Origin of the sequence: Shewanella sp. SP1S1-7 (assembly GCF_031932105.1) — a bacterium.
Lineage (GTDB): Bacteria > Pseudomonadota > Gammaproteobacteria > Enterobacterales > Shewanellaceae > Shewanella > Shewanella baltica.
In genome coordinates, this window is sequence record NZ_JAUOEU010000018.1 from 57672 (window position 1) to 104540 (window position 46869).

Below are 46869 nucleotides of genomic sequence, written 5' to 3' on the forward strand. Positions count from 1 at the left end.
CATTGCCTGTGTCGAACTTCCCTACCCCAGCGACAAAGTCTATCCGCAGGAAGGCTGGGAACACATTGAGCTAGTTATTGATTCAAAAGCGACAGAGTGCGATACCCTGAGCCGAGACTTGCTCGCCCTGTGTCCCAAACTCAGCGCTTTGCTACCATCAGAACAGGCTGCTGAGCCTGTTCCGTCAAGCTCACTAGGCTTAAGTTCACAAGGCTTGAACTCACAAAGCTTAGCATCCCTTGCTGGGATAAAAATTAAGATGAGCTCGCCCAAAGGGGATAAAGAGCGTTTAGCCAATCCGACTATCGCCTTTAAACGCGATGATGTGTGCATTAAAGTGCATCCCCATGGCATAAAGGCAGTGATCGCCAGCGAGCAAACGTAGCGGGAATGTTTTAGGCAGGCTTAAAATCTGAAAGAAGAGAACACTGAGCTTAGATTTCCATTGGCACTTGCCGCACTCGCCTTAGCGAATACCTGAATTAAAAACTTAGTCAAAAACTAAGTTAAAACCGAAGATAATGCCTAAGTGATGACCTGAGCTGATGACTATTTAATCAGACTCAGTGTTCAGACTATTTTTAGGCCCGTTTTTTGGTGGTTTTGTCAAAAATTGCCAAAATTAAATCTCGAAAACAGCATATTTAGCGTAACTTAGGACGTATAACTCGCAGATGCCATCAGGCATACATTATCGGGTCCACTTGATGGATTCGATGTGCAAACAGAGGATCGCCAATGAAGCCACACAAGAACGAAGCGCAAATATTGAAGTTCGCCATGGAAATCGGTATTGGCTATGCCAAAAAACGCGGATATGCGGACTTCGACAAGGGCATCTCGCCCAAAGACAAAGTGGAATGTATTTACCGTTTACTGGTCACAGACAACTTAATCCAGCCACTGGCCAAAGATAAAGAAGATGGGCCAAACATGAAACACAAACTGATTTTGTGGATCACCCGCCAGCTCCCCGCCGATCATCCATTGTTGAAGTAATCTTTTTAAGCTAAGCGGTTGAAACAGATCATCTGCAAGCGGACTGTTGAAACGAGTCTAGAACAATCCAACTCACTGAGTGCTAAGGATAAGAATCATAAAAAATGGCGCATCATAGCGCCATTTAATTGAGCCAGTGCTGGATATCGAACCTAGCCCTTTTTAGCCGCTTTACTGGCTTTCTCATTCGCTAACACTGTTGCCATGGGTGGCACTATGGTTGTGGGATCGAGGCGCATTTGATACCAGTTAACTCGCCAATCTAAGTGCGGGCCATTAGCACGGCCTGTTGCGCCCACCTCTGCCACGGCTTGACCTTGCTTAACCACTTCACCCGCGTTGACGTACAACTTACTCAAGTGCAAAAAGCTTGAACTCACGCCGTAACCATGATCGATCACCATAGTCCCACCCGAATAAAACATGTCGGGCACAGACAGGCTTATCACACCATCGGCGGGCGCCACCACTACAGTGCCCGTTTTCGCCGCCACATCCACACCAAAGTGTGGATTACCAGGTACGTCGTTATAAATACGTTGGCTTCCATAAACCCCGGAAATACGCCCTGTCAGCGGCCAAATAAACTCCTGTAAAAAGGCCGTTTGCTCGCTAAATGTGGCCCGCGCCGCTTTGACCTGCGCCGTGTCTTTCGCCGCTCTTTCCTGCGCGACGGGATCGGGCTTCATAATCTTCGAGCTAATGCCCTTCACACTTTGAATGTTGTACTCACGCTTGGTTAACGTTAAAGGCTTAACCTCAGTCAAACCATCGGGATAAACCAAGGTTAATTGCTGGCTCAGTTCGCCATCGCGATCAAAACCAAAGGCGAAATGACCGTCTGGCGTGACCTTAATGGCAGCACCATTTAAACTAATCTGAGTACCTGCTGGCGCTTGACCACGCATTAATGCGCCTTGCTCTAGCTTGCCTTGCAAACTTACCGCTGCTTGTACATGAGGCGCCATAAGCACTAAGCCCAAGGTTAACCATGCCGTTAAACGATTTCCCAACATCTTATTTCTTCCCAAAACGTTTCTCAAAACAGTAGTTTCCAAAATCTGAGTTTCTAATATTCTACTCTTAGACATCTTCACAAAAATCCTTATCGATGGTCAACTTGGTCCAAGGCCCACTGAATGCGTTCTGCACGACACTAACGCATCACCAGCACACCACTAACTCATCGCTAACACTGAATCACTAAACTCTGACCGATTAAACCCATGCGTCACGTTAACCTAACCCGCCCTAAAAATCGATCCACAGCGGCGCAAATACCTAATGATGTATTGCATACAATAGCAATCGCGCTTTATCTAAGGTTATGAAGACACAAAAAAGCCCCGACAATCTGCCGAGGCCCATTGAGCAAGTCATTTAAATCTACTCGACGCCATTACTCAAACTTAGCGCTTATCCCTTAGACACAATCGCGCCTTTACCCACACCTTCAAATGCCACCACTTTAAACTGACTTCCGGGTACTTTAGCAACGAGTGTCGTGGCAATATAGTCGGCTAACAACTCAACCGTCGTGTCATGGGGAATTAAATCACAGCCTTCCTTTGGCATCGCCAATTGGAAATCCCCTTGGGGCGCTTGGTAATGGAAACCATAATGACTGTCATCGGTGATCCGCGTCTGAGACGATAAATTCAGGGTGTCAACAGAAACCAAATCCTCTTCACTGCCTAAATAAATATCGTGCCAGCGCTTGGCCCAATACTCATCCCACTTTGGTGCTGGACTGCCATTCTCAAACACATGAATTGGGCTACGATGTCCATGGGCGATACGCTGGCAATTACCATCGTGTTTACGTAAACCATGGCTGTAATGATAATAAGGCGTATCGAGGATTTCATGTCTCAAGGTGAGCGTGATCCCTTCGACATTCTTAGGTAAGGCTTCGCGTAACGCTTTCTGTAAAAAGGCATTCACGCTTGGAATATCAATTTGTTCGGTCGGCACTAAGGCAAAGGCTTGGGAAGGACAGGCCAAATGGATTTCACCTAACTGGCTATCAAAATCCATCCACACTCTATCGCCCTGTTGCTGCCAACGCACACTGCTGCACGCCGTAGGTACGAGTAAACGATGATCGGCCACCGCATCTATGGTCTGCTTGATGGTGCGTTTCACCTTAGCAAAATCGAGCACCATGTTTTGCTCGTCTAATCCGCCCTCAAGCAGAACATCGACAATCCAACTCTCCCCCACCATGCCGCGCTTTGGGCATAAATAGGAAAAATCGATCACAGTTAAATCTTTGACAAACAGTTGCATTAACGCTCCTCGGCAGAAAAACAGTCCACCTACTTAATTTGAAAGCACCACTTAGCGATGGCCGAGCGTGCTAACTTGAGTACCCAAAACGAGTAAACTCAACATGAATGGAGATTCTAATCAATTCCGCCGCTTGTCGCGACAAATGAATCAGCTCTGCCGCAAATTTGTATTAGGTTGAGTCTCTATTTTTGTATCAGGTACTCAAGCCAAGTATTGCATTAACTCTAACAAAAAGTGCATTTGCCCAAAAATGAGTCCACCATTTTCAACGCTAACGCTGCCAATATCCCACACCTTAACTCACCCGCGTCCAAGATTTTGCTTGTTTGGGTTTATCACTACCTTAATCGTGCGATATGTTAATCGAGAAAACAGGGTAATCATCAGATATTGATAGACAAAAAAGTCACGATGCATCGACCTTGCCGATTAACAGATGAAACCCTAACCGAAACAGGATTTAACCTAGCAAAATAACACAGTGAAAACAGCGAATGAGATCGCAAAAGCTTAATCCGTAGCAGCGATAGACCCAATCGAAACAAGGTGTTATCAATTATTAACATTAACCTCTACCATCCCTTTGTAAACCACAATTTAATTAAGGTTATACAGGGAAAACAAGATGACCAAACTCACATCTATTGCTATTTTCATTGCGGGTATTTTCGCCAGTGCCCATGCCATCAGTGCTGAACCCATCGAAGTGATAAAAGCGGTGAAAGTCACCGAACCGGAGAAAGTTGAACTCGGTAAAATGCTGTTCTTCGAACCCAGACTGTCTAAATCTGGCTTTATCTCTTGCAACTCTTGCCATAATTTATCCACTGGTGGTGTCGATGCTCTACCCACATCCATTGGTCACCATTGGCAGGAAGGCCCAATTAACTCGCCCACAGTGCTCAATGCCAATTATATGCTGGCGCAATTTTGGGATGGCCGCGCCAGTGATTTACAAGCGCAAGCCGCGGGCCCTATCGCCAACCCGAAAGAGATGGGCTATAGCCATGCACTCGCGACACAAACTATTGCCTCTATGCCTGCCTATCGGGCGCATTTTGCCAAAGTCTATGGCGATGAAAAAGTCACGATTGATCGCTTAACCGATGCGATTTCCACCTTTGAAAAAACCTTAGTCACGCCAAATAGTCCGTTCGATCAATATTTATTGGGTAAGCAAGATGCGATCAGTGTGGATGCCAAAGCGGGTTACCAACTGTTTAAGAGCAAAGGGTGCGTAAGCTGCCATAACGGTCCAGCCGTCGGTGGCACTATGTATATGAAGATGGGATTGATTAAACCTTTCCACACCAATAATCCCGCCGAAGGCCGTATCGCCGTCACAGGTAAAGAAGCCGATAAGTTTGTCTTTAAAGTGCCGACACTGCGCAATATTGAACTCACCTATCCCTACTTCCACGACGGCAGTGTCTGGACCTTAGAAGAAGCGGTGAACACTATGGCCGATATTCAATTAGGCCAAAAACTGTCGGACAAAGAAAATCTAGAAATGGTCGCCTTTCTCGTCTCGTTGACGGGGGATCAACCTCAGATCACCTTGCCGATTTTGCCGCCATCCAACAAGAACACACCGCGCCCAGTGCCTTTTAGCCATGATCCAATGAGTAGCAAGCCAGTTAGCAGTGAGTCATTAAAGTAGTAACAGTCACTAAGTAGTAATAGTCACTAAATCGACAACGCTATTTAGGACGGAACTAACCCAACAAAAAGGCCGAGAGTAAACACTCTCGGCCTTTTCATGTTCGTTACCTTGATTAAACCAACAGGTTTATCGCGGTTTATTCGCCCTTAAGACGACGGTCGAGCTGATCTTTTAAGTTTGCGGGTACACCTTTGATTAAAATCGTATCCGAGATGGGATCGTAAATCACCCGTTGGCCCAAGTGGCCGCCATCAAAACTTAAGGTCACGCCGCCGCCAGTACCTGAAAACTTCTTCAGTTGGCGCAGGGTTGATTTGTCGGCCGGAAACTCTTCATCGAGATCATAACTGCCGCCACGGGCAAAATCGTAGAAAGAGTCCATACCTTGATCGGCTAACTCATCGGCCAAGTCTTTGATCTCAATGTCAGCGCCTTCATCGAAGCGCTCACTGCAATATTCAAACACTTTATTACGGCACTGCTGGCGCTCGTCTTTCGTCAGCTCACTGCTGGCAACAAAATCTTCAACCGCATTCATTAAGGTTTTGTTTTGCGCCTTAGTGTTAACGCCTTCAACGCAGCCCATAAAGTCGAGGAAAAAGTCGGCAACTTTGCGTCCCGCACGGCCGCGGATAAAGGAAATGTATTTACGCGAGTCTTTATCGGCTTGCCACTCGGTTAAATCGATGCGCGCCGCCAGTTGGATATTGTTTAAATCCAAATGATTATTTTGCGACAGTTCCATATCGTCTAGCACAGTCATCGATGACTTAGCACTTAATAAGGCGACAAACAGATAATCGCTGGTGATGCTGGTGTAGCAAGACATCAGCAAAAAACCGCCTTGGCTGAAATCGTATTTCGACAATTCTTCTTGTAGTAATTTACTGGCTTGGCCTGAAAATTCCACAAACCCTAAATCGCCGCCACGGTATTGAGTTAACGCATTGGCAAAAGCAGGATTGGCCTCACCGTCGTCGCCATGAATCCCAAAATAGCCAAAACCTTTACCGGCCTTTCCCGTATAAGTCTGGTGTAACTCGTCGAGCATCACCTCGACCGCCTGACCGTTCAGCAGAGGTTGAGGACGCAAACGGCAGCGTAATTGCCCCTGACTGTCCTGAGAAATCTCGTGAATAATTGCGTGTTCGATGTTAATACTCATAAGCCCTGATAGTGATACTGGGATAAATCCGCTATTATATGCCGCTAATCCATTCCAAAGTGAAACATTTTTTGATTATGGCAATCCAATCGAAATACTCAAACACCCAAGTTGAATCATTAATAGCCGAAATATTGGCTGTGTTAGAAAAGCATAAAGCACCGACTGACCTGAGCCTGATGGCATTGGGTAACTGCGTGACAAACCTGCTAGAACGTAAAGTGCCAAGCGAATCGCGCCAAGCCGTGGCCGAACAATTTGCAAAAGCACTCGCACAATCGGTTAAATCCCAGTAAGTTAACTGGGTAATAATCGTCAAAAGAATATAAGATACAAGGTCTTTTAGGAATAAGCGGATCACTATGGTCGAGCGAAAAAAGCAAATGAGCCGCGATCGGGTTTCCCGGCTCATCAACTGGGGACATTGGTTCGCCTTCTTCAATGGCCTATTAGCCATGATAGTCGGCAGCCGATATCTTGGCAGCGTGGGTTATCCAGAAACTTGGTATGGCTGGGTTTATCTAAGCGTCAGCACTATTGGTCAGTTTAGCTTTCTCGCCTTTATCGCCTATTTGATCTGTCTGTTCCCACTGACCTTGATATTGCCTTATTCGAAGATATTAAGAGGTGTCGCGGCGGTGATCGCGACCCTAAGTCTCTGTATCTTATTGTACGATACGATTGTTTACGCCGATTACGGCATGCACTTGAGCCCCTTCGCCTTCGATTTAGCCTGGGCGGATCTCAATGCCCTGCTCCACGGTACTTCCTATATCGTCACGCCACTCGCCATTATTGCTATTGAGCTTACGGCAGCGAACTTTTTGTGGAAGCGAATAGAGAAAATCCAAAAGCTGAGTTTAGGCAATAAAGTCATCACCTTAGTGGGTATCTGTTTTGTCAGCAGCCACTTGTTCCACATTTGGGCCGATGCCGCCGACATCACTGAAATTACCCGTTTCGATGATACTTATCCTTTATCATACCCTGCGACTGCGCGCTCCTTTATGGAAAGTCACGGTATTGATGGCTCGTCACAAGGTGACGATGTCAATCACAATACCAGTGTACTCAATTATCCCGAGCAGCCACTGACCTGCCAAGCTGACGCTAAAATCAATGTATTGATGATCACCATCGATAGTTTACGTGCCGATATGGTCGATGGTAAAAGCATGCCATTCTTGCAGCAATACACTGAAAGTAACCAGTCTTTTACCCAGCATTTCAGTGGCGGCAACCAATTTAGAACCGGTATGTTTTCGCTACTCTATGGCCTGCAAGGCAGTTATGGCGATGCGCGCATTTTTAATAGCACCAGTCCGCTAATGACCAGAAGCTTCCAGCAAGCGGGTTATGAACTGGGGCTATTCCTGCCTGAAACCAATCTTAATTTGCGTTCGTCACAGGCGATGTTTAATGACTTTAATCCTGTGATTGCCAAAGAAACCAATGGCAGCGCCGATGCCGACTTGCACACAGTGGCCAGTTTTAACGAGTGGCACAGCATCCAAAATAAACCTTGGTTTGCACTTGTTAACTTAAAAGCGCCAGAGAATTTCGATACTCCCGTGGGTTTCCTTGGCATTGAAACAGTAAAAGCCGATCCCGCCCTGATGCCAGCGCAAAAGGTGCTGTTTAATCAATATCGCCAATCACTGTATTTTGTCGATCAACAACTTAAGGCAATGCTGGCCAATGTGCCCAAGGATACCTTAGTGATTATCACAGGGGTGAATGGCAAGATGTTCACCAGTAACAATGACGAAGCGAATCGCAACCTGTCACCACAAAGTGTCAAAGTGCCCTTAGTGATCCACTGGCCCAATACGGGCGCGTCTAAGGTCAAATACCGCACTAGCCATTACGGCATCGCGCCGACCCTGATGACCCATGTGCTCGGTTGCACCAATAACACCACAGAATACAGCGCTGGCCGCAGCTTATTACAGCCGAGTAAAGAAACGTGGATCTATATTGGTGATAGCCGCATCTTCGCTATCTACCAAGAAGCGGAAGTGACAGTGATTGACCGCCACGGCAAATACCGTATTTACGATGAAAACTATGAACATAGGCTCAATAAGAAAATGAGTGCGCCTGAGTTGATTGAAGTGATGCGCGAAGGTCGACGTTTCTATAATCACTAACCTTCATCCTCTGCTTGAAGAAGCCCCACTCCTAGCGGATTGGGGCTTTTTTTATTCCCCTAGCGACAGAAGAAATGCTTAGAAATCAGAGTTCATCACAAGATGATTAACCGATTCCCCTTCCACCTGAGTTTGCGTATCCCCAAAACAAAAAGCCGCTATCCAGAGATCACGGCTTTTTAGACTAGGGCTAAATATTAAGAACTTAACTTACGCTAATCCACAATAAAACTAAGTCACAATCAAACCAATGAACCATAAAATTAGCTCGCAATGAACTCACTCACGATCAAGTCTATTCGTAATCACTCGGCTTTAACCGTGGAGTAACGCTCTAACCAATGGGCGTAAGATGCGGGTAATACCCATGATGGGCGCGCTATCTTTAAGGTTTGCGCCGCTTGATATGGCCAATGTGGATTCGCTAAAAAGGCTTTACCTATCATCACTAAATCCATTTGTTCATCTTCAATAGCAGCATTGGCATGGTGTGGATTATCCATGCCCCACGACGTCGCAACAGGGAAACCCACTTCTTGTCGAACCCGCGCAGCAATAGGCGCTAAGAATGCCGGGCTCCATGGAATATTTGCCGTCGGTGTTGAGAAACAAATGCTGACGTTTAGCATATCGAGCCCAGCTTGTTTAAATTGCTTCACCAATGCGATTGATTCAGTTAGCGTTTTTTCATCTTTATGGTCGAATTCAATCACACCAAATCGCGCCGTTAAGGGTAAATGTTGTGGCCAAACGTCTCTTACTGCCGCAACCGTTTCGAGCAAAAAGCGTCCACGCCCTTCGGCACTGCCACCATATTGGTCGGTGCGTTCATTGGCATAGGTTGAAAAGAAACTTTGGGCTAAATAGCCGTGTGCGAAATGCAGCTCCAACCATTCAAATCCTGCGGCTAAGGCCCGTTTTGCCGCAGCCACAAAGTCTGCTTTAACGCGCTCAATGTCCTCAATCGTCATGGCGGTAGGCACTTTAGGTAAGTTTGCGCCAAAGGCAACAGCAGACGGTGCAATCGGTTGCCAGCCTTGTCCTTCACCATTGGGAATATGATCATCGCCTTCCCACGGGATATTGGCACTCGCTTTACGGCCCGCATGACCAATTTGAATCCCCGCCACTGCGCCGGCATTTTTAATCGCGCTGGCTACCTTAGCGAGGCCTTGGGCTTGCTCTTCATTCCACAGTCCGAGGCATTTTGGGGTAATACGTCCTTCAGGAGAAACCGCAGTGGCTTCAACCACAACAAGACCCGCTCCGCCACGAGCAAGGCTAGTGTAATGCACCTGATGCCAGTCGTTGATGAGTCCGTCCGTGGCTTGATATTGGCACATGGGCGCAACGGCAATGCGATTTTTGAGGGTAATATCTTTAAGTTTGAAGGATGAAAATAGATCGGCCATGGGTGTTTCCTGTGTCAAATAGAATCAAAAAGGAATGGAATACTGAATGACGACAGACTAGCCTTATCGTGTCATAATTAAAAGCATGTACAGATTATAGAGTTGATAAAGTTTGCTTATGATAAATCCACAGTGGTTACACACCTTTGCTGTTCTGGTCGAGAAAGGTAACTTCACCCGAACCGCCGAAGCCATTGGTATCACCCAAGCGGCCGTGAGCCAACATATCAGTCGTTTAGAAGAGGAATACGGCACACTGTTTTTACGCCGCCCCCGTCAACTTGAAATCACTCCGATTGGCGAAAACCTGCTGACCTACGTTAAAGACGTCGAATGCGCGCAAAAACGCTTACAGCAGAAACTGATCCATGATGATGCTGAGGTCGGCGACATTAGCCTTATCACTCCGGGAAGCATTGGTTTAACACTCTTTCCGCTGTTAATCGAACTTCAACAAGCCTTTCCGGCATTAAACATTCGCCACCGTTTTGCCCCTGACAGTGAAATAGTCGCCTCGGTATTAGCCAATGAACATGAAATCGGCATGGTGACCTTAAAACCTTCCGATCCTCGCATTCACAGTACGCATTTCACCGAAGAGCCGCTTGAGCTCGTCGTACCTGCGTGCCACAAACAAAATGAATGGGTTGATTTACAACGGCTAGGGTTTATCTCCCATCCCGATGGCGAGGCCATGGCAACCCGGTTACTTAGCCGAAAATATCCAAGTAATCCCGGTATTCAAGACATTCCCTGTAGGGGATTTACCAACCAAATCAGCCTGATCCTCGAACCTGTCGCGAAAGGGCTCGGATTTACAGTTATACCGCAATACGCCCGCAAAGCCTTTGAACGACAACAAGATATCTATGTTGTGGAATGTGGCAGCCAAGTTGTAGACACCATTTGGCTTATCCACCGCGCGGAATGGCCCTTGTCACGCAGAGCCCAAAAAGCGATCGCGTTTTTAAAGGGGAAGATATAAAAGCCTTTTATTACTCTCCTCCTTGTACGGATAAAGTCCTTATAAAACCCAAGCCAGTGTCAGTGTCAGTGTCAGTGTCAGTGTCGCAATTTGAAGCAACTCATTAAAAACGCGATGCCAAGGTGTTACCTGTAGCTAAAAACAAAAAAGCCCCATTCAAAAGTGAGGCTTTATACGAGCTAAAAGTGGGGCTTTACACGAGCTCTAACACAAGAGTCGTCAGCGATAGCGGCGAGACATAAGGCTCAGCGGCTACTGATTGATATCCAATTCATTATGGATCAATACCACGCACTGGGAAGCAAACAACATCTTTGGCCCAAGGCTGATCTTTTGTGCACCAAGTCGTTTCAAGGTATTAAAACTTTTCTTCGGCATAGGAATATGATCGGTCAGCAAAAAACACGGATTACCCACAAACTCCTGCTCACGGATAGAAGTGCCCTTCTTATCCATCATAAATAATTGATAATCCACCGCGAGGTCCTGCACCAACTTTTCAAAACTGATGGTGCTCACAGTTATGCCCTCATCCACAACGCGAGTTTGCTCTTTCGTCATGCCCCGAGAAATATCTAAGGCCTTGGCAATTTTCGTCAGCAAAGCTTGTTCGTGAAAACCGCCAATATGGCAAATATTTCGAGTATCAAAGCAAATAGTGCGGGAAAAATCATGGGTACTTTCTAACACTAGATAAACGACAACATCGTTTCGATGAGACTGAGCCACAAAGATAGTGTTCATTAGGGTATGAGCCAAAATCTCGGTGTGCGCCTCTTGGCCGACAGAAGCCAAAAACAACTGACTGTCAGTAGGTGCTGATCTTGCTCGTAAAACAAACGCGCGCATAGGTAAATGTCCTACTCAATAATGTCTTAAATGCTAAATGGCGAATACCAATATCGGTGTGAAACGTGTCATTTCACGTTGAGGATTTTTGTCTTAGCTGTACCAATGAAGTCGATCACTCGAGCTGAAACGATTAGCGTTAGTCCTCATGACCACAAAAAAGATATAAAAAAACAAAACCCCGTATAGCAATGCTACCACGGGGTTTTGTTTTTACTTAACTGTCACTTATCTTAATAATTAAAACAGCCTAACAATTAAGCATTTAATTTGGTCGGTATGAGAGGATTCGAACCTCCGACCCCTGACACCCCATGACAGTGCGCTACCGGGCTGCGCTACATACCGAAATTGTTTAAGTGAATTGTATTATTAGCGCTGACTTAGTCCGTTATAACGTACTGGCTATTTCAAGCTAATTTTTTAAATCACTTATCACCTAAGATACTGTTTATGGGGTTTATCTTAAGTGAGCCAGAACTGTAGCAATTGCCTTGCAACTGCGCAAGGGCTTCATGAGATCTCTTTGAACAACTGCTTAGTTTATGTTCTGAATGACACAATTTTCATCGATAACGGTTCTGAAATGGCCCCATCCATTGGTTATAGCATTCGTCAGCCTGCGACTGACGAGAATTGACCTATCTTCAGCGAAATCATCTAGTGGCACTATTTGTTTCGACAATCCATTTCTATCATCAGCTTCAACAATCTATTTACGTTATAGCTTTGTTTGGGGAGGTAATTGAATGACTGGGATAGAGGCGTTGGGTTTATTTGTGTCATAATCACAGAAAGTTAACACAAGCCATTTTCTAAAGGGACTTTTCTTTGCATTTACCCGCCTTCCAAACCACCCATCTCAGACTGGCCATTATTCTTGGGGTATTCGGCTTAGTTCTGAATCTTTTTCCCATCCCTCTATTCGCTAATGTGCAATTGATTCTCGGCAACGTGGCCGTGGTTATAGTGGCAATACTCTTAGGGCCTTGGTATGCGTTGATCACCGCCCTATTTACCGCAACGGGGCTCATGATCGTGTGGTCGAGCCCCCACGTGTATTTACTGTTTTTACTCGAAGCATTATGGCTTGGTTTTGCAAGGCGCCGAGATATTCAAATACTCTATGCCAGTGTGAGTTATTGGGTGTTATTGGGGATCCCGCTGTTAGCCATTTATGTGGCAGTCATTGCTAAAATGCCAGCCAGCCACATTCCTTTTACCGCGATCAAACAAGCCGTTAATGGCATGATTTACGCTGCAATTGGTGAACTCTGTGTGGTTGCTATTCCAAGCCTATGGCATTTTAAAGGCAAGCTGACCAATCTTAATCGCCGTACTTTTAGCTCGCAGCTCAGTTACTTGTTTACCTTAATTATTACTGTGAGCTTATTGGTCTCATCCTTAGCTTTTAATCACTTTTTTATTGATAAACAACAAGTGATGATTAATCGCAATCTGGACGATACGGCAACTCATTTGAGCCATGCAACCGACAACTACCTCGCTTACAACACGCAAGTCATCGCTAGCACGGCCAAGTTTTTGAGTCTGTCGAACGCTGGCATCAATGAGTGGCAGGCATTGCTATCGAGCATACACGATAGCAATCAAGGCTTTAAAACTATGCTGATAGCGAATGAACAAGGCAATTTGCTCGCTGCCAGTCCAATGGCCAATACTGTGAACTTAGATCGCCTAGCAGAAATCCCTTCTGTGATGGATAGGGAATACTTTATCCAAGCGTTTTATAACCATAAAACCTTTGTATCACCCGCATTTATCGGTAGAGGTTTTGGTAATGACGTGATCGTTGCCATCAGTGCCCCCATTTTTAGTCCACATGCTCCCAATCAAGCCAGAGGGATAGTCGAAGGCAGCTTAGATTTACGCTATTTTTCCAGCATAGATAAACAAAACCTGCACCATGAGCAGCAATCTATTTTACTGACCGATGAGAACAACAATCTGATTTATGCCTCCGAAGGGTTAGGACTCGCACCGTTCACCCCCTTGTCATTCAGCAAAGGCAGCGAGATATATCGCGCCCGGCTTCAACTGATGAACCTGCATAACCTAGATTCAAATACCCCTGAGTACATCTATGCCCAGCATAAGTTAAACAATGGGTGGCAACTCTATGTTTTAGAACCTTTTGTGCCGCTTTTAAAACTGGCTGAACGCCAATATGTCAACACGGTAATTTTGCTGTTTTGCTCTTTAGTCGGCGCCTTTTTTATTACTAAAGCCATCAGTAAGTTACTGACCGAACCTCTGTCGCTTTTAGCGCAGCATTTCGGTCCCGCTAAGCAAGAAAAAGTCAGTGACGAGAAGTTTGAGCATGATCTACTCGATAAAAGTACCCCTAAAGAGATCTATAGCTTGTATGAAAGTTTGGCCTCAAACCAGCAAACCTTACTCGAACACCAACAAGAACTTGAACAAAAAGTACAGCAGCGCACCCAAGATTTAGAGGCCGCTAATGTGAAATTAAAGGATTTAGCCGAGCGCGATCCGCTGACGAATCTCTATAATCGCCGCTATACCGAACACCAATTCCCGCTCATCCAACAGATGTGTGAACGGGGTCAAGATGCCATGACGCTTGCCATATTGGATTTAGACCATTTTAAGCAAATCAATGATACTTATGGTCATTTAGGCGGCGACGAGTGTTTAAAAGAGGTTGCTGAACTCTTAACCTCGCTCTTCAAACGGGATATTGATTTGATCTCGCGCTACGGCGGCGAAGAGTTTCTGCTGATTTTGCCTATGTGTAATGCCCTGAAAGTCGAAGCACATCTTAATGAATTTAAACAGCAACTCGCTGATACTGTGATCATCAATCCGCAGGATAATCGAAGCTTCAATGTCACGGCGAGTATTGGCGCTGTGATTGCCAATGCCACCTATAGCGACTCCTTAGAGCACTGGCTTAAGCAAGCCGACAATAACTTGTATCTAGCAAAGGAACAGGGACGTGATCGAGTGGTTTGCAGCCTGATTGTTTAACTGGCGCTTGTTTAGGAGAAAGCTGTTGAAGAGGCAGTCGTTCAAAGGTAAAGAAGGTTAAGGCCAGATTAGCTGAGCGGTTAATCAAGCACAAAATCCTAGTGCATATGCGCGAGTCGATACTCATCCATGCGCTCAAGTAGATACGGGAAGAAGGGATTCCATTTCTGGCGCAACATTTCCGATGCCGACACACTATACAAACCGCGCTCCCCCCGTGAAGCCGTCGCACCGATTTGTATCCGATGTAAATCAGGCTCAATGATCGCGCCATAGAGGCCATCATCCACACCAAAGGGTAGCGCAACATGGGACAAGGAATACACGCCAGCGGGCCAATACAGATCTAATGCACACACTTGTTCATTGCCTTCTGTGACCACTTTACCCTGTGCAGCTAAACCAAAGCTGCGCGCTTGAACTTGCGTGGTTTCATGACTGATATTTTCCACCACAGTGCCGCGATAATGCAGCGCAGGGCTATTGATGCTCGAGAGCAAGCCTGCTAACGGATCATTGGACACCATTTTAGCATTCACATCGAGTCGGTTCATGTCGAACAGCACGAGTTCGTGACCATTTTCAGGCAATGTCTGATAAAGATGATTCACCACAGCCGAGGTTGAAACGGTTGCATCCACTACCGACTGAAAAGTGAGTATCGATGGAATTTGTGCCCTTTGCGGCAAAGTTAATCCAGCCAATAAACCTTGGTTACGTAGCGCTAATTGATACACCACATCGCCCGCATTGACCGCAAAAGAAGTGTATTTAAACGGATCGTACTCCACTTGAATGCTGTTCCACTGCAATTTATCCAGTTCCAGCAACCGGCCTATCCAACTCTGCCAGCGCGCGGCCGCCGCTAATGGCGCTAGCCCTATGGCGGGAGAGATAAAAATCATCCCAGCATAATCTGGTTTTTTATCTTGGCTAATACGTTCTAACTCATGGTTAAGCGCTACGGCGGCACCGGTCGAAAAGCCTACAACAAATAGCGGTTTACCCTTCAGAGATTGCCGCATATGCGCTGTGGCTAAGTTCACTGCGGCGGCGAGATCTTGCCAATAAACCTCAGTCAAGCCACTCGGAATCGTACCATGTCCTGGTAGTCTTAAACCCAGCACATGGGCTTTACCTTTAAAATGCGCTGCCACATTGGATAAGGCATAGGGCGAGTCTGACATGCCATGGAGCAGCAATACCCCAAACTCGGCATAGGCTTCGGGCCATTCATAACTGCGATTCCAATTTTGTGACCAATGGGCAGGATCGGATAAGCTATTTTTGACATAGCGGTTCACTGGAGAAAATTCATTTGCGGGAATCTTTTGGACGACTTTGCGCTCAACTTCGGCGAATAAGCGCTCTTCTAGCGCTAAGTATTCATTAAAATTAGCGAGTTTAGTATTGTAATGGAACTCATTTTCTAGCTCGACCGTATGCCAAAGTGACAATTCGGGACGCGCATTGAGAAAGTAAATCCCCGTTGCGAGTAACGCCAGCGCTATACCAATGCTCGCATACACTGCGGCTAAGAATAGGTGTTTTGTCGAACCTATGATGATGGCCTTCATGGCTGTTCCTACATAACAATAAGATAAAATGAACAAGCCAATTATACGGTTAGATAAAAACATCCTTCAAACTTTTTACCGCAATAATATCCACTGCCATAAGCTGCGCAATTTTGTCACCTCAGCTTAAGCAACTAAATAGTTGTCTCCTAAATTCAGTCACTCGCAAGATAGCCACCGAGCAATTTTATTAGCCGCATAGGCCTTAATCGGGTTAGGATCCATAGCAGTCTTATTCCAACGAAACTTATACGATCTCGATGATTATCGGTAATCCACACGCTACATTTGCCTACTATCTTCCTACAGCGCCGCTGATACCTGACAACTGGCATTACACTCAACCAGACGCTGTCGCGACTCTGATAGCGTTAAATGGCAATCATTGGCGTAAGATCTTCACTATTATGGCAAAAATCAGCGCGGTCGGAGAGGATTGGCGCAGCTATCGTGACCAAGTGTTACTCAAGCAAGATGAACTGATCTGCATAGGCGGCACTGAGTTGATGGCAAACGCGAAGATCCATCTCATCGCGGGGCAAGTGGCTGTAAAGTGTTTAGGACTCACCATTTCTGCAAACGATATCCATGCGCAGCATTTAACCGCCCAAAACAAATCCATAACCGCGATGACGCTTCCATCTTCGCAGGGGCAGCATTGTTTACTCACGCCCTATTTGGATTATCGCCAGTACCCAAATCAGCTGATCGCACTAACACGCCAACACTTAGCCGTTCCATAATCCCTACAACAAGATGCATTGCCAAATGCAGTAACCTCAATGACTCAGTAAGAAAAAGACATAAAAAAGCACTCGTGAACTGAGTTCCAACGAGTGCTTATTCGAGGACAATTCAGCGTTAGTCGTAGATCGTTGGGATAGGCTGACGTTTATGCTGCGTCGCCTTATAAATACCAATCAACTTGTCTTCAACCGCCTTGCCGACATCTTTGCCCTCAAGGAAATCATCAATTTGCGCATAGGTTAACCCCAGTGCAACTTCATCTTCGAGTAGCGGTTTATTATCTTCTAGATCCGCAGTTGGCGCTTTATAGACTAACGATTCTGGCGCACCTAGATAAGCGGCGAGTTGACGAACTTGGCGCTTGTTAAGACCAAATAACGGCGCTAAATCGCAGGCACCATCGCCCCACTTGGTATAAAAACCTGTGATATTTTCGGCGCTGTGATCTGTCCCCACCACAAGCCCGCCCACGAGTCCGGCGAGTTCGTATTGCGCTATCATGCGCATACGGGCTTTAACGTTACCCTTCACAAAATCCACTTTCGCCACATCGGGCAAAGGCAATCCGGCTTCGGCTAACGCGGCGACGGTAGCGCTGTGCACGCCATCAACGCCTTGATGCACATTCACTGTGACCAATTTAGAAGGTTGAATAAACTGACACGCTAATTGCGCCTCATGCTCATCTTTTTGGATCTGATAGGGTAAACGCACGGCGATAAACTGGTAACCGCCTTGGCTATTTTCGTGGTTTAGACTGTCCACCGCCAACTGACACAAACGCCCAGCGGTAGAAGAATCCACCCCACCGCTGATCCCTAATACCAATGCCTTGCTGCGCGCTTCTTTTAGTTTGGTTTTAATAAACGCGACCCGACGTTGCACTTCGAACTCTGGCTCTATGGCCGTGAGTACTTTCATTTCTCTTAAGATTTGCGCTTTCACCGAAAATTCCACCTTAAATAATCGCTGTATTTGGACTATCTGAACCCGACTAACGTTAACATTTATTCGCAACTGCCTGTAGTTAAAATTAGCGCTTAGCTGCTTGATTGTTGATAAACGTCATAAAAATAAGGGCAACAACGGTTTGCCGTTATTGCCCTAGCGTAAATCAGTCAGCTTAATTCCAATACAGGTACTGGCTTATCTTTCCCAGTAGGATTCTTCTAAGCTATCTTCGCGCTCAGGTAAACCACGGGATAAACGCGGGCTATGCTGGGCTAAGACTTCATAGGCGACGCGGTTAGCGTACTTACACACTTGAGAAAACGAGGAATAACACAGGCCATCGCGCTTATGTTTACTCGAACCCGGCACGTTAGTCTTGTGGAAAGTATTGGCCGCCAGATCGTGTAATAACGCAGATAACGCGCCATCGCCTGCCCCATTAGTATTCCCAATTTTTTCTGGACCGCCCATATAAGGTGAAATGTGGGCAAACACTTTGATTGGTGTTTCACAGTCATTCTTAAGCTTTGGACGGGAGAATTCATAACGATTAAATTCAGGGATAGCACCCGGCAACAGCGTGTGAGTCGTTTCGCGTTTTTCTGAGTCCTCGGTATAACCCGCAGTATAAAGCCCGATTGGACCCGCTGTGGTTAATACCATGTCACACCATTCCAAGGCTTTTTCACTGGCGAGCAGAGGATCCCGTGAACCGGTTAAGGCTTCACCTTCATCTTCATTCATCGCCAAAATGGTGACATGTTCTTTGATGAAGTTTTGCCACCATTGCGGATCTTCTTCAATCAAAAAACGCGTGCCTAAGGTCAATACTACCGGCACCTCGGCGGCTTTGGCGTATTCGATGGCGCACATGGCCGCATCGGTAATACGGTCGCCATCGCTGGCGCGCATCAAGTACGCGGTCAGCACTAAGGCAGAGCTGCCCTGTATTACATCTTTATCAATATATTCAGGCGTGAGTTTATCCATCGAGCCTTTGCTAATCGCAAATGTCCGCTCGCCACACTCAGAAATCAAGGTAAAACAGCGACCGATAGGGCCATCTACAGGCTGTAGAAAGTTAAGGTCGACTTTAGAAGAGGTATTACATAAATAGCGATAAGCGTAACTGCCCACTTCGATATTCTGACTCATCACCCCGAATAACACTGAACGGTCATCGGCCAGAATAGAATAATTGTGCACTGTGTTGCCAATCGTGCCACCAGCAAATTCATCGCTAATCAAGCCATGAATTTTTAACTCAGTGTAGAGTCTGTGGGCCTGTTCATCATTGATCAGGGTCGAGTTGCCTTTTGGTAAGCCATAACGGCTCAGCAATTCGTCTTCCACTTTCGCTTCGATATCCACTAAGGTTTGATCAATACCGCTGATATAGGTCGCAAACGGCTGAGGCTGTTGAGTCAGCTGTTCAAGCAGCGGATCTCGGGTTTTAACCGGAAAATAATGTTTTGATTTACGCTGACCGGGAAACTTCATAGTGGCTCTCTTTTCCTGGCATCCATGCTAATTGGCGTCTGCCGAGGCGGTCAAGCCAAGCAGCATCCTAAAAATATTGAGTCTAGGCTAGCGAGACAAAAAACCCACCCCTTAGCCGGAAGGGCGCAGATTCTATCACAAAATCAGTTCGAAGCCAGTGCTCCTATACCCAAGATACCGCTTGTTCTTGGATTAATTGCCGTAATAATTCAATGTGTAACTCATCGTCGTTTAAACAAGGGATAAACCGATAGTCGCTGCCACCCGCATGTAAAAAGGTTTCCTTAGCGCCGATGGAGATTTCTTCTAAGGTTTCGAGGCAATCGGTCGCAAAAGCTGGGCAAATCACATCGACACTTTTGATCCCTTGTGCTGGTAACTCGGCCAATAGTTTATCGGCGTAGGGCGTTAACCATTCTTCGCGGCCAAAGCGCGATTGGAAGCACAATTGCCACTGCGACTCGCTCAACTCAAGTTTTTGCGCCAACAGTTTAGCCGTGACAAAACACTGCTCGCGGTAAGGATCGCCCTCTTTCACATAACGCAATGGAATACCATGAAATGACAAGAGTAACTTGTCGGCCTGACCATAGGTTTTCCAGTGACGCGTCACTGAATGCGCCAGCGCAGCAATATAAGCGCTGTGATCAAAATAGTCTTTATTAAAGCGAACCTGCGGTATGTCACGCACGGTTTTAAGATAGCTGGCAACAGCATCGAACACGCTGGCCACAGTCGAGCAGGAATATTGAGGATACAAAGGCAGCACAATGATGCGCTCTGCTCCTTGGGCTTTCAGGCGTTCAAATCCCGCATCGATGGAGGGATTACCGTAACTCATGCCCAATTCAACCGGGATGGTCTGGTTAAACGTGGCGCTTAAGTCCACCGCCAGCTTTTGTGCTTGGCGTACACTTATCACCATCAAGGGCGAGCCTTCTGGTGTCCACACACTTTGGTAGAGTTTGGCGACTTTCGCCGGACGAGTGTTGAGGATAATACCGTTTAGCAGCGGTTGCCAAATCCACGGCGATAAATCAACGACACGCGGATCACTTAAAAACTGCCGTAAAAAGCGTTTTACAGCCTTAGGGCTAGGTTCATCAGGCGTGCCGAGGTTAACCAATAGCACACCAAAAGCAGGGGAAGGATTCAACGTTAGGCTCATGGTTAATGGAGTTCACTTGGAGGCTAACATTGCGATACCCATAAAAAAAGCCTGCATCGGCAGGCTTTTTTCTAATATGAGAACTCGTTCTCGTAAATTAAGCTTTTTCGGTTATTTCAACACGCTGGCAAGCTGCTCACTCACAGCCGCAACCGATTGAGTGCCGTCAAACTTGTTGTATTGAGTTTGGCCTGCTGCAGCCACTTTACCGTAGTATTCAACCAGCGGCTTAGTTTGCTCGTGATAAATTGCAAGGCGTTTACGCACTGTGCTTTCTTCGTCATCTGGACGGATAGCTAAATCTTCGCCCGTTACGTCGTCTTTGCCTTCCACTTTAGGTGGATTGAAAACCACATGGTAAACACGGCCAGAACCTGGGTGAACACGACGACCACTCATGCGCTTAACGATTTCTTCATCTGGCACATCGATTTCAATCACGTGATCAATGCTAATACCGTTTGCCGCCATCGCATCCGCCTGTGGGATGGTACGTGGGAAACCGTCTAACAAGAAACCTTTAACACAGTCTTCCTGTGCGATACGCTCTTTAACCAGACCGATGATAAGATCATCAGAAACCAGTTGACCAGCATCCATCACTTTCTTTGCTTCCAAACCCAGTGGCGTACCCGCTTTTACCGCGGCACGTAACATATCACCAGTGGAAATTTGTGGGATACCATACTGTTCCATAATGAACTGGGCCTGGGTACCTTTACCGGCACCTGGGGCGCCCAATAGGATAATGCGCATCTCAAGAGTCCTCTTTTCGCATTGATATTCTTCTTAGGGCGGCGATCTTCGCACATCTGGCCGCCATTGAGAAGGGTTTTAGCTTCGACTTTAGCCTCAGAAACCGCAAATAAACTGCGGTTACTAAGCGATTTTTTTCATTAATAGAGCAAAGTATAGAGCTTACGGCGGTATTGATTGGCTATGGGATTACCTTGGCCAAGTGCCGTTAATACTTCCATAAACACTTGTTTTACTGTGCCATTTTCAGCACCTAAATCTTTACTGAGCACACCGAATAACAGTTCTAATGCTTCATCATCGCGGTGGGCAGCATGCAATGCCTTACTCAGCTCGAGTAATAACACTAAATCTGTTGGATTTTGCTCAAACTTTTGCTGCAAATCGCGAATTTCAGGGGTATCCGCCGCATCTAAGGCAAGTGCGAGCTTAGCTTTTAAACTCTGGTAGTAACCGTCTTGGTCAGCAAGCCCTACCTTCTCAAGCATGGCTTGTGCTAACACTAATTCGCCCTGCATCAGATACACATCGGCAAGCACTAGACTCACCTCACCCGCTTGATTTGACCCCGCATGCGCGTCTTTAAGCAACACGGCGGCAGTGGCAAGATCCTCTGCGCTCACTTGGCTAAGCGCGAGTAATGCTTTGGCCTGTGCTAACTGTAACTGCCACATAGGCGGTAAATATTTATCCAGCATAGCCGTGACTTGCGCCGCATCTTGCAGGCCAGCAAAACCATCGACAGGCTGACCTTTATCCAATACTAACGTGGTCGGTAGACTTTGAATGCGAAAGTAATTGGCAATTTCTAATTCGGCTTCACAGTCAACTTTTGCGAGCACGAATCGACCCGCATTTTGCGCGGCAATTTGCTCTAAGGTGCGCAGCATAGCCACACTTTGTTCCTGTGGCTGTGCCCAAAATGCTAACACCACTATCTGCTGCATCGAGGCGTCAACGACTTGCTGAATATTGTCTTTAGTCAGGCTGAGGATATTGTCCATAGTATTCCCTTAACGTTTAAGGCCTCAAACATCGGAGGCCTTATGCTTTTAAAACTGAGTGTTAGCACTCAGCTTCAACGCGCTATTTTAAAATCGTTGTCTTAACAGCTTGTATACCCAAGCAACCTGAAGAGTCGAGTTTCAGAGCGCCTAGGGTGCTTCAATTCAAGGCGTATCAATGTCAGAACGACCACCTTTTGAATTGATGCAACACGGAAGTGGAGTGCACTAGGCTCAAACCACTCTTCCTGCACTAGAAACAATATCGGGGCCATTCAAAAAAGGCCCCGATAGTCATTTACTTCATGTTAGCCAGTAACATTTGGTTCATCAGCTTGATAAAGGCCGATGGGTCCGCAAGGCTACCTTTTTCAGACAATTGCGCCTGTTGCAGCAGCAGATTTGACCAATCCGCGAAGGCGGTTTCATCTTGAAGATCATTTAAACGCGATACTAATGGGTGAGCTGGGTTGATCTCAAATGTTGGCTTCACTTCTGGCACTGGTTGCCCGGCAGCTTGCATCAGCTTGATCATCTGAGTCGACATTTCGCCTTCACCTGCAACCACACAAGCTGGGGTATCGGTTAAGCGTGACGTGACTTTCACATCCGCAACGGTTGAGCCTAATGCCGCTTTAATGCGTTCAACTAAAGCTACCGATTCTTGCTCAAGCTTTTCTTGCGCTTCTTTTTCAGCTGCATCTTCCAGCTCGCCAAGCTCTAAGTCACCACGGGTCACTGAGTGCAGTTGTTTCTCTTTGTACTCAGTTAAGTGGTTGATTAGCCACTCGTCGATACGCTCTGACATCAGTAATACTTCGATGCCTTTCTTACGTAACAACTCTAAATGCGGGCTGTTAGCGGCGGCTTCATGGCTGTCGGCAACGATGTAATAAATCTTAGTTTGGCCTTCTTTCATGCGGCTGATGTAGTCATCGAGTGACACAGTCGGCGCAGCACTGCCCGTATGGGTCGAGGCAAAACGTAATAAGCCCGCGATACGTTCACGGTTGGCGAAATCTTCCGCAGGCCCTTCTTTCAACACTTGGCCAAATTCAGCCCAGAACTGTTGATATTTTTCCGCATCGTCTTTCGCCAGTTTTTCCAGCATGCCAAGCACACGTTTGGTGATACCCGTACGCATCGCTTTGGTCACGTGGTTATCCTGCAAAATTTCGCGGGATACGTTCAGCGGCAAATCGTTTGAGTCAATTAAGCCCTGCACGAAGCGCAGATAAGATGGCATAAATTGCTCAGCGTCATCCATGATGAACACACGTTGCACAAACAGTTTCAGGCCGTGCTTACGGTCGCGGTTCCACATATCCCAAGGTGCTTTTGCAGGAATATACAATAGGTTAGTGTATTCTTGCTTACCTTCTACCCGATTATGGCTCCACAGTAGCGCGTCGGTATAATCGTGGGAAATGTGTTTGTAAAATTCTTGATACTCTTCGTCACTGATGTCAGCTTTGCTGCGCATCCACAAAGCAGTCGCTTTGTTCATGACTTTCCATTGACCTTCGGTCGCAGGAGTTTTTTCGCCATCTGGACCATCACGCTCTGGCGTACCCTCTTGCCACATTTCGACCGGCACAGAGATATGATCTGAGTATTTAGTAATGATTGAGCGCAGGCGCCAATCATCGGCAAATTCTTTTTCTTCATCGCGTAGATGCAGGGTGATTTCAGTACCACGGCTCGCCTTAGTAATGGTATCAACGGTGAAGCTACCCTCGCCTTCTGATTCCCACAATACAGCTTCATCGGCCTTATGACCGGCAGCGCGAGTGCGAACCGTGACTTTCTTGGCCACGATAAAGGCTGAATAGAAACCGACACCGAACTGGCCAATTAACTGTGAATCCTTTGAAGATTCGCCCGATAGATTCTTAAAGAAATCAGCGGTGCCCGACTTAGCAATTGTGCCTAAATGCTCAATCACGCCGTCACGGGTCATACCCACGCCGTTGTCTTCGATGGTCACAGTGCCTTTTTCTTTATCAGCACTGATACGGACTCGCAGTTCACCGTCGCCTTCATACAGAGCGTCATTGGTCAACGCCAGATAACGCAGCTTGTCCGCTGCATCCGCAGCGTTGGAGACCAGTTCACGCAAGAAAATTTCTTTGTTGGAATACAAAGAATGGATCATCAAATGCAACAGCTGTTTGACTTCTGTTTGAAAACCATGAGTTTCTTGTTGTGACATGAAATTTTCCTTTATTTGTTACGCAATTTGGTAAAAGTAACGCTTAGTGTTTACTTAAATGGGGCTCCAAATTTGCTTTTCAAGGGCAAGGGCTAAAACGAGGTTCGAATGGCTAAAAATAAGGCGCTTGATGAATACCAAGCGCCTTATATGTGTGCTTTGAACATTAGCCGATGTAGGCGTTAGTCTTGGGCTAGTTCTTTTTCTAACTGTTGGGCTATGGCTTCGGGCGATCCACTGTTACGGGCAAAGAGTCCATAAGCGGCTGGGATCACGAAGATAGTGAATAGGGTTGCCAATAAAATCCCCGACAACACGACTACACCAATCACGAAACGGGTTTCAGCGCCCGCGCCTGCGGCCATAACCAAAGGCACAGCGCCAGCGGCGGTCGTGATACCTGTCATAAGAATAGGTCGTAAACGTTGTGCTGAGGCTTGGATAATCGCCTTGTCAAAATCAACACCTTTATCCCGCAATTGGTTCGCAAACTCGACAATCAAGATGCCGTTTTTGGCCGCCAACCCGACCAGCATAATAATGCCTATCTGACTGTAAATATTAAGACTCTGCCCCGTGAGCCACAAACCAATTAAGGCGCCCACGGTCGCCAGCGGCACAGTCAGCATGATCACCATAGGGTGAATGTAACTCTCGAACTGCGCCGCCAGCACGAGGAATACAATTCCCAGCGCGAGCAAGAACACGAAGTACATAGAGCTACCCGACTCTTGATAATCGAGGGATTGACCCTTATAGCTAATTACCGCCTCTGCAGGCAAATAAGCACGCGCCAATTGATTCATATAATCAAGGGCTTCACCTAGGCTATAACCATCTTCTAAACTGGCTTCTATGGTGATAGCGCGCATGCGGTTGTAACGGTTAAGCGAACTGGCGTCGGCAAACTCTTCCACCGTCACTAAGTTCGACAGCGGGATAAGTTCTTGAGTGCGCTCGGAACGTACATAGATGTTTTGCAGATCCGCTGCGGTATTTTGATTACCGCGCTCGCCTTCAATGATCACATCGTATTCTTCACCGTCACGCATAAAGGTCGTGACTAAGCGTGAGCCCAACATGGATTCCAACGTACGACCGATATTTGAAATCGATACCCCAAGGCTAGCCGCTCTATCTCTGTCGATGACGACGCGAAGCTGCGGCTTAGTCTCTTTATAGTCGTGATCTAAACCGAGTAATTTAGGATTCTGTGCCGCCTTTTGCATCATGATATCGCGCCAGCGGGCCAGCTCTTCGTAGCTTGGGCCGCCAATCACAAACTGCACAGGTTTACCGACGCCGCGGCCAAAGGCTTGGCGCATCACAGGAAACGCTTGCACCCCAGCGAGATCGGCAAGACGTTTGTTAATGTCTGCGATCACTTCTTTCACCGGGCGACGTTTACCCCAATCTTCCAGCACGACAATGGCCATACCGTTAGAGAAATCCGCCGAGCGGCCAAAGCCACGGGGAGCACGGATCAGCAGACGTTTGATATCCCCCGTGTCGACCAGCGGCATCAAACGGTTTTCCACCTCATTCATGTAGGATTCTATGTATTCGTAACTCGCACCTTGCGGTCCGTTGACCATCAAGAATAACGAGCCTCGGTCTTCCTGCGGCGCAAATTCCTGCGGCACTTTTTGGACCAAATAAGCGCTAGAGCCTAACGCGATCAACACCAAAACCGACATCAATAACGGGTGGGCCATGGCGGATTTTAACGACAATTGATAACGGTTTGACACTTTAGTCATGATGCCGTCGACCTTACGCACCAACCAAGAATCCTGCGAGCTCGGCTTGAGTAACTTAGAACACATCATAGGCGTGAGCGTTAGCGCGACTATGCTTGAGAACAGCACAGCCGCACTCATGGTTACAGCAAACTCTTTGAATAGTTTACCTAAGTCGCCCTCAAGGAAAGTGATTGGCATAAACACTGCCACCAAGACTAAGGTGGTGGCGATGACCGCGAAGGCCACTTCACGCGCACCGAGAAAAGCGGCTTTGAGCGGTGAGTCCCCTTCTTCGATACGTCTATGGATGTTTTCCAGCATCACAATCGCATCGTCCACCACCATGCCAATAGCGAGGATCATCGCCAATAAGGTCAAGAGGTTAATGGTATAGCCAAGCGCATACAGCACAATAAAGGTGCCGAGCAAAGACACGGGCACAGTGATCGCGGGGATCAACATGGCGCGCACACTGCCAAGGAACAGATAAATCACGATAATCACTAAGACCATCGCAGTGAACAGGGTTTGGTACACTTCTTTAATCGAGGCTTCGATAAACACTGAGCTATCGTAGCTGCGCTTAATGGACATGCCCGCTGGCAAGGTTGGGTTAATTTTATCAACCAGCGCATTCACCGCGCGCGCCACTTCCAAGGTATTGGCGGTTGACTGCTTAGACACGCCTAAACCTATCATCGCCTCTTTGTTACCACGGAACATAATCCGCTCTTCTTCAGAGCCTATTTCCACCCGCGCGACATCCCCCAGTTTAACTAAATAACCGTCTTCCCCTTGGGTGATCACTAAGTTCGCGAAATCTTCTGCGGTGCGATAACCCCGCTCGAGCCTCACCGTAAAATGCCGCTCCTTGGATTCAATCGAACCTGCGGGTAACTCGACGTTCTCGGCTCTAAGCGCAGCCTCTACATCGGCAACCGTTAAACTGCGCGATGCCAAAGCTTGTCTGTCGAGCCATATCCGCATCGCATACACTTTACCGCCACCGATACGCATCCGCGCCACACCATCGACCACAGAAAAGCGGTCGGCTAAATAACGGTTAGTGTAATCGGTCAATTCGAGGGTGGTCATTTGATCCGACACCAAATTGAGCCACATGATCACTTCATCGCCGCCATTGGCTTTTTGCACTTCTGGGGGATCGGCTTCCTCGGGTAAATTGTCGAGTAAGCCAGAAATACGGTCGCGCACATCGTTAGCCGCATCTTCAATATTACGGCTAATATCAAACTCTAAGGTGACGGATGAACGGCCATCACTGCTCGATGAACTCACGTGCCGAATGCCTTCGACGCCGCTAATCCTGTCTTCAATCAATTGGGTAATGCGGCTTTCCACCACGGCGGCACTGGCGCCGCGGTAGTTAGTGTCGATAGACACCACCGGCGGATCGATGTTTGGGTATTCACGCAGGGGTAATTTATCAAAGGAGACAAGCCCGAAAGCGACCAGCAGCAAGCTGATCACAGAGGCAAATACGGGACGTTTTACCGAGAGATCAGTCAGGATCATACACTTGGCTCCGCGCTCGTATCCGCAAGATAACTAAACTTTTCCGCGAACTCCGTTTGCACTTTATCCCCAGGATGGACTTTCAATAAGCCACGGATCACCACGTTTTCACCCAAGGCTAAACCGTCTAAGATCTCGACCCAACCACGGGTACGAATCCCGATAGTGACTTGTTTACGCTCAATCACATTGTCGGCATTAACGCTGTAAACAAAGTGATCATTTTGGATTGGGATAATAGCAGATTCTGGCAACATCAAGGCTTCGCGGCTACGTTTGATGAGTTTGACCTTCATCAACATGCCCGGTAATAAACGCAGCTCAGGATTGGGGATTTCGGCACGGACAATCACAGTGCGCGTCGTTGGGTTTACGCGGCTGTCAATCGAAGTCACTACGCCTTTGAAGGTAAAATCAGGGAACGCCACGGCTTTGGCTTCAACTTTCTTGCCCGGCGCTAAATCCTTAATAAAACGCTCAGGTACTGAAAAATCGAGTTTAATCTTAGAGATATCATCGAGCGTGGTAATTTCAGTGCCGGGCGACACTAAACTGCCGACACTGATTTGACGTAAACCTAAACGGCCATTAAAAGGCGCCAGAATACTGCGATCATTGAGTGATGCTTGCGCCTGTTCAAGCTCTGCGCGGGTGGTATCGATAAGGGTTTGTAATCTGTCGCGTTCTAACTCTGCCACAGTGCGGCTGGTGACTAACGAACTGATACGGTTGAATTCACGTTGATTATCACTGACTTTAACTTGCGCGGCTTTTACCTTAGCAATCTGTTCCGCATTTTGCAGTTGGACTAACAAGTCCCCCTTCTTAACTATGTCACCATCATCAAACTTAATCGCTGTCACTATGTCGGTGACTTTAGGGGTTATAGTCACTGATTCCGCGGCTTTGTTGGTGCCGATGGCTTCCACTTCATCGCGAATAGGTGCCATCGCGGCGGTGGCAATCACCACGTTAGGCATAAGATTAACTTGCGCTTTGGCAATCTCTTGCGGTTGCATGGCTTGATATCCAAACCATGCCGCAGCCAATAGGGCGATTATTAGAATAATTTTTTTCATCGGGCTTCCAAGGGATGACTCGCATTAATGACGGCTAGTTTACTCACCCACATCATCGCATCAATACGTTTTACTTTTTCTTACAAATTACGCCAATAATGCAAAATATGTGTAATTAAGTGTCTTTGGCGATATCAGTGGCATAACAACTAGAATGCAGTACGATAACAAGATTAATTAGTGATTCTTACCGCAGATAATAGATTAAACAGAACTTAACACTAAAACCACTCGATAAATATTGATATAGAGACAATTAAATCCTAAAACATCGTTTGCTTAGATAATCGTCAAAACCTGTTCTAATCTCAGCTAAACCACGATCCATAAATCGCAGCCAATAAAAAAGGGCGATAATTCGCCCTTTTCGCATCAATCGTTGAAATTAACGCAGCTTGCGTTCTTCTTTCATCAGGTTTGACAGTGACTGATACACATTGGTAACGATTTCATCGCTTAATGGCTGATCTTCAGCATCGCGGAGGAAGATCTTAGTGTCTTCAGGTGTATCACCATCTTCAAGCAGTAAACGGTAGCTGCCTTCTTTTAGCGCTAACTTATCGTCGCCCCACAATGAACTCCAGAAACCCGAGTTATCGTCAAACTTGATAAAGTACAATCCTTTCGCGCTATCCATATCGGCAATTTCGAAGCCCATTTCTGGCAGCACGATACGCAGACGATCCCACACTTGTTTGTACGGGGCTTTAGCAGACCAGTAGGCTTTGCCTTCTTCTGGCGTGACTAAATCAACATTGATACCTAAGGTTTGCTTCAAACGATTCGCTTGGATCGCTTGGTCACGTTTAACGCTGATGTACGCAATAGCACTGTTCAGCATATCAATCGTGTATCTTTGTTTATCTTCGCCACTTAATAACACGTTTTGTGCTTTATCGTCGTAAAACTCTTCGTGTTCAACTAAGTGAATAACGATATTCGCAGTACGACCATGTGGGCGTGTTTCCACATCAAAACGATAGCGTTGACGCAGCAGATAAACTTTATCTGAGCCCCACATGTTTGATTCGATCACTTCACGACTTTCGATCCAATCGGTTTCTATGCTGCCTTTTTCTACATCACGACTACGAACGGCAATCCCTTTTTGGGCCAAGAAACCGTCTAAGTTAGTAAAGATTTCTTGTTTTAAGTCCACCGAATTGTCGATAGATTCGACCACGATTTTAATGTTGTCGCTGCCCTCTTCCACGTGAGTACCTTCAGCCATAGGCAGCACTTGCAGTGGCGGGCGGATATCTAAACTTTTACCATAGAGTGAAGCATTGGCTTTAGGGCCTAATGCTGGCACATCGAATTCTTTATTGTAGGGCGGTGTTTTCAATCCGGCAGGGATCTTAAGCAAAGGTGCTTGCTCAGCCTGAACATAGTCTTCAGTACCGTTCGCTTGGCGACGCTCAAGTGGCGAACTACAGGCTGCAACGGCAGCAACTAAGATCAGTGGGGTGACTTTCTTTAACATTAATTATTTAACCTCTATCTGGGCACGAGTCATTGCTTCTATCAACAGACCATGACATTGCTCAGAAAGTTCAGTCAAAGGTAAACGAATATGGCCACATTCAATCAAACCCATGCGATGGGCAGCCCATTTTACTGGGATAGGATTGGCTTCACAAAATAGTGTGCTGTATAAACCGCGCAGTGGTGTGTCTATACTCAGCGCAAGCTCAGCATTACCCGCCAGCGCCGCATCACACATAGCTTTAAACGCTTGTGGCACTATGTTGTTAGCGACTGAGATCACACCATTACCGCCTAAGAGTAAGAACTCTCTGGCCGTCGCATCATCGCCGCTATACAAAAGGAAATCGTCGCCGCACAGTTCGCGCAGACGTTTTACACGGGATAAGTCACCGGTCGCTTCTTTCACGCCAATAATATTGCTAACGCTGACTAACTCGGCAACGGTTTCTGGCAACATATCAACGGCAGTACGGCCAGGGACATTATAAAGAATTTGTGGTATATCTGTGCTGGCAGCCACGGCTTTATAATGCGCAATCAATCCCTTAGGAGTTGGCTTATTATAATATGGCGTTACGCCAAGCATAGCGGCAACACCCACCTTAGATAAGGACTTGGTGAGCTCAACGGCTTCAGATGTGGCATTGGCACCATTGCCACCAATGACAGGAACGCGGCCCGCAGCAAATTTAACGGTTTGTGAAACGACCGTTACATGCTCAGACATAGGCAGAGTCGCTGACTCGCCAGTAGTACCAACGGCCACAATGGCATCTGTGCCTTGGTCAATATGGAATTCGACTAACCTTTCAAGACTTGCAAAATCTACTGAGCCATCACTGTTCATTGGCGTGATTAAGGCTACGATGCTTCCGTTTATCATCTGACTTTCCCCAAGATTTCAGGATTCGCTATGGTACTGATGCCAACCACTAATGACAAGCATTAACGGGGCTCTCAAATTGAATTAGTTATGGTAGCATTACATCCCGCACAAAAACTCAGCTTCAACCCTGAGTTTTCGCTCTATGATATCGAAAAAGTGAGGAAAATTCATGACCAATTTCCTGGTCGTAACAGCGATGGGTCTCGACCGTCCTGGACTCGTAAGTAAACTAGCTCGTCTTGCCAGTGACTGTGACTGCGATATCGTCGACAGCCGTATGGCATTATTTGGTAACGAATTTACCCTTATCATGATGTTGTCAGGCTCGTGGGCATCAATAACGAAAATTGAAAGCATGCTCCCCAGTCTCAGCGTTGAGTTAGAACTGCTGACGGTGATGAAACGCACCTCTAAACACACACCACAAAATTACCTTTCTCGCCTTGAAGTTCGCTTCACAGGTAAAGACCAGCGTGGCACGATTAAACGCATTACCCAGTTCCTTGCCGACAGGTCATTAGATCTGGCTGCAGTACGCTCTTTCTCTGAAGAATTACCTGACAGTGAGCAGACGCAAAACGTGTCGCTGACCATTAATATTCCTGAAAAAGTTGAACTAGAAAAGCTCGAACAGAGTATCTATCAACTCGCCCAAGATATGACCTTAGATTGCACTATTCGTCGTATGGAAGGCACAGCCATTTTAGAGGACAGAGGATAATAGATGAATACCTTAACGGCTGGGGCAAAAGCGCCTCAATTTGCCCTGCAGGATCAACATGGCACGTCAGTTTCACTGGCCGACAGCCTCAAGCAAGGTCCTGTTTTAGTGTACTTTTACCCTAAAGCAGCGACGCCGGGTTGCACAGTGCAAGCCTGCGGCCTACGTGACAGCAAAGCCGCGCTCGACAGCCATAATGTGACGGTATTTGGCATTAGCCCAGATCCTGTGGCTAAGCTGGCCAAATTTGCTGAAAAACAAGCGCTCAACTTTACCTTATTGAGCGATGAAGACCACAGTGTCGCCGACGCTTTTGGGGTCTGGGGTGAGAAAAAATTCATGGGTAAAACCTATGATGGCATCCACAGATTAAGCTTCCTTATCAATACCGATGGCACTATTGCCCACGTGTTCGATAAGTTTAAAACCAAAGATCACCATGAAGTCGTACTCGCGCAAATCGCGGGTTAATGGCTGATATGACGACTAATAAGACACGTCAAGCTGCTGCTTTAATCGGCAGTAAAGTGTAAACGTCGTCAGTTGATGTCGGTAGGCTGAATAAATAATCGGCAATCGATAACGAAAAGGTCCTGAAATCAGGACCTTTTTCATGAAAAATTTTCACTTTCATATCACAACATACTGTCTAACCGAGCAAAAAATCCGCAAAACCATTCAGCTATGTCCACATGTCATGGCATCTCAGCGTCGGTTTATCCTGCCACATAGGGCCAAATAATCGCGGCTGCAATACTCCACATGGTTAGCCATATAAAACGGTCAAGATAACGCCATGCTGCTGGGCGAGTAAAAATTGGCGCCAGCAAACGCGCACCAAAACTTAAGCCGAAGAACCAAATAAACGATGCCAATACGGCACCGGCGCCAAACCAAGGTCGATGTAAATCATCAAATTGAGTGCTGATACTGCCGAGCAACACCACAGTGTCGAGGTACAAATGCGGATTAAGCAGACTGATCCCAAGCGTAGTCAACACGGCCTTTTTGAAGGTATCGGCATTATCAGCCTGCTCCATCTCAATGCCCTTGGCCACAAACGACGCCTTGAGCGCATTTGCACCGTACCAGAGTAGAAACGCGGCGCCACCGAAACTCGCCACATGCTTAATGGTCGGGAAAGATTCAATAATGTGCCCCAGCCCCGCCACACCCGCAGTGATCATCAGCGCATCAATCATAGAGCAGAGCAAGGCAATAGGCAGTGTGTAAGAGCGCTTGATGCCTTGCTTGAGCACAAAGGCATTTTGCGCGCCCACAGCAATAATCAAACTGCCACCAATTCCCATACCTTGTATAAATGCCGCTTGCATAACCACCTCTCATGTTCGAAGAAGGCGCTAGCATAGTCAAAACAACAAAATTAATATAACTAATGTTTTTTATGTATCATAAGTAAAATTAATAACTATCAAATGCACATCGATTAAGGATGATTATGCTGGAATACGCCAATCTCAAAGCCCTCGCCGTTGTCGTCTCGGAAGGCGGTTTCGATCGCGCCGCCAAAGTGCTGCACATCACCCAGTCGGCAGTATCGCAACGCATTCGGCAGCTTGAGGAAAAAGTCGGTCAGTCATTACTTATTCGCTCCAATCCCGTGGTTGCGACACCCACAGGTAAACGTCTGCTGCGCCACTATTCACAGGTGCAATTACTTGAGAGTGAATTAAGAGCCGAGATGGACGCCGACGATCCCAATCATCCAACCACAGTGCGCATAGCTGTGAATGCCGACAGTTTAGCCACTTGGTTTTTACCTGCGCTGGCAGGCATGTTCAGTCGCCACGCTTGGTTATTGGAATTGATCGTCGATGACGAGTCTTACACCCATCATCTATTGAAAAACGGTGAAGCGGTCGGCTGCGTCACCACAACCGAAGTGCCGATGGCGGGTTGCAGCAGTGAGTTTTTAGGCACGATGGAATATTTGTGTGTGGCCACGCCCGAATTTGCCGCGCGCTATTTTGGTGAGCCGAGCGACACTCAGCCATTTTACGGCATTAGCCAAGCCCAGTTAGCAAAGGCGCCAGCAGTGGTGTTCTCCACCAAAGATAAGCTGCACGAGAAGTTTCTCGCCCAATATTTCAATATGACGCCAGGGCAATGGTGGCAACATACAATCCCCTCTTCAGAAAGTTTTTTAGAAGCGATTAACTTAAGCTTAGGTTATGGACTCGTCGGTCATCTGCAAGCTAAGCCGTTAATCGATCAAGGGATACTGATTGAGCTCACGCCAGAGCGACGCATGCGCGTGCCACTATTTTGGCAGCATTGGAATATCAAGGCGAAGCAAACGACACTGGTCTATCGCGCCCTTGCAGCAACCGCGCAACACAATTTGCTGCAGGTATGATTTGTTGCATCAAGAATGAACGCACAACCCGCATGAATCTTCAGCGATTTACCCGCGATGGTGTTTAACGCGGTGTGATGATTCCCATAGCGGCGCCTTTTTGCTTCATCAAATGTGAGTTAAATGGCAGGCATAAAAAAATCGGGCTCAAACCAAAGTTTGAGCCCGATATTCAGAGTCATAGATCTGATTGTAAGTGAGGCTTAAAACGTTAACCTAACTCACTCTTTATTAGCTTGCTCTTAACGCTGCAATACGTTTTTCTAATGGAGGATGACTCATCATCATTTCCGCCATTGAACGTTTGCCGTTAATACCAAAGGCAGACATTTGTGCAGGCATTGCCGTGCTTTCTGGACCTTGGCGTAAACGCTCAAGCGCAGCAATCATCTTGCCTTTACCCGCTAAACGGGCCGCGCCTTCATCGGCTTTGTACTCACGAATACGTGAGAAGTAAGCGACGATGATTGAAGCCAAGATACCAAATAACATATCCAACACGAAAACCACGGCCATGTAAGCAAACATGCCTAAACCTTCGCCTTCTTCATCATTGCTCGACACAAAGTTGTTAATAATGCCAGCAACCACACGGGCCGCGAAGATCACGAAGGTGTTAACCACACCTTGGATCAGTGTCAAGGTCACCATGTCACCGTTAGCAACGTGGCTCACTTCGTGGGCCAATACGCCTTCGATTTCATCTTGGCTCATGCCATATAACAGACCCGTACTCACAGCCACTAACGAGTTGTCTTTACTTGGGCCTGTAGCGAACGCGTTCATGTCGGGTGATTGATAAATCGCCACTTCTGGCATTTTAATCCCCGCTTGCTTAGCTTGACGGGCAACCGTCTCCACTAACCAACGTTCAGTACTGTCACGTGGGGTAGTGATCACTTCACAACCCATGGTCTTTTTCGCCATCCATTTTGAAATGGCTAAGCTGATAAAGGCCCCACCGAATCCAAAAATGGCAGCGAACACCAGCAGTCCACCCATAGTAGACGTGTTCACGCCTAGAATAGACATTACAATTGAGGCTACTAGCAACACAGCTAGGTTAGTCGCAATCAATAAAAATATACGCTTCATTTCAGCTCCTTTAGGGCAAGAATGTGCCATTTAACTTTGTTCAAAGACATAATATGTCCAAATCATCGAAATTCAAGTGGTAAAAGAAAAGAGTTTTTAAATTAGGTTATCTTTCTCGTATAAAGGCACTGTCTTTCATGGATCGAGAGTCTAGGGTCACTATATTAATCGAAACTTAAATCTAGCAGCTATCGGCGCTACAGCGCAATTCTGCTTTATTTCTCTATGTTTATCGGGATTAATCTTTGTTAACATGCCTGCACACTCCGAGATTTCAGGATACAAAATGACAATCAATGCCCTACTACTGAGCAGCTCTCGTGTCGGTGATACACCTTATCTTGCCCACGCGATCCCTTTTATTAAACCGCTTACCACCAACGCGCAAAAATGGATTTTTATCCCCTATGCTGGCGTCAGCATGAGTTATGACAATTATTTAGCATCTGTAGTGACAGGATTAAGTGAGCTTGAACTCGATATCAGTGGCATTCATCAGCATCCCGATCCTCAACAAGCGATAAAAGATGCCGACGGGATTTTAATCGGCGGCGGTAACACCTTTCATTTGTTGCACCAACTATATCGCTATGATCTGGTTACGCTAATTGGTGAACAAGTTGCCCTTGGCAAACCTTATATCGGCTGGAGTGCGGGTTCTAACGTATCGGGACTGAGCATTCGCACCACGAATGATATGCCCATCATCGAGCCGCCATCGTTCAAGGCATTAAACTTAGTGCCGTTCCAGCTAAATCCGCATTATTCCAATTACCAAGCACCGGGCCACAACGGTGAAACCCGTGCCCAGCGGTTATTAGAATTCACTAAGGTCGACCCATTAACCCCAGTGGTCGGCATAGTTGAAGGCTCAGCCCTGTGGCGTCAAGGAGACAAACTCTCACTCTTAGGTGACCAACCTGCGTATTTGTTCTGCGGAGAACAGCAAGAAATCCCTATCCCTGTGGGCAGCGATCTGTCGCACTTACTCAAGGCCTAATTTACTCAAGCCCTAATATTCAAGCTAGCAGCCGCATAGCGCATCTAAATAGGCTCACAGGAAAAACGGTGAGCCTCAGTTATTTATCTAGTCCTATCGCTTGAGCCCTAATGCGCTTGTCTGTTTTCTTCAAATCCTAACGTTAACGGTGCCTCGGCTCTGTAGCAACGCCACTCGATTGAATCAGTGCTAAGTTAGCTTAGCCAAGCGCGTTTTCACCACACTCTTTATTACCACTGAGCTATTACTACCACTGAGCAATTACTAGGTGTTACTACCACTGACTATTACTACCGCCGAGCACATTCGCAATTACTGTTATTGATATCTAAACAACACTGCAAAGTATCCAGAGCAGCACCTAAATAGCGCAAATCATAATTTATGTTACAAATATCCAGCTACACAGGTAAAATTACTGCTCGCCACAGCTATTCGAATCCAACAACTTAGGGCTTTGTCGCAGACAAATTATTAATAATTAGGGATTAAATAGTTCAAACATCTTTAGCTAGACTGAAACATATTGCATATCTGCCTATGAATCAGCGTCATTTTAGTAAGGAGTTTCCATTTTGCGAATGAATCATACGATGAATTACCCTACCGGTTATCCGGCATTACTCAAAAAACTACCTTTTTTCATCTTGACCGCCATCGTCTACGTCGTCGGCATGAATAACGTCAATGCCGCAGCGGCAGAGACAACCGGAGCACCTGCGCCTGCCCCAGAAAAAAAATCTAAAAATTTTACCCACGATACTGTAGTCGAACTCGCGCAACAACTGTCGCAAAAACCATTTAAAGAAGCCAAGAAAGCGCCTCAAGAACTAATCGATCTTGATTTTGCCACCTATGGCAAAATCAATTATCAAGAAAATGCCGCGATTTGGGGCGGTACACCCACTAAATTTTCAGTACAGCTTTTTGCTCCGGGTTTTCTCTATAAAAACCTCGTCGACATCGATGTGGTCGAAAACAGCAAAGCCATACCGATTGAACTCACTGAGGCCTCGTTCGATGTGCCCAGTGACGCCATCGAAAAACTCATCACCCAATTGGGTCAATATGCTGGCGTGCGTTTGCATTACCCCATCAATGACGATGAAGTAAAAGATGAATTCATCATGTTCCAAGGCGCGAGCTACTTTCGCGTACTGTCTAAAGGCCAAACCTATGGCCTGTCTAATCGCGGTTTAGCGATAGATGTCGCCCAGCCTAAAGGCGAAGAATATCCATTATTTAAGCGCTTTTGGGTTGAACGACCATCCAAATACCAAACGGCGATTGTGGTGCATGCCCTGCTCGACAGCCAAAGTGTCACGGGTGCCTATCGTTTTGGTATTTATCCTGGCGCACCTTCACGTGTCGAAGTGGATGTAACCCTGTTCCCACGCAAAGATATTCAACATGTTGGCCTTGCACCGCTAACCTCTATGTTCCTATTTGGTGGATTAGATAACTCGGATAAACCCGATTACCGCCCTGAAGTACACAACTCCGACGGTCTGCAAATCGATCGCGGTAATGGCGAGCGTCTATGGCGCCCCCTAAATAATCCCAACAAACTGCAAGTCAGCGCCTTTGCCGATGAAGATATTAAAGGTTTTGGTCTGATCCAGCGCCACCGCAAGTTTGAAGACTATCAAGATCTGAGTGCAAACTATCAACTTCGCCCTTCCGCATGGATTGAGCCACTCAATGATTGGGGCAAGGGCCAGCTGGTGTTGATTGAAATCCCATCGAGTGCTGAAACCAACGACAACATAGTCGCCTATTGGGAGCCACAAGGCGGCCTGAAGAAAGATCAACCCTATAAATATTCCTATCGTATGACGGCGTCAAACGACAGCCCTTCAATCGCGTCAAAGGCACGAGTGGTCCGCAGTTCGAAGGGGCAAGTGCTCAGCAAGGGTAAAGAGTTACTCGTCGACTTTAGTAATATCAAGCCACAAGATATTGATAAAATTAGTATCGATGCCAGCATCAACAAAGGCAAAATCTTGTCTACTCGGATTGTTGCCCACCCTGACATCAATGGTGCACGGGTATTTGTCAGCTTCGAACCAGAAAGCACCAATGTAGCCGAACTGAGATTACAGTTGAAGAAAGACGATAAACCTCTAGCAGCGACTTGGTTATACCGCTGGAATAGCGACGATTGGCAATAGAGCTTAATTAGTTCCCTTGCTTAGCGAGCATAAACCGACCCTATAGCGTTAATAAAAAGATAGGGTTAATAAAAGCGTCAGTCTTTACTGGCGCTTTTTTATGCCTAGGATTTTATCGATAGATGTTATTGATAGATTTTATTGATAGGTTTTCTATTCCTAGGTTTATCTCAAGCATAAATAGGTTAAACCAAAGCAAAAAACTCACGACCTGCGTTTCAGCCGAAATAATCTCACGCCTTATCGCTCTGACTTCTCTGCACAAAGAGTTACATCAGCATAGCTACTGGCTTGCTTCAAGTTGATGCTATCAGCTTCAAACGCACAGCTGCTGCATGATGCTATCAGTTTTCAGCACTCCCCTGACGAGCATCGCAGCATGAAGTCCTGCTAACTAAAGCTAGCGAGACTAGTCCAACACATTGATGACTATTTCTTATATCGAAAACGGTACGCCAAGCGTGTCAGTCAAGTTTGGCCTTAAATCTCTCGCGAACAACACTGACTAAATGTGGAAATCCAGATGCAAAAAAGCCCCAACTTTCGTTGAGGCTTTATGCTATTCATACATAATAATGGTACCCGAGGCCAGACTTGAACTGGCACGCTGTTACCAGCGAGGGATTTTAAATCCCTTGTGTCTACCGATTCCACCACTCGGGCAAACTCTGAATATCAATGACGGGAATCATGTCATAAATATTATTAACTCTATGTAGCTAACGCTTAATACAAAAAACAAATCTTTAATAAAATCCTATTGAAGCTTAGGATTTTATTTTTACCATTATTATAAAAAATAATGGTACCCGAGGCCAGACTTGAACTGGCACGCTGTTACCAGCGAGGGATTTTAAATCCCTTGTGTCTACCGATTCCACCACTCGGGCAAACTCTTTATATTAACGACGGGAATCATGTCATTAATACGTTCATCTATGGAGGCGCGACCCGGAGTCGAACCGAGATCGACGGATTTGCAATCCGCAGCATAGCCATTCTGCCATCGCGCCATAGTTGCTAACTCGGATTAACCAGAATCAGACTTCAAGAATATTGGAGCGACATATCGGGTTCGAACCGATGACCTATACCTTGGCAAGGTATCGCTCTACCAACTGAGCTAATGTCGCATTTTGCTTTACTATTTACTCAAGTAAATAAGGTATTGTATTTCACCTTATCAACTGAGCGAATATCACATTTCAATATTCAGTAGCGTTAAGATTTTGTTTTCACATCGTCTCTTGTCTACGGGGTGGCATTCTACCGATTTACCACCCAGTGTCAACCGCTGTTTTATCGATAACTTACTGCTTGCACACTAAATAATCTCTTTGATTTTTTATTGCACTATTCAGCAGTCAGATCTTTCCAAGCGGCTAAAATGTAACTCATCATTGACCAAAAAGTTAATACTGCAGCGATATATAACAGCACAAACGCGGCATTGGTCATTAAAGGATTGTATTGCCAAATCAGGCCAATAATCGCCACCATTTGCGCGGCAGTCTTATATTTACCAATCCAAGACACGGCGACAGTGCCACGTTTACCAATTTCAGCCATCCATTCTCTCAACGCTGAAATGACAATCTCGCGGCCTATCATAAACAGTGCTGGCATCGTCAGCCAGATATTGGCGTATTGATCGACTAACAGCACTAAGGCTGTGATCACCATCAACTTGTCAGCGACTGGATCGAGGAAAGCACCAAAACGGGTTAATTGCTTCAATTTACGGGCAGCATAACCATCTAATGCATCCGTTAACGCCGCGAGCCAAAAAGTAAAAGCGGCAACAAAAGGGGTCCAGTCGTAGGGTAAATAAAACAGCACCACAAAGATGGGCAGTAAAAAAAGCCTGAAAAGAGTTAATGCTATAGGTAAGTTAAACGGCATGATCAAACCAGTTAGTCAAAAGCAGCGCCAATCTTGCCTTAATTTTATCACCCTCGCAATGCATCATGAATGGTTTGTGCCATTTCTATGCTGATCCCTGGTACTTTGACTAATTCCGCCACACTTGCCGCTTTCACTTCTTGCAACCCACCTAAATGCTGTAACAAAGCTTTACGGCGTTTAGGGCCAATTCCTGGAATAGATTCCAATGTGGAAGTATTGCGGGTTTTCAGGCGACGATTACGATGGCCAGCTATCGCGAATCGATGGGACTCATCGCGAATATGTTGAATAAGGTGCAACGCAGGCGAATCACCTTCGAGGGAAAAGCTGGTTTCTGTATCCCCTAAGATTAAGGTTTCGAGCCCAGGTTTACGGCCCTCGCCTTTCGCCACCCCAATGAGCTGCGGTGCTTTATCTAAATGGACAAACTTTTCATCCACTATCTTCTGGGCGATACGCAACTGCCCAAGTCCACCATCGATAAACAAAATGTCAGGGATTTTACCGCCCGCCTCAATCTTATCGAAACGTCGACTCACCGCTTGCTTCATTGCCGCGTAATCATCGCCCGGTGTAATACCCTCGATGTTATAGCGACGATATTCGCCTTTATGCGGCCCTTCCCGATTGAACACCACACAGGAGGCAACCGTGCTCTCCCCCATGGTATGACTGATATCGAAACATTCCATCCGTTGAATAGGCGTACTCAATTCAAGGATTTCCTCAAGTAACACAAAACGCTGTTCGACCGTGTTTTTATGGGACAAGCGCGTAACTACGGCATTCGTCGCATTGGTCACCGCTAACCGCAAGAAGCTTGCCCTGTCGGCGCGCACATTAGTCTTAATCGAAAACTTTTTATCTAGCGCCTCAGAAACCGCCGCTTCGAGTTCATGTAATTCTTCAAAGTTGTGGCTAATCACCACTTCTTTTGGGATCGTGCGTTGAATATCCGCATTTAAATAAAACTGCAGGATGAAAGAGCGCAGCACTTCGTCCATATCGGTTTGGGCCGGCACAGAAGGATAATAGCTGCGACTACCAAAAATTTTACCCTCGCGGATAAACAGCAAATGGAAACAGGCGATGCCCGACGAATAATGCACACCGATGACATCCATATCGCCTTTATTATTCGATACTTCCTGTTGTTCGGCGACTTTACGCAGCGCCATGATCTGATCGCGAAATCGTGCAGCTTGCTCATAAGCTTGTCGCTCAGCCGCAAGCTCCATTTTGTCAACCAAGGCGCTGATCACTTGCTGATCTTTGCCCTTTAAAAACAGGCTGGCGAGTTTCACTTGCTCGTCGTAATCAGCGTTGCTGACTTTACCCACACAGGGCGCGCTACAACGGGAAAGTTGATATTGTAAACAGGGGCGTGAGCGAGACTTGTAGTAAAGGTCGTCACATTGACGAATTGGAAACAGCTTCTGCATTAAATGCAGGCTTTCACGCACGGCGCCGCCGTTAGGATAAGGGCCAAAATAGTGGCCTTTTTCCCGCTGCGGACCACGATGATAAGCAAGCCTTGGGTGTTCGTGCTGGCTTAACAGTATGTAAGGATAAGATTTGTCATCACGCAATAAAACATTGTATTTGGGCATGTATTGCTTGATGTAATCATTCTCAAGCAACAGAGCATCGGTTTCGCTGTGGGTCAGCGTCACATCAATATGGTGTATATGCGAGACTAAGGCTTGGGTCTTAACATTAGCGAGGTTTTTACGAAAATACGAGGTAAGCCGTTTTTTGAGATCTTTGGCTTTACCCACATAAATGACGTCATTCTTGACGTCATACATGCGATAAACCCCAGCGGAGGATGAAACCGTACGTAAAAAACTTTGGGCGTTAAATTCATTCGACATCATTTACACCCACAGTTTTGCAGACTTAACACAGACAACATAGCAACATTTAACCCACGAACTCACTCGACTCAAGCCATCGAACAACGCAATCCACTTTCCATTAAAAATGGCCAGCATCCAACATTTTATAGCGAATAGCTAACCGCGTTAGCTCGACATCACCACTGATCCCCAGTTTAGCAAATAGGCGATAACGGTAGCTGTTAACGGTTTTAGGGCTTAAGTTCAGCTGCTCAGAAATATCGTTCACCTTCTCGCCGTTGGTGATCATCAACATGATCTGTAACTCACGTTCAGACAAAGACTTAAACGGGTTTTCATCGGCGGGATTAAACTGACTCAGCGCCATCTGTTGGGCAATTTCAGGGGATAAATAACGCTGGCCGCGAGAAACCTGACGTATCGCCTGCAATACTTCCGGCGGCGTCGCCCCTTTCGTCAAATAACCCGAAGCGCCAGCCTGCATGACCTTGCTCGGGAATGGATCTTCCGTGTGCACAGTCAACACAATAATTTTAGCATGGGGTTGATAACGCAGAATTTTTCGAGTGGCTTCCAGTCCGCCCATCCCAGGCATATTCATGTCCATTAAGATCACATCAGCTTCGTTTTGGCGAGCCCACTGCACCGCAGTCTCACCATCAGGGGCTTCGCCCACCACTTTGATCCCACGTTCATCTTCCAAGATGCGGCGGATCCCAGTTCTCACAAGCTCATGATCGTCAACCAAATATATCGAAATCAACTTAACCCACCTTTTACAATTTACAGCTCGATCCGCGCGTTAAACAAAGCAACACAGCAGACGGATAACGAGTTCATAAGGCTAATTTAGCCCAACAACCCCATTTCGCAAAGCATAAATTCAACATTGTTAACTAGATGATATTTAAAGAAAGGATTCCAGAATAGCATACCAATAAAAAGCGTTTAAAAACGAAGCAATAACCCAAGCATTATCAACCTAAAACCCTTGTTGAATCGATAGTAAAGCATTTAGCAAATCGGTTGTTTTTTCTTCAAGACAAGCAGAAAAGCCATCGATGCAGATGATCTTTCCCGTGACATTTGACGAAGGAGCTGCGCTTAGAATGAGAAGTCTGGAGTTCAAACTGCACAAATGCAAAAACGCCGCTAATAAATTAGCGGCGTTTTTGACTAAATATGGCGGAGGAGTAGGGATTTGAACCCTAGGTGGGCTATAAACCCACGCCGGTTTTCAAGACCGGTGCATTAAACCACTCTGCCACCCCTCCGAACGAGCGAGATAATAGCGATCTCTACTGCCACTGTAAACTTAAATTTATGCTTAATCGTGTTAATTGACTATTTCATATTCACTTAGGTCAAAAGCAGTTAAACAGTAAAGGGCTTGAATGGATAAACGACGACTCACATCAAGCTTTATATATTTTGCTCAATCACACTGCTTTATAAATAAAGTAGCAGATTGAAGTCAATCAACAACAAAGCACTCTCAGGAAGGATATACCCGCGATAAATAAAATCCAGTCAGCACACGTCAAAAAGACATACAGATGAGTTCTGGATCAACTAACTTAAATGCAAATAGGTAAATAGGTAAATAGGTAAATAGGTAAATAATTTATGAGTCGCTGAATAGCGTTAAAAATGAAGTGTTGGGACGAGAAGCCCAAGGTGATAACTGCATAAACGTAAAAGGCCATCATTGCTGATGGCCTTTTCCGTGAAATATGGCGAAGGAGCTACGCTTAGAATGAGGAGTCTGGAGTTCAAAATGCAAAAAAGCCGCTAACAAATTAGCGGCTTTTTTGACTAAATATGGCGGAGGAGTAGGGATTTGAACCCTAGGTGGGCTATAAACCCACGCCGGTTTTCAAGACCGGTGCATTAAACCACTCTGCCACCCCTCCGAACGAGCGAGATAATAGCTATCTCCTACTCCGCTGTAAACCCTTAATTTAAAAAAGCAATCTACATGGTCAATCTACATCCAATCCGCTTAAAAATATCGCGAAATTCAACCTATCTTGGAATCCCTTGTCGGTTGAAGCGCCACTTCAAGGTGACCCACAACCCGCCATTTATCAGGATTAAGCTCGATTGATGTTGATTAAACGGTCGGATAATTTTTGCATCTCAAGGCTTAACGCATCGAGCGCGGTCGCATCGAGAGAGTTATCTTCACTAATGCTATTAATCCGCACCGCCAACTCATTGATCTCCTGAGTGACTTGGCTTTGTTGCTGAGCGGCTAAAGCAATTTGCTGAGCTCGCTGCGAAATATCATCGAAACTTTGTACAGTACTCGATAAAGAACTGGCCGCTCCCTCAGCCTCAGCAACTGCGTGGACAGTGCGGGACTCACCTGTTTGCATCGCTTGTACCGCAAGCCGAGATGCTGATTGCAAAGCATTAATCATGGTACTGATTTCATTGGCGGAATCTTGAGTACGACCAGCAAGAGTTCGCACTTCATCGGCAACAACCGCAAAGCCGCGACCCTGTTCCCCCGCCCTTGCCGCTTCTATTGCAGCATTTAACGCTAACAGATTAGTTTGCTCTGAAATCGCCTTGATCACATCCAATACGGCGCCCACTTTCTGGCTATCTTGAGCCAACTGGGATATCACCTTGGTCGCATTGGCGATCTCCCCCGCTAATGCCTCAATCGAAGCATTGCTGGATGCCACTCGGGTTTGTCCTTCCCGCACCACAATTAAAGAGGATTGCGCCGTTGCAGCACAATCGTTAGTGTTATTCGCCACTTCCATCGCGCTTGACGACATTTGTGTTATCGCCGCGGCGAGTTGCGCACTCTCAAGCCGCTGCTGTTCTGCACGTTGGGCTAACCTATGGCTAAGACCACTTAATTGCGTTGCCTCAAACTGAACTTTCTTCGCCTCTTGGGTGATCAAATCTAGCATTGCCCTCAGTGTACCCGCATAGGTATTTACAGCTCGACGCAAAGCGCCAATTTCATCATCCCGCTGAATTTGCAGCTCGACATTGGCGCCCAAATTACCGCTCCCAAGGGAAGCAATTTGATCTGTGGTTTCCTCAAGCTGCGCCAACAGTTTTTTACCCGACAACCAAGCCAAATAAAGTAAAATGGCGAGCAAGGGTAATAAAAACAACAAAATATCAAAGGTCAGCTCACGGGCAAGCCCTGTGACTCGGGTCTTTGGCGTCACAAGACCAATCACCCATCCGGTATCAGGCATCACAAAAAGGCTTACCTCGCTCGCCTGATTGAGTCTTCCATCCTTATCTAAACTCACAGAAATTACGTTATTAATTGAGGTTTGTTTGAGCGCAGCTTCAACGGGGGCAAGCCAAGGTAACTGCCCGACGAGATCGGTAAAGCGCAGCATAGTGTCGGACTTATTCGCTTCAGGAAAATGTAAGATATTACCCGCTTTATCTAAAGCGAAAGCATAGCCGTCAGTTACATTGCCATGTTCTGTTAGAAATTTTGCTAAATCATCAAGTTTCAAATCTATTGTTGCGACCCCAGCAAATGTCCCCGTCAGACGATATGGCACACTGCATGTCACCATCGCCACTTTTGTAACGGTATCCTGATAGGCTTCAGACCATAAACACTGAGATACAGAACTCGTGCGTGCCCCTGTATACCAAGGATCATTGTGATAGCCAGGGCCAGATTGCGCATTATAGTCATCTGAATAAGCCAGCAAATTATCGCTACCACGGGCCCAGAAAAAACTATGACGGGTGCTGCCAGCGACAAATTTATCAGGCTCAGGCCAAATCCCGCCGCCAGCGATAGTGAGATCGCCATTGTTATCAATTAGATTGGGTAAGGAATTAAGATAAAGAGCTTGCTCGTGGGGTAGCACTTCTGCAAGGCGTGCAAGGCTTAAAGTAATACCCTCAATGCTGGCAAGCTTAAGTGCGAGTTGCCTCACGATACTGCTACCGGTTTGCTCAATTAACTCCTGACTCGCCGCCACTACTCTAGGTTGCCCCCTCAGTGACATCACACCAAAAACGGCAAGTCCGGTCAGTAAAAGCAGTACTATGCTGCCCATAGTGAGGCGCTGCGAAATACGTGTTGGTAACCACATAGCTTTCTCTACTTAAAATAAGTCACCCAGATGGGAGAATTGCTCGGCCGTATGACCCAAGATTGTCGAGAATCATACGTCGCACCATCCTAGTGCAAATTTTAAAGGCCATAAAAACCATTAAGTTGGCCACGGATTTGAGTGTAGACCATAAATAGAAAGAGTGAACTAAAATGCCGCTAATCAGCCACAGTAACGCAGCTTTGAATGAAAACATGGGATTCAAATTGCATAAACAAAAAAGGCCACCATTGCTGATAGCCTATCTCCTGAATATGGCGCAGGAGCTGAGCTTAGAATGAGGAACCTTGGTTCTAATCATACAAACAAAAAAGACCATCATTGCTGATAATGCCGATCGTTTTAAGTAGTTGAACGATCTTTCAAGGGCTTCATAATCAGCCGCAACCTAAGTTGCGGCTGATTTTTTATGTCTGAATTTTCTAAAGAGCTACTCGTTACTGCGGAATTTTGCCA

Annotated in this window: 35 protein-coding genes and 7 tRNA genes (1 of these 42 cut by a window edge); 13 read left to right on the forward strand and 29 right to left on the reverse strand. The window is 46.4% G+C overall.

Annotated features, from left to right (window positions below):
• Positions 1-385, forward strand: partial view of a VOC family protein gene (locus Q4Q49_RS14450; RefSeq protein WP_311999676.1) — the 3' portion only. The gene continues 296 nt to the left of window position 1, outside the view; only the last 385 of its 681 coding nucleotides appear in the window; its start codon lies beyond the left edge, outside the window; the stop codon is at positions 383-385.
• A gap of 353 nt (positions 386-738) precedes the next feature.
• Positions 739-999 carry a DUF5062 family protein gene (locus Q4Q49_RS14455; protein ID WP_106650770.1) on the forward strand — a complete coding sequence of 87 codons (261 nt, stop codon included), beginning with the start codon at positions 739-741 and terminating at the stop codon, positions 997-999.
• Positions 1000-1151: 152 nt separating this feature from the next.
• Here Q4Q49_RS14455 and Q4Q49_RS14460 read toward each other — a convergent pair whose 3' ends face one another.
• Positions 1152-2015, reverse strand: coding sequence for a M23 family metallopeptidase (locus Q4Q49_RS14460; RefSeq protein ID WP_311999677.1), 864 nt, complete (start codon positions 2013-2015; stop codon positions 1152-1154).
• A 400-nt stretch (positions 2016-2415) separates the two neighbouring features.
• On the reverse strand, positions 2416-3288 hold the full coding sequence (locus Q4Q49_RS14465) for a 6-carboxytetrahydropterin synthase (protein ID WP_006081995.1): 873 nt from the start codon (positions 3286-3288) through the stop codon (positions 2416-2418).
• A gap of 628 nt (positions 3289-3916) precedes the next feature.
• Between Q4Q49_RS14465 and Q4Q49_RS14470 the strand changes: the two genes are divergently transcribed.
• Entirely contained in the window at positions 3917-4951 is a 1035-nt protein-coding gene (locus Q4Q49_RS14470; protein WP_311999678.1) for a cytochrome-c peroxidase, read from the forward strand.
• Positions 4952-5090: 139 nt separating this feature from the next.
• Here the strand turns inward: Q4Q49_RS14470 and yejK are convergent, their stop codons facing one another.
• Positions 5091-6119, reverse strand: coding sequence for a nucleoid-associated protein YejK (gene yejK / locus Q4Q49_RS14475; protein ID WP_006081997.1), 1029 nt, complete (start codon positions 6117-6119; stop codon positions 5091-5093).
• A 77-nt stretch (positions 6120-6196) separates the two neighbouring features.
• Between yejK and Q4Q49_RS14480 the strand changes: the two genes are divergently transcribed.
• Both Q4Q49_RS14480 and Q4Q49_RS14485 read left to right on the forward strand, forming a co-directional pair.
• On the forward strand, positions 6197-6415 hold the full coding sequence (locus Q4Q49_RS14480; RefSeq protein ID WP_011847036.1) for a YejL family protein: 219 nt from the start codon (positions 6197-6199) through the stop codon (positions 6413-6415).
• A gap of 66 nt (positions 6416-6481) precedes the next feature.
• Positions 6482-8269, forward strand: coding sequence for a DUF3413 domain-containing protein (locus Q4Q49_RS14485; protein ID WP_311999679.1), 1788 nt, complete (start codon positions 6482-6484; stop codon positions 8267-8269).
• Positions 8270-8574: 305 nt separating this feature from the next.
• Here the strand turns inward: Q4Q49_RS14485 and Q4Q49_RS14490 are convergent, their stop codons facing one another.
• Positions 8575-9681, reverse strand: coding sequence for an NADH:flavin oxidoreductase/NADH oxidase (locus Q4Q49_RS14490; protein WP_311999680.1), 1107 nt, complete (start codon positions 9679-9681; stop codon positions 8575-8577).
• A gap of 118 nt (positions 9682-9799) precedes the next feature.
• On the opposite strand from Q4Q49_RS14490, the gene Q4Q49_RS14495 reads away from it, so the two are divergent.
• A complete protein-coding gene (locus tag Q4Q49_RS14495; RefSeq protein WP_311999681.1) occupies positions 9800-10666 on the forward strand; it encodes a LysR family transcriptional regulator in 867 nt (288 codons plus the stop codon).
• A gap of 252 nt (positions 10667-10918) precedes the next feature.
• Here the strand turns inward: Q4Q49_RS14495 and trmY are convergent, their stop codons facing one another.
• Both trmY and Q4Q49_RS14505 read right to left on the reverse strand, forming a co-directional pair.
• Positions 10919-11515 (reverse strand): tRNA (pseudouridine(54)-N(1))-methyltransferase TrmY, encoded by a 597-nt coding sequence (gene trmY / locus Q4Q49_RS14500; RefSeq protein WP_006086220.1) that lies wholly within the window; start codon positions 11513-11515, stop codon positions 10919-10921.
• A gap of 271 nt (positions 11516-11786) precedes the next feature.
• Positions 11787-11863 (reverse strand) — tRNA-Pro (locus Q4Q49_RS14505).
• Between the two features lie 483 nt (positions 11864-12346).
• Here Q4Q49_RS14505 and Q4Q49_RS14510 point away from each other — a divergent pair.
• Positions 12347-14527, forward strand: coding sequence for a diguanylate cyclase (locus Q4Q49_RS14510; RefSeq protein ID WP_311999683.1), 2181 nt, complete (start codon positions 12347-12349; stop codon positions 14525-14527).
• Between the two features lie 98 nt (positions 14528-14625).
• On the opposite strand, the gene Q4Q49_RS14515 is transcribed toward Q4Q49_RS14510, so the two are convergent.
• A complete protein-coding gene (locus Q4Q49_RS14515; RefSeq protein WP_311999684.1) occupies positions 14626-16104 on the reverse strand; it encodes an alpha/beta fold hydrolase in 1479 nt (492 codons plus the stop codon).
• A 260-nt stretch (positions 16105-16364) separates the two neighbouring features.
• Here Q4Q49_RS14515 and Q4Q49_RS14520 point away from each other — a divergent pair, with 260 nt between their 5' ends.
• Complete coding sequence (locus Q4Q49_RS14520) at positions 16365-16847, forward strand: DUF6942 family protein (RefSeq protein ID WP_259562957.1); 483 nt, start codon at positions 16365-16367, stop codon at positions 16845-16847.
• Between the two features lie 118 nt (positions 16848-16965).
• Here the strand turns inward: Q4Q49_RS14520 and nadE are convergent, their stop codons facing one another.
• The 10 genes from nadE to dapA all read right to left on the reverse strand — a co-directional run bounded on the left by nadE (position 16966) and on the right by dapA (position 31170).
• On the reverse strand, positions 16966-17796 hold the full coding sequence (nadE, locus tag Q4Q49_RS14525; RefSeq protein WP_219255884.1) for an ammonia-dependent NAD(+) synthetase: 831 nt from the start codon (positions 17794-17796) through the stop codon (positions 16966-16968).
• Between the two features lie 201 nt (positions 17797-17997).
• Positions 17998-19302: an inosine/guanosine kinase gene (locus Q4Q49_RS14530; protein ID WP_311999685.1), complete on the reverse strand. Its 1305-nt coding sequence runs from the start codon at positions 19300-19302 to the stop codon at positions 17998-18000.
• A 163-nt stretch (positions 19303-19465) separates the two neighbouring features.
• Positions 19466-20470, reverse strand: a complete 1005-nt coding sequence (gene hemH, locus Q4Q49_RS14535) for a ferrochelatase (protein ID WP_311999686.1) — start codon at positions 20468-20470, stop codon at positions 19466-19468.
• 111 nt (positions 20471-20581) lie between these two features.
• Positions 20582-21226 (reverse strand): adenylate kinase, encoded by a 645-nt coding sequence (gene adk / locus Q4Q49_RS14540; protein ID WP_006082054.1) that lies wholly within the window; start codon positions 21224-21226, stop codon positions 20582-20584.
• A gap of 140 nt (positions 21227-21366) precedes the next feature.
• Positions 21367-22230 carry a tetratricopeptide repeat protein gene (locus Q4Q49_RS14545; RefSeq protein WP_311999687.1) on the reverse strand — a complete coding sequence of 288 codons (864 nt, stop codon included), beginning with the start codon at positions 22228-22230 and terminating at the stop codon, positions 21367-21369.
• 298 nt (positions 22231-22528) lie between these two features.
• Positions 22529-24442 (reverse strand): molecular chaperone HtpG, encoded by a 1914-nt coding sequence (gene htpG, locus Q4Q49_RS14550; RefSeq protein ID WP_311999688.1) that lies wholly within the window; start codon positions 24440-24442, stop codon positions 22529-22531.
• A gap of 182 nt (positions 24443-24624) precedes the next feature.
• Positions 24625-27720, reverse strand: coding sequence for an efflux RND transporter permease subunit (locus Q4Q49_RS14555; protein WP_006082057.1), 3096 nt, complete (start codon positions 27718-27720; stop codon positions 24625-24627).
• Positions 27717-28799, reverse strand: a complete 1083-nt coding sequence (locus tag Q4Q49_RS14560) for an efflux RND transporter periplasmic adaptor subunit (protein WP_259482200.1) — start codon at positions 28797-28799, stop codon at positions 27717-27719. The genes Q4Q49_RS14555 and Q4Q49_RS14560 overlap by 4 nt, the downstream gene beginning before the upstream one ends.
• Before the next feature lie 385 nt (positions 28800-29184).
• Positions 29185-30282, reverse strand: a complete 1098-nt coding sequence (gene bamC / locus Q4Q49_RS14565) for an outer membrane protein assembly factor BamC (protein ID WP_259482199.1) — start codon at positions 30280-30282, stop codon at positions 29185-29187.
• Positions 30283-30285: 3 nt separating this feature from the next.
• Positions 30286-31170 carry a 4-hydroxy-tetrahydrodipicolinate synthase gene (gene dapA, locus Q4Q49_RS14570; RefSeq protein ID WP_006082060.1) on the reverse strand — a complete coding sequence of 295 codons (885 nt, stop codon included), beginning with the start codon at positions 31168-31170 and terminating at the stop codon, positions 30286-30288.
• 172 nt (positions 31171-31342) lie between these two features.
• Between dapA and Q4Q49_RS14575 the strand changes: the two genes are divergently transcribed.
• Together Q4Q49_RS14575 and bcp are read left to right on the forward strand one after the other, a co-directional pair.
• Entirely contained in the window at positions 31343-31894 is a 552-nt protein-coding gene (locus tag Q4Q49_RS14575; protein WP_012089477.1) for a glycine cleavage system protein R, read from the forward strand.
• Between the two features lie 3 nt (positions 31895-31897).
• Entirely contained in the window at positions 31898-32365 is a 468-nt protein-coding gene (bcp, locus tag Q4Q49_RS14580) for a thioredoxin-dependent thiol peroxidase (protein WP_259482196.1), read from the forward strand.
• Positions 32366-32610: 245 nt separating this feature from the next.
• Here the strand turns inward: bcp and Q4Q49_RS14585 are convergent, their stop codons facing one another.
• Complete coding sequence (locus Q4Q49_RS14585) at positions 32611-33228, reverse strand: LysE/ArgO family amino acid transporter (protein ID WP_006082063.1); 618 nt, start codon at positions 33226-33228, stop codon at positions 32611-32613.
• A gap of 125 nt (positions 33229-33353) precedes the next feature.
• Here Q4Q49_RS14585 and Q4Q49_RS14590 point away from each other — a divergent pair, with 125 nt between their 5' ends.
• Entirely contained in the window at positions 33354-34271 is a 918-nt protein-coding gene (locus Q4Q49_RS14590; protein WP_311999689.1) for a LysR family transcriptional regulator ArgP, read from the forward strand.
• Between the two features lie 231 nt (positions 34272-34502).
• On the opposite strand, the gene htpX is transcribed toward Q4Q49_RS14590, so the two are convergent.
• Complete coding sequence (gene htpX, locus Q4Q49_RS14595; RefSeq protein WP_006082065.1) at positions 34503-35366, reverse strand: protease HtpX; 864 nt, start codon at positions 35364-35366, stop codon at positions 34503-34505.
• A 286-nt stretch (positions 35367-35652) separates the two neighbouring features.
• Here htpX and pepE point away from each other — a divergent pair, with 286 nt between their 5' ends.
• Both pepE and Q4Q49_RS14605 read left to right on the forward strand, forming a co-directional pair.
• Positions 35653-36366, forward strand: coding sequence for a dipeptidase PepE (gene pepE / locus Q4Q49_RS14600; protein ID WP_115334391.1), 714 nt, complete (start codon positions 35653-35655; stop codon positions 36364-36366).
• Positions 36367-36947: 581 nt separating this feature from the next.
• Positions 36948-38537, forward strand: a complete 1590-nt coding sequence (locus tag Q4Q49_RS14605) for a glucan biosynthesis protein G (protein WP_311999690.1) — start codon at positions 36948-36950, stop codon at positions 38535-38537.
• A gap of 576 nt (positions 38538-39113) precedes the next feature.
• On the opposite strand, the gene Q4Q49_RS14610 is transcribed toward Q4Q49_RS14605, so the two are convergent.
• From Q4Q49_RS14610 to Q4Q49_RS14655, 10 genes are all read right to left on the reverse strand, one after another.
• Positions 39114-39200, reverse strand: a tRNA-Leu gene (locus Q4Q49_RS14610).
• A gap of 140 nt (positions 39201-39340) precedes the next feature.
• Positions 39341-39427, reverse strand: a tRNA-Leu gene (locus Q4Q49_RS14615).
• Positions 39428-39476: 49 nt separating this feature from the next.
• A tRNA-Cys gene (locus tag Q4Q49_RS14620) sits at positions 39477-39550 on the reverse strand.
• 44 nt (positions 39551-39594) lie between these two features.
• A tRNA-Gly gene (locus Q4Q49_RS14625) sits at positions 39595-39670 on the reverse strand.
• A 220-nt stretch (positions 39671-39890) separates the two neighbouring features.
• A complete protein-coding gene (pgsA, locus tag Q4Q49_RS14630) occupies positions 39891-40439 on the reverse strand; it encodes a CDP-diacylglycerol--glycerol-3-phosphate 3-phosphatidyltransferase (protein WP_006082068.1) in 549 nt (182 codons plus the stop codon).
• Positions 40440-40486: 47 nt separating this feature from the next.
• On the reverse strand, positions 40487-42316 hold the full coding sequence (gene uvrC / locus Q4Q49_RS14635) for an excinuclease ABC subunit UvrC (protein ID WP_311999691.1): 1830 nt from the start codon (positions 42314-42316) through the stop codon (positions 40487-40489).
• Between the two features lie 103 nt (positions 42317-42419).
• The gene (gene uvrY, locus Q4Q49_RS14640) at positions 42420-43064 is read right to left on the reverse strand and encodes a UvrY/SirA/GacA family response regulator transcription factor (RefSeq protein ID WP_006082070.1); all 645 of its coding nucleotides are present in this window, start codon (positions 43062-43064) and stop codon (positions 42420-42422) included.
• Between the two features lie 420 nt (positions 43065-43484).
• A tRNA-Ser gene (locus Q4Q49_RS14645) sits at positions 43485-43575 on the reverse strand.
• Between the two features lie 548 nt (positions 43576-44123).
• Positions 44124-44214, reverse strand: a tRNA-Ser gene (locus Q4Q49_RS14650).
• 180 nt (positions 44215-44394) lie between these two features.
• The gene (locus Q4Q49_RS14655) at positions 44395-46392 is read right to left on the reverse strand and encodes a methyl-accepting chemotaxis protein (protein WP_311999692.1); all 1998 of its coding nucleotides are present in this window, start codon (positions 46390-46392) and stop codon (positions 44395-44397) included.
• Between the last annotated feature and the right edge of the window lie 477 nt (positions 46393-46869).

Coding starts and splice junctions, on each gene's coding strand:
- Q4Q49_RS14455 (WP_106650770.1), top strand. CDS start 739: ATGAAGCCACACAAGAACGAAGCGCAAATATTGAAGTTCGCCATGGAA.
- Q4Q49_RS14460 (WP_311999677.1), bottom strand. CDS start 2,015: ATGTTGGGAAATCGTTTAACGGCATGGTTAACCTTGGGCTTAGTGCTT.
- Q4Q49_RS14465 (WP_006081995.1), bottom strand. CDS start 3,288: ATGCAACTGTTTGTCAAAGATTTAACTGTGATCGATTTTTCCTATTTA.
- Q4Q49_RS14470 (WP_311999678.1), top strand. CDS start 3,917: ATGACCAAACTCACATCTATTGCTATTTTCATTGCGGGTATTTTCGCC.
- yejK (WP_006081997.1), bottom strand. CDS start 6,119: ATGAGTATTAACATCGAACACGCAATTATTCACGAGATTTCTCAGGAC.
- Q4Q49_RS14480 (WP_011847036.1), top strand. CDS start 6,197: ATGGCAATCCAATCGAAATACTCAAACACCCAAGTTGAATCATTAATA.
- Q4Q49_RS14485 (WP_311999679.1), top strand. CDS start 6,482: ATGGTCGAGCGAAAAAAGCAAATGAGCCGCGATCGGGTTTCCCGGCTC.
- Q4Q49_RS14490 (WP_311999680.1), bottom strand. CDS start 9,681: ATGGCCGATCTATTTTCATCCTTCAAACTTAAAGATATTACCCTCAAA.
- Q4Q49_RS14495 (WP_311999681.1), top strand. CDS start 9,800: ATGATAAATCCACAGTGGTTACACACCTTTGCTGTTCTGGTCGAGAAA.
- trmY (WP_006086220.1), bottom strand. CDS start 11,515: ATGCGCGCGTTTGTTTTACGAGCAAGATCAGCACCTACTGACAGTCAG.
- Q4Q49_RS14515 (WP_311999684.1), bottom strand. CDS start 16,104: ATGAAGGCCATCATCATAGGTTCGACAAAACACCTATTCTTAGCCGCA.
- Q4Q49_RS14520 (WP_259562957.1), top strand. CDS start 16,365: ATGATTATCGGTAATCCACACGCTACATTTGCCTACTATCTTCCTACA.
- Q4Q49_RS14530 (WP_311999685.1), bottom strand. CDS start 19,302: ATGAAGTTTCCCGGTCAGCGTAAATCAAAACATTATTTTCCGGTTAAA.
- hemH (WP_311999686.1), bottom strand. CDS start 20,470: ATGAGCCTAACGTTGAATCCTTCCCCTGCTTTTGGTGTGCTATTGGTT.
- adk (WP_006082054.1), bottom strand. CDS start 21,226: ATGCGCATTATCCTATTGGGCGCCCCAGGTGCCGGTAAAGGTACCCAG.
- Q4Q49_RS14545 (WP_311999687.1), bottom strand. CDS start 22,230: ATGGACAATATCCTCAGCCTGACTAAAGACAATATTCAGCAAGTCGTT.
- htpG (WP_311999688.1), bottom strand. CDS start 24,442: ATGTCACAACAAGAAACTCATGGTTTTCAAACAGAAGTCAAACAGCTG.
- Q4Q49_RS14555 (WP_006082057.1), bottom strand. CDS start 27,720: ATGATCCTGACTGATCTCTCGGTAAAACGTCCCGTATTTGCCTCTGTG.
- Q4Q49_RS14560 (WP_259482200.1), bottom strand. CDS start 28,799: ATGAAAAAAATTATTCTAATAATCGCCCTATTGGCTGCGGCATGGTTT.
- bamC (WP_259482199.1), bottom strand. CDS start 30,282: ATGTTAAAGAAAGTCACCCCACTGATCTTAGTTGCTGCCGTTGCAGCC.
- dapA (WP_006082060.1), bottom strand. CDS start 31,170: ATGATAAACGGAAGCATCGTAGCCTTAATCACGCCAATGAACAGTGAT.
- Q4Q49_RS14575 (WP_012089477.1), top strand. CDS start 31,343: ATGACCAATTTCCTGGTCGTAACAGCGATGGGTCTCGACCGTCCTGGA.
- bcp (WP_259482196.1), top strand. CDS start 31,898: ATGAATACCTTAACGGCTGGGGCAAAAGCGCCTCAATTTGCCCTGCAG.
- Q4Q49_RS14585 (WP_006082063.1), bottom strand. CDS start 33,228: ATGCAAGCGGCATTTATACAAGGTATGGGAATTGGTGGCAGTTTGATT.
- Q4Q49_RS14590 (WP_311999689.1), top strand. CDS start 33,354: ATGCTGGAATACGCCAATCTCAAAGCCCTCGCCGTTGTCGTCTCGGAA.
- htpX (WP_006082065.1), bottom strand. CDS start 35,366: ATGAAGCGTATATTTTTATTGATTGCGACTAACCTAGCTGTGTTGCTA.
- pepE (WP_115334391.1), top strand. CDS start 35,653: ATGACAATCAATGCCCTACTACTGAGCAGCTCTCGTGTCGGTGATACA.
- Q4Q49_RS14605 (WP_311999690.1), top strand. CDS start 36,948: ATGAATCATACGATGAATTACCCTACCGGTTATCCGGCATTACTCAAA.
- pgsA (WP_006082068.1), bottom strand. CDS start 40,439: ATGCCGTTTAACTTACCTATAGCATTAACTCTTTTCAGGCTTTTTTTA.
- uvrC (WP_311999691.1), bottom strand. CDS start 42,316: ATGTCGAATGAATTTAACGCCCAAAGTTTTTTACGTACGGTTTCATCC.
- Q4Q49_RS14655 (WP_311999692.1), bottom strand. CDS start 46,392: ATGTGGTTACCAACACGTATTTCGCAGCGCCTCACTATGGGCAGCATA.